We start from the raw sequence: 57,671 nt of genomic DNA, 5'->3' as shown, positions 1-57,671 counted from the left end.
TTGAGCTCGGGCCTTATGGATACCTCCCGACCGATCCGCAAACCTTGGCCAAAGAGCTGAAGGACCGGGACTTGCAGATCAGTGCCGGCACGGTTTTCACGGCGTTCCACCGAGGGGCCGACCAATGGGACGAGGCTTGGGAACCCGCTCGTCGTGTCGCTGAATTGACCGCTGAAATGGGTGGAAAGCACGTCGTCGTCATCCCGGCGCTGTGGCGTGACGATAAGACAGGCAAGGCCCTCGAAGACCGTACCCTCACCGACGAACAGTGGGAGTCTCTCGCGACGGGTCACAACAAGCTGGGTGAGCGTCTCCAGAGCGAATTTGGCCTGTTCCAGCAATTCCACTCGCATGCCGATTCCCACGTCGAAACGATGGAACAGATCGAGAAGTTCTTGGCCCGCACCGACCCCAAGCTCGTGACGCTGTGCCTCGACACGGGACACGCTGAGTACGGCGGTGCGTCGTCGGTTGAACTCATCGAGAAGTATCCCGAACGCATCGGATACCTGCATCTGAAGCAGGTGCATCCGGATATCTTGGCGCGTGTTCGAGCCGAAGACATGACCTTCAAGGACGCCACGGCGAGCGGTGTCATGTGTGAGCCGCCCCAGGGCTTGCCCGACCTTCGAGCGGTCATCGAAGCCGCCGAGGCACTGGGCCGTCCCCTCTTCGGCATCGTGGAACAAGACATGTACCCGCTCCAGGACTTCGATGTTCCGTTGCCGATTGCGACCCGCACCTGCAAATACCTGTTGGGCTGCGGTTCGCGCACCACGGTCGCCTAACCTCCACTTACTGTCACGACTGCAGCGCTGAAAGGAAGCCTGACCATGACACAACCATTGAAAGTTGCCGTCGTCGGAGCCGGCCGCATGGGTTCCGACCACATTATTCGTCTGCGTGACCGCATGAAGAACGTGCGTGTCACGGCGGTGATTGACATCGACCAGCCCAAGGCCGAAGCCGCCCTGGAAGGAATTGAAGGAGCTCGGGTCTACACCGACTTTACGGAGGCTCTCGACTCCGGAAACGTCGATGCCGTGATGGTGGCGACGCCAGGTTTCCTTCATGAACAGGTGCTCTTGCCAGCGCTCAGCCGGGGGTTCAAGGTCTTTTGCGAAAAGCCGCTGACGCCCGATTCCGAGTCGGCGTGGCGCATCGTGGAAGCCGAGGCGGCAATGGGCCGCAAGCTGGTCCAGGTGGGCTTCATGCGCCGGTTCGACGAGGGCTACCGTCGCATCCGGTCGGCCGTCCAGTCGGGTGAACACGGCGAACTATTGGCGCTGGACTGCGAGCACATCAACCCAAACGTCCCGGATTCCTACACGGGTCGCAATTTGATTGATGACACCGTGGTCCACGAGTTCGACGTCGTGCGGTACCTGACCGGGGAAGAAATCACCACGGTTCAGGTCCGCACGGGTAAAAACTCCAGTGCTGCTAAAGAAGGCTTGGTGGATCCGGCGCAGGTTCTCGCGGATACCGAAGGCGGTGTCAGGGTCTCGGTCAACACCCACGTCACTGCCGGATACGGATACGCGGTATCGACGAGAGCCACCTTCGAAAAAAATCATCTCCAAGAGGGCGTCGACCACGTAACCCCTGGGTTCGAGGAACGGTTCGTCGATGCCTACGACACCGAGGTGCAGGAATGGATTGATGACTGCCTGAGTGGCGAATTGAATGGCCCCGATGCATGGGACGGCTACGCGGCAGCTGCGTGTTGCGAGGCCGGATTGCGTGCCATCGAGAACCCCGGAACGTCAGTCGACGTGGTGCTGAACGAGAAGCCCGACTTGTACCGGTAGGCCATTCGCAGAAACGGCAAAAAATTTGAAATCCCTATAGGCAAGACCCATATTTGTGCATATGATAGGACAAATAGGGAAGCGCCCCTGAATCGGGGCCTGTTCGGGAAACCGGCAGGCCCCATTTTCAGACCAACTTTCCATTGCGATGCAAATCACATGACTGGACGTGTGCTCCACCAACTGAGTAGGGAGACTCTGTGAAATACGCTCTAGATCCCACACCTTTCCATTCCACACATTCGCTTCTTGAATTCCCGCGGGTGGTCAAAGATCTGGGGTACGACTATCTCCAGATGACTCCCCATCCGGATTTCATCCCCTTCTTTCGCCACCCCAAGGCCGACGACGAACTGGTCGCGCAGTTGGCGAAGGCCTGCCGCGACGCTGACGTGGAGATCGCGTCGGTCTTGCCGGTTATGCGTTGGTCATCCCCCGATCCGGACGCTCGCGAGGCGGCGGTGCGGCACTGGAAACGCATCATCCAGATCGCCGTGGACCTCGGGGTGCAACAGCTCAATACGGAGTTCTCCGGAAGGCCGGAACTTGCCGAAGAATCCGAACGTGCTTTTTACCGCTCGATGGAGGAACTGCTCCCGATCATCGAGCGAGAGGACCTCCATGTCGCCATCGACCCCCACCCTGACGATTTTGTCGAGCAGGGGCTCGAGGCATGGCGGGTAATCCGCGGGGTGAACTCCAAGAATCTTGGAATGGTTTACGTTGCTTGCCACACCTTTCATATGGAAGATGAACCGCTCGACATCATGCGAGCTGCAGGCGACCGACTCAGAGTCGTCCACGTTGCGGATACCATGGATCACCATCGATCCAATGGCCTCAGGTACATCACCAATCCTCCCGGGAGTCCCGCGCGCGTCCACCAGCACCTAAAGATCGGTGATGGCGACGTCAACTGGGAGGAATTCTTTGGGGGACTGAATGAGATCGGATTCTTGGATTCCGAGGAGACCGTCATGGTTTCGAGCGTTTTCGCAGAGAATGAAGACGCCGCCAAAGTTTCCCGCTATCAACTCGACACGATGAGGAAGAGGGTTGAAGCGGTTCGCCGGGGTTAAAGAAGACCCCACCACCCATCACCTGTAGTTCATTGAGCGTGGGATTGGATGTCCCTCGCCTGTTGATAAAGGAGTCATCATGAGCGCCGTCACACCGGAGAGACCTTCGACGTCTCTCCCTCCCCTGACCGATGGGCCCCACAAGAAGCGATTGGGCGTCGTCGCCTTGGTCGCGACCTTCGGTGGTCTGTTGTTCGGTTACGACACTGGCGTGATCAATGGTGCGCTGGAGCCGATGAGCGAGACTCTCGGCTTGACCGCTGATACCCAGGGTCTCGTTACGAGTACCTTGCTGGTTGGCGCTGCCGTCGGCGCGGTGAGCATTGGAAAGCTCTCCGACGCGTGGGGCCGCCGAAAGACCATTCTTCTGTTGGCCGTACTTTTCTTCTTGGGCACGCTGGTGTGCGTCTTTGCACCTGAGCTGTTCACGTTGCTCGTGGGTCGTTTCTTGCTGGGCCTTGCCGTGGGCGGCGCCTCCGCTGTGGTTCCCGTGTTCCTCGCCGAGCTGGCACCATTCGAAATCCGAGGCTCGCTCTCGGGCCGGAATGAAATGATGATCGTCGTCGGCCAGTTGGCCGCGTTCGTGGTCAACGCTATTCTCGGAAACACTCTGGGTCACCTGGACCACGTCTGGCGCATCATGCTGGCCGTGTGTGCTCTTCCCGCGATCTTCCTGTTCATCGGAATGTTGCGGATGCCTGAATCGCCGCGCTGGTTGATCACCCAAGGTCGTCGCGACGAAGCCCTCACGGTCCTCAAGACGATCCGCTCCGAGGAGCGCGCGATCGCCGAGATCGAGGACGTCGAGCAGGTCAACAAGCTCGAAGAGAAAAAGCATGAGTCCGGTCTGTCGGCCGTTTTCAAGAATAAGTGGCTGTTGCGCATCCTCTTGGTGGGTGTTGCGGTCGCGGTATTCCAGCAGTTCACGGGCATCAACTCGATCATGTACTACGGTTCGATCGTTCTGGAGCAGTCCGGCTTCGCCGCGAACGCCGCGTTGATCGCTAACATCGCGCCGGGTGTGATCGCCGTGATCGGTGCGTTCATCGCATTGTGGATGATGGAAAAGGTCAACCGGCGCACCACGATCATCACCGGCTACTCGCTCGTGACCATCTTCCACGTGTTGATCGGCATTGCGTCCATGACGATTCCCGAGGACAGCGCCATTCGACCCTTCATCATCCTGATCCTGGTGGTCGGGTTCGTGGGATCGATGCAGACCTTCCTCAACGTGGCCACCTGGGTGCTGCTCTCCGAAATCTTCCCGCTTCACATGCGTGCGGTCGGAATGGGCTTCACCGTGTTCTGCCTGTGGATCGCCAACGCCTTCGTGAGCTACATGTTCCCGGTGGTGCTTAACGCGGTTGGCCTGACCGGATCCTTCTTCGGATTCGCCGTCATCAACGCCATCGCCGTCCTGGTTATGTACCGGTTCCTCCCCGAAACTCGAGGCCGCACCCTCGAGTCGGTCGAAGAAGATGTCACCACCGGTGCGATCTTCCAGGTTGGACGCAAGAAGTAACGCAGCGACGCGCAGGATGGTCTCTTCAGCCGGCCATTCTTGGGGGTATCGCTGAGGATATGAACGGGGCCGCTCGCACGTCGCGAGCGGCCCCGTTTGCGTGTGGCTCAGCAACCGGGATTCGCGAAGTCGGGCTAGTCCTCGTCCACGGGATCTGCCATGGCGAATTGCGCCTTATACAGCTCGTAGTAAGCGCCGCGGCGGGACATGAGCTCCGTGTGATGACCTTGTTCCACGATCTGGCCGTCGTTCATCACGAGGATCGTGTCGGCGTCACGAATGGTTGAGAGCCGATGGGCGATCACAAAGGACGTTCGGGAAGCTCGAAGTGCAGACATCGCCTTTTGCACCAACACCTCGGTGCGAGTGTCCACGGAGGACGTGGCCTCGTCCAGAATCAGGACGGAAGGGTTCGCGATGAAGGCCCTAGCAATTGTGATGAGCTGGCGTTCACCCGCAGAAACAGTGCCACCCTCTTGATCGATCACCGTCTCGTAGCCTTCCGGTAAGGCATGGACGAATCGATCCACGTACGTGGCTTTGGCCGCCTCGAGCACTTCGTCATCGGACGCGTCCAAACGCCCATACCGAATATTTTCCCGGATGGTTCCCTCGAAGAGGACCGCGTCCTGAAGCACTATTCCGGTGGCCGAGCGAAGTTGGCGACGGCTCATGTTTCGAACATCCGTCCCGTCAAGGGTGAGCGAACCAGAGTCGATCTCGTAGAACCGCATCATGAGGTTGACCAGCGTGGTTTTGCCTGCGCCCGTGGGTCCGACAATCGCCACCGTTTGCCCTGGCGTGGCGAGAAGACTCAGGTCCTTAATGAGCGGGGTTTCAGGCGTGTAGGAGAAATTCACGCTGGAAAACTCGATGCGCCCAGCGGCTCGCTTTCCGGAGGAAGCCTTTTCATGATCCGAGGGGGAATCCGGCAACTGCTCAGGCTCATCCAACAGTTCGTAGACGCGTTCCGCACTGGCGACGCCGGACTGCAGCATATTGGCCATTCCCGCGATTTCGCCGAGCGGCTGATTGAATTCGCGGGAGTACTGGATGAACGCGGTTGCGCCGCCAAGGCTGAGCTGTCCGCTGGCGACCTTGAGCCCTCCCAAGACGGCAATGCCCACATACCCGAGGTAGGAGACAAACTGCATGATGGGCATGATCGTGCCCGAAAGAAACTGAGCGCGAAAAGACGCCTCAAACACGCGTTCGTTGTGCTCCCGGAAGGTCCGGGTCATGTCGTCTGAGCGTCCGTACACCGATACGAGGTCGTGCCCCGTGAAAGATTCCTCGATATGCCCGTTCAGTTCACCGGTGGACTTCCACTGCGCAGCGAAAAGCTTCTGACTGCGTTGACCGATCGCGCCAACCACCACAGCCGAGATGGGGATAGCCAGGAGCGCGACCAAAGCCAACTGCCACGAGAGCACGAACATCATCACGGCCACGCCCACGACCATGAGGATCGCATGAACCAGGGCCGCCAGCGCTTGTTGTAGCGCCTGCTGAACGTTGTCGACGTCGTTGGTGGTACGGGACAGCATGTCGCCACGTGTGTGAGTGTCGAAGTAGCTGAGCGGCAGAGCGTTGAGTTTATCTTCGACCCGGGAGCGCATGTCGTAGACCACGTGCATCACGAGGTCGTTGAGCATGCGTTCCTGAATCCAGAAGAACAACCCTGAGAGGACGTACATGCTCAGCACGAGTAACAACGATGCCCCAAGCTCACCGAAATCGATGCCGTGACCGGGGACGAAATGCACGCCCGTTAACATGTCTGCCATCTGGTGGTCGCCTTTGGCCCGCATGCCGGCGATCACGGCGTCGGGGCTGGCGTCGGCGGGCATCTGCGCCCCGATGATTCCGGCGAAAATGAGGTCGATACCGTGGCCCAGAACCCGTGGCGCGATAACGTTCAACGCCACCGATGCGACAAGCAACACCGTCATGATGACCACGTGCCCTGGGCGGCGGCCCAATTCCCGGATGATTCTGAGGGTCGTGGGCCAGAAGGCTTTGGCGGGTCCAGGCTGAGCGCCTTCGGGAAACTCACTCATGAGGCTTCCTCCGCCGAGAGCTGGGATTCGACGATTTCTTGATAGGTTTCCGAGCTGGCCAGTAACTCGTCGTGGGTACCCCGTGCGACGATGCGGCCGGCATCGAGAACGAGGATCTGATCGGCCCCAGTCACGGTCGAGACGCGTTGTGCCACGACAATCACGGTCGCGTCTCGTGTGGCGGGTGCTAGAGCGCTCCGCAGGCGAGCATCGGTCGAGACATCCAGGGCGGAGAAGGAATCGTCGAAAAGGTAAATCACCGGCCGTGATGCGACGGCGCGGGCGATACAGAGGCGTTGACGCTGGCCTCCGGAAACGTTCGTGCCTCCTTGCGCGATCTCGGATTCCAACCCCCTCGCGGGATTTTCCTCGCTGCCGGTATTCCGATGCCGAACGAAATCTTCGGCCTGCGAGATGCGAAGGGCGTCCCACAGCTCCTCGTCGGTTGCCTCTGGGTTGCCGAAGCGCAGGTTGGAACCGACGGTGCCCGAGAACAGATACGGCTTTTGAGGCACGATTGCCACACGTTGGGTGATATCGGCCGCGGCCAGGTCTCGAACATTCACACCGTCGAGGAGAACTTCTCCGCGCGTGACGTCGTGTAGGCGCGGGATGAGGTGCACAGCCGTCGTCTTGCCGGAGCCGGTGGACCCGATGATGGCCGTGGTAGTTCCTGGTTCGGCACGGAAACTGATGCCTGAGAGCACGGGGTCGTCCGCACCGGGATAGTGGAACTCGACATCGCGAAACTCGACGACGCCGTGACACCGGTCGGGAATAACGGTCCGATCAGCGGGATGAACGGCGGGTACGGTTTCGAGCACCTGTCCGATGCGACGAGCACAGATCATGGCTCGTGGAAACATCATGGCCGCGAACGAACCCATCATGACGGCCAGCAAGATCTGCATGAGGTACTGGAGGAACGCGGTCAGGGAACCAACCTCCATGTGTCCGGCGTCGACCCGGTGCCCACCAAACCAGAGAACGGCGACTTCGGCTCCGTGAAGCAGGATCGTCAGAATGGGCCCCATGAGAACGAAGATGCGTCCGATCTTCACGGAGATGTCGGTGATCTCGCGGTTGGCTACGTCAAACCGTTGCGTTTCAAAGGGTTCTCGCACGAAGGCTCGGATGACGCGAATGCCCATGATCTGTTCGCGAAGCACGCCGTTGACGGCATCGACCTTGTCTTGCATGACCGTGAACTGAGGGATCAGCTTGCGAACGAGGACCGACATGATGCCGACGACGAGTGGAGCGGCCACCACCACAAGCCAGGACAAGCCGACGTCTTCCTGAAGGGACATGATGATCCCGCCGATCACCATCAACGGCAGCGTGACCATGAAATTCATGACCATGACGACCAACATCTGCACTTGTTGGACGTCGTTGGTTCCACGGGTGATGAGGGTCGGCGCACCGTATTCGGAGATTTCCTGGGTGCCGAATCTGTCCACGGAGGCATACACGGCAGCTCGGAGGTCCCGGCCTATAGCCATTGCGGTTTTTGCCCCGAAGTACACCGCCACGATGGCCGAAATAATCTGGGCGAGCGCTACGAGGAGCATGAGCCCGCCCGTGCGCCAGATGAAGTCGGTATCACCCGTGGCCACGCCGTCGTCAATGATGCGCGCGTTAAGACTTGGTAAGTACAGGATGGCCAACATCGAAATGAGCTGGAGGAGCACGACAATAACGATGTGACGTCGATAAGGTTTTGAAAAATGTCGAAGCACTGTAAAGAGCATGGGCCACCTGGGGTCCTGGGGCTAGATGATCGTGTTCGGGGTCGAAACACAGCGTGGTTCCAGGAGACCAGCATTTCTTGGCCCGGTCAAGAGTTGAAATATCTTCATTTTCTTCTGAGGAATCTCATCAAGGGTGAATTGATGGATGACAGGTTGCATCCATGAGATGAGACATGAAGTATCGAGATATGACTCATGCCACTATTCCCCAGAAAATGCGTGCCGCCGTATGGGGCGGTGAATCATCGCGATTGACCGTCGAGACCATTCCCGTACCGACTCCACAAGCCGACGAGGCACTTGTAAAAATCACCGCCTGCGGTGTCTGCCACACGGATTTGCACGTTCTCAAGGGGGAGGTGGCCTTCCCAGCCCCGGCAGTGGTGGGGCATGAGATCAGTGGTGAGGTCGTCTCCATCGGGGAGGGGACACGTTCGGACGGCTCAATCGAGGTGGGGACGCAGGTCATAGGTGCCTTCATCATGCCGTGTACCCAGTGTGAGCAGTGCCGTGCAGGCCGAGATGACCTGTGTGAAAAATTCTTTGCGGAAAACCGGCTCAAGGGAAATCTTTTCGACGGCACGTCACGACTGACGGGTGCACAGGGCGAGCGGTTGTCCATGTATTCGATGGCGGGAATGGCTGAATACGCCGTCGTGCCGATGTCCGCTCTTGCATCCCGCCCCGAGAACGTTCCGGCCGAAGAAGGCGCGATCCTCGGGTGCGCCGCATTCACCGCGTACGGCGCGGTGCGGAAATCCGGGTTGGCCGAAGGTGAGACGGTCGCTGTGGTCGCGGTGGGTGGCGTCGGCTCGAGCCTGATCCAGGTGGCCAAGTATCAGGGAGCCGAGACCGTGATCGCGATCGACGTCGCCGACGAAAAGCTTGAGGCGGCCCGCGGCCTCGGGGCCGATGCGACGGTCAACTCGACGGACCGGGACGTTCGCGAAGCCGTCCTCGAACTGACAGACGGTAAAGGGGTCCACGTGGCCTTCGAAGCCCTCGGGCGCCCGGAAACCTTCACCCAGGCCGCGTCGCTCTTGCGTGAGGGCGGTCGGATGGTGGCCATCGGAATTGCCCCGGGCGGCGTGACGGGTGAGGTGGAAATTTCGCCGCTCGTGCGCCGAGGTCAGACCATCACGGGATCCTTTGGTGCGGTGACCCGCATCGATCTCCCCGCAGTGGCGCAACTTGCCAGCGACGGCGGTTACCGCGTCAAAGAGGCGGTGACGAGGAAGTACTCTCTGGACGACGTCGATGCCGCCAACCAAGCCCTCAACCGTGGCGAGATTACCGGCCGAGCGATCGTCGTCATGTGATCGCCGCCCGGGTCGCCTCGACCGTGTGGTTGAGTAAAGCGGCGGTCGCGGGACGAAGCCGGGCTCCACGCCTGGTCAGCGCGTAGAGGTCCCGATACAGTTCGGTGGCCATCGCCTCGGGCCAGGTGATGGGGTGAGGGGGTCGGTCTAGCGGATTAACTCCGTTGTCGAAGACCATGTCCGGCAAGAACGCGGCAGCCATTCCCGCCTGCACGAGGTCGTGGTGGAAACGTAAATCCGACGATTCGTAGGAGACCTTCGGTTCAAATCCCGCGCGTCGGCACATTCCTTTGGCCCAGTCGGAAGCTGTGGTGCCGGAGGTCTCGAAGACCCACGGAAGTTCGCGCAGGTCCTCCAGGCTCGCGACGGGCCACGGAGAATATGCCACGATGCGATCGCGAAAGAGGTGCACCGAATTCATCTCGGTGTCGACGGGTTGCGGGCGGCCAGAGAACTCATCCGTGATGGCGACGTCGGTGCGACGGCCCAACAAGCTGGATACCGCGGCCTCGGGCTCGAGGAGGTTGAACTCGACCGTGACGTCCGGGTGGGAGCTCTTCATGCGGTGGAGGATGTCCGCGAAATACGAGACCGCGAAGGAGCCGAACGAGGAGAGGCGCACGGTGCCGTGGATGCGAGTCCGGCCGTCGTCGAGCTCTGCTTCCGCGGCCTCGAGAATTTCCACGATCTGATCCGCCCGGCGAGCCAATTTTTTCCCTGAGGGGGTCAGGAGGATGCGCCGCCCCACCCGTTCCGTGAGGGCGATGCCGACGTCCTTCTCGAGGCCAGAGAGGTGCTGGGAGACGGCGGCCGGGCTGACGTCGTGGTCTCGGGCGACGGCCGAGAGGCTGCCGCGAGAATCGAGTTCCCGCAACAGAATCAGGCGGTGAACGTTGAGCATGGCGACTCCTTATGTCCGATGTTGCCAGCTTTAAGTACAACTTAACCCCTAGAGCAAGTCTTCCCTTCTGTTTCCCCTGGTGGGACACGAATAGCATCGATTCATCAGCGATCGAGACGTGACTCACAGAGCGCGTGAAGGAGGGGAATTGTCTAGGCAAAACATCGACGGTACGAGGGAAGCCCCGTTTTCCGCACAGGAATACGACGCCCGGCTCGAAGCCGTCCGGGCCCTAGCGGCGAAGCGCGGACTCGACGCGCTCATCATCTCGGATCCTGCCAACATGTACTACCTGACCGGCTATGACGCCTGGTCCTTCTACATGCCGCAGATTCTCTTCCTGCCCGTGGACGGGCCGATGTACTTCATCGCCCGCGAGATGGACGCGCACGGGGCACACCGGACCATTGCCGTGATTCCGCAGGACCGAATCCTGGCCTACCCGGAGCGGTATATCGACCAGGACGAGGTGCATCCCGGTGATTGGATGGCACAGGCCATCCGCGATCTCGGTTATGGCACCTCCCGCCGGGTCGGGTACGAAGGCGACACAGCCTTTTTCACGGTCAGGACCTTCCGTTCCCTCGAGGCCGGGTTGCCCGAATGGGAGTTTGAGGACTCCCGGCATCTTGTCGGGTGGGTCAGGCTTGTGAAGTCAGACGTCGAAATCGACTACATGCGCAAGGCAGGCGTCGTCTGCCAGGGTGCCATGGAAGCCGCCTTGGACGGGTTTACCCTGGATCGTCCCCAGAATGACGTGGCCGCCGACGTCATGGCCGCTCAGGCCCGGGGTAGCCACGGGATCGATGGCGACTACACCTCGATCGTCCCGCTCTTCCCCATGGGAGCAGGTGCCGATACTCCCCACCTGACGTGGGCGGATGTTCCGACGCCGAGCGGCGTCCCGATATCCGTGGAACTCGCCGGCGCACATCGCCGATACCACGCTCCCCTGGCTCGGACGGCGATTATCGGCAAGCCCGACCCCGACCTCGACCGCCTCTCGAAGGTTACGGTCGAGGCCCTCGAGGCGGCCTTGGACACTCTTCGCGACGGCGTTCAGACGTCGGAGGTCGCCAAAGCTTTCACGGACGTGCTCGGGCGTCACGGATACCGCAAGAATTCGCGCCTCGGGTATTCGATCGGCGTCGGATACCCGCCGGATTGGGGCGAGCGGACCGTGAGCATTCGAGCCGAAGACCCCACCACCCTGCGAACCAACATGACGTTTCACCTGATTGCTGGCATGTGGCTGCGCGGTATGGGATTTGAGGTCTCCGAATCCATCCGCGTGACCGACCACGGCCACGAAACTTTCAGTTCGGTCCCGCGCGGACTGATCTCCCTCGACTCCAGGAGGTAGGCATGACGACCCCCACGATTTCTCACCGACAGCTCGCTCAGCGCGCCGCGGAGCTCAACGGCTCGGTGATCGATGCCTCGACGGCGTTGCTCGCGAGCCAGACTCACGACATCGTCAAATTTGCGATGGGCGCTCCCAACGACGAGCTGATTCCGACCGAAGAGTTCGGCCGACTCTTGGGCAACTCAGCGGACGGTCGTTTCGGCTATGGGGCGAGTGAGGGCGAGGACGCCCTCATCGAGCAGATTCTCGACATCCAAACCAGCCAGGGCCATCGCTCCAGCGCCGACCGCATCGTCGTCACGACCGGCGGAATGCAAGGGCTCGACATCGCCTTCAAGATGCTCGTCGACCCGGGCGACACCGTCGTCGTCGAATGCCCGACATACACCAACGGAATCGGCACCGCCCTCAGCTACCAAGCGAATATTCTCGAGGCGCCGATGGATGAGAACGGGCTCGTGGTCGAGGCCTTACCTGAGTTGGTGGCAGCCTCCGGGAAACGGCCCAAAGCCATCTACACGATCCCGAATTTCCAGAACCCAAGTGGCACGACCCTTTCCCGCGAACGGCGCGAACAGCTCCTCGAACTGGCCGAAGAATGGGACGCGTACATCGTCGACGACGACCCGTACGGACTCCTGCGTTTTGAGGGTGAACAGGTCCCCGGTTTCCTCGAACTCAGTCCTCACAACCCGAGGGTGATCCAAGTCCGGACCTTCTCCAAGATTCTCGCTCCAGGACTTCGTGTCGGATGGATGGACCTCGACCCGAGCCTGCGCGAGATCGCGGTCAACGCGAAACCTGCGATGGACACCTGCACGAGCGTGCCGATGCAGAAGATGATCGCGGACTACCTGGCAGAAGGTGGACTCGACGCCCACGTGTCCTGGTTGCGCTCGGTATATCAGCAGCGCAAGGACGCCATGATCCGGGCCCTCGACGAGCGGTTCGGCGACGACGTCGTAACCACCAACCCGGACGGGGGATTCTTCCTGTGGGTGGACCTCACCGGGAAATACGCGAGTGTCGACGCCGAGGATCTGTTCCCGCTGGCCTTGCGGCACGGAGTCGCCTATATCCCTGGCCCGGCCTTTACGAATTCGGCCTCGCAGCGTCACGCCCTGCGTTTGTGCTTCGCGACGTCGTCACCGGAACGCATTCGGGAAGGCGTCGAGCGGCTCGGCACAGCACTGGACGAATACGTCGAGAAAAACTCGGGAGCCTAGCCATGACACAGACCTATCCGTCGCCGACCGCGGCCACCACGGAGGACTGGGTCCTCGAACGCATCGACGCAGACTGGATTCTTGCGCTCGCCGACGAGCTGATTCGTGCCCGCGGCGAAAACCCGGGGGAGGCCGAGAGCGCGACCGTGTCCTCCCTAACCGGGGCGCTCACCGCAATCGGCGCCCGCGTGGAGCACGACGAAGTGATGCCTGGACGGGCCAACGTCATCGCTCATCTCGGCGGTGATGGCACAGGAACTGGGGGCATCATGTTTTTGGGCCACAGCGACGTCGTCCCCGCCGGGGCCGGTTGGACCGGGGATCCCTTCGAACCCCGGCACGTGGACGGGCGGCTCATCGGTCGCGGAGCCGTCGATATGAAAGGCGGCCTCGCAGCCGTCATCGTGGCGATGTCCGCGGTGCACCGGGCGTGCCCTGAAGTGCCCATGACCTTGTTGGTGACGGTGGACGAGGAATGCGACGCCGCAGGGGCCCGCCGATACGTGGCCTCGAAGCCCGACGGCGAATACCTCGGGTGCGTCGCCGCGGAACCGACCGGGATGGAGATCATCACGGCCTGCCGCGGAGCCACCAACCTCCGGGTCAACATCTCGGGGGCGAGCGCCCACGCGGGAAACCCGGACGACGGCGCGAGCGCGATCCTGGCCGCTGGCGAGGTTCTCCGGGTGATCGAGACCGACGACCGTGCTCTTCGCGAGACGCCCGATCCACTATTGGGGCGTGCCAGCTGGAATGTGGGCATGATTTCCGGCGGCCATGGAACCTCGATCGTCGCCGATCGGTGCGAACTCGCCATCGACCGCCGCACCCTGCCCGGTGAGGATCCCGAACAGATTCTTTCGTCCCTGCTCGCCTCGGCCACCAAGGCCGTTCACTCCGCGGATCGCGCCCGGTCGGGACGGCTCTCGTTGACGGGCGCCGTCGAGATGGTGATGCCGGGATTCAAGACCGACCCAGCGGATCCGTTCGTCCTGACGTGTCGAGAGGCCGTTCGCAGTGCGGGCGGTTTGGGCCGCACGGGCACCTGGTCGGCCGCCTGTGAGGGCGGATTCATGTCTCAGGTGCACGGCATTCCGACCGTGGTTCTCGGCCCGGGGGACGTGAACAACCAAGCTCATCAACCCGACGAACAGGTCGAGATTTCCGAACTTCTGATGGCTTCCAAGACGTACGCACTACTTGCCCTTCGCTGCACGGACCGTCTGCGCGGCTAAACACCATATCAACGGGCGGAATCACCGCCCCGCACCTCGGGAGGACCCATGTCCCACGCTCCTGTGTATGAACCCCCACCGATCACCTCCGAGATCGACATGAGCATCGACGAGAAGAAGACGGCTCGGAAATCCGTGGCCGGATCTGCCGTCGGCAACGCGATCGAGTGGTTCGATTACGGCATTTACGGCTATCTCCTCGTCTACATCTCCCAGTTGTTCTTTACGTTCGACGCCGGAAACCAAACCCTCGCCCGTGTCCTAGCGTTGGGAACCTTCGCGGTTTCCTTCCTCGTCCGGCCGCTCGGTGGTTTCATCTTTGGTCCGCTCGGGGATCGCTTTGGGCGGCAGCGAGTCTTGGTCATCACGATCGTGCTGATCAGCGGTTCCACGGCGTGCATCGGCCTGTTGCCCACATATGGGACGGCAGGCTTCATCGCCCCCATCTTGTTGATTGTGTTGCGTGCGATTCAGGGTTTCTCGGCGGGTGGCGAATACGCCGGCGCCGCGGTGTTCATGGCGGAACACGCCCCGGATAACCGTCGTGGAATCTACGGATGCTTCCTCGAATTCGGAACACTCGTGGGGTTTAGTGCGGCGGCGATTCTGTGCACCGTGTTGACCATGATCGTGGGTGAAGACGGCATGATGGCCGGTTGGTGGCGGCTCCCGTTCATCCTGACGGCGTTCATGGGCGTCTTGGCGTTGTGGATGCGGCGTCACTTGCACGACCCGGCCGCTTTCACCGAAGACGTCGAAGAGGCCGTCGACCATCCCTCGGCGCTCAAGGCCTTGGGCAACCTGCTGAAGTCTTACCCTTCGCAGATCTTCAAGCTCATCGGGTTCGTGACCCTGCTGAACGTCGCGTTTTATCTGGTGCTGACCTACATGCCCAGCTACCTCTCGGCGACCTTGGGCCACAGCACGGCCGAGGCGAACTTCTCGTTGGTGGTGATTCAGCTCGTCATGATCGCGGTGATCGTTCCGTTCGGCGCGTTGAGTGACAAGATCGGACGCCGCCCCATTCTGATCGCGGCGTCGGTGGGATTCATCCTCCTTTCCGTCCCCGCGATGATGCTGATCCAGCGCGCAACCTTCTGGTCGCAACTGTTGGGCATCGGGATCCTTGGTCTGTTCTTGGTCATGCTGATTTCCACCATTTCGGCGACTCTCCCGGCACTGTTTCCCACCAAAGTGCGGTATTCGGGGTTCGCGGTCGGATACAACATTTCGACCGCGCTCTTCGGTGGAACCGCGGGGATGTTCAACGAGCTGCTCATCGACAAGACCGGCAACGTCCTGATGCCGGGATGGTATCTGGCCGTCGCCGGAGTGATTGGTTTGATCTCGGTGCTGACCTTCCGCGAGACGGCGGGCCGCTCCTTGCGCGGCAACGTGGTCCCGGGCAGCGACGACGATCTGAGGCTGGCACGCGGTGAGGAACTGATTGGAACCAAGACCGGTTCGGTCCCGACCGTCGAGGACGACGGAACGGCACACACCACGACGAAAGGACGGTAAAACATGACGCAGCAACCACAAGTCGCCCTGGTCACCGGGGCGAACTCCGGAATCGGCGTGGAGATTGCGCGACGGCTCGTGGCGGATGGGTTCCGCGTCATCGTGAGCGGCCGTAATTCCTCTCGAGGGGAAGCGGTGGCGGAGGAACTCGGGCCTGAGGCGTTCTGGATCCAGGCGGACCTGTCTGATTCGGCGAGTGTCCAGAACCTCATTGACGAAACGGTGCGTACGGGCGGCCGCTTGGATGTTCTGGTCAATAACGCCGGGGTGGACCTGGTAGGGCCGATCTTGGAAGTCTCCGAAGAGCAGATTCGGGAGAACTACGCGACCAATGTCTTCGGCACGATCTTCGCGCTGCAAGCCGCCGGACGAGTCATGCGCGATCAGGGCGACGGCGGAGCGATCATCAACATCACCTCGAGGCTCGCGATGATCGGGGTCCCCACGATGAGCCTCTACAGCGCTGGTAAAGGCGCGATTCAGTCGCTCACCACCGCGGGTGCCGTCGAACTGGCTCCCCACAATATTCGGGTTAACGCGGTGGCCCCGGGCATGGCTAAGACGCCGTTGTACGACACTTGGGTTTCCGAACAGGAAGATCCCGAAGCCACCGAACGGGAGGTTGCGAGCAAGATCCCTTTGGGCCGCATCGCATTGCCCTCCGACGTCGCCGCCGCGGTCTCGTACCTCGCGAGCCCGGGCGCCGAGTACATCACAGGAACCACCATCCCGGTCGAAGGCGGATATCTCGCTCAGTAATGACCGCGGATGACGAAAGGAGAACATCATGACGACCACCGCAGAGAACACATCGACCGCGAACCCCACCACGAAAATCGCTCAGGGATCGGCGCTGTGGCCGGCCCAAGCGCGCGCGAGCCAGGTGTACGGGCGCCAGCTCGTCATCAGCAAAGCCGAAGGATCGTACATTGAGACCGAGGATGGACGTCGGCTCTTCGACGGGACCGCAGGCCTGTGGCACGCCAATATTGGCCATAGCCGGCCCGAGCTCGCGCAGGCGGCGTACGACCAGATGATGAACCTGGAGACCTACCATACGTTCGCGCGGTTCACGAACGATCAGGCGGCGCAGCTCGCGGAAAAGCTCGCCGAAATCTCTCCGATTCCGGATCCGAAGATCATCCTGAACAGCGGAGGGTCGGACGCGATCGACGTCGCGTGCAAGCTGGCTCGGCGGCATTGGCAGCGCGAGGGACGCCACGAGAAACAGATCATTTTGAGCCGTGAGTTCGCGTATCACGGACTCCACGCGTACGGAACGAGCATCGCGGGCCTTGAGTTTAACCGCGAGGGTTACGGAACCGATTCCTTGGTGCCCGAGACCTCACGGGTGTCCTTCAATGATCCGGAGCAGGTGCGTCGCGCCGTTGCCGAGATCGGTCCGGAGAATATTGCGGCGATCGTGACCGAACCCGTCCAGGGTACCGGCGGGGTGAATCCGCCGAGCGAGGGTTACCTCGAGACCATCCAGGAGCTGTGTCGGGAACACGAGATTCTGTTGATTCTGGACGAGGTCATCACCGGATTCGGCCGTGTGGGCACCATGTTTGCCGCGGAACGCTATGGGTTACAACCGGACCTGGTGACCTTCGCCAAAGGCGTGACCTCGGGTTATGCACCGCTGGGCGGGATCTTTGTGAGCCGTCGTGTCTGGGAGCCGTTCTTCGAAGATTCCGATGACGCCCCGATTTTCCGCCACGGTTCCACGTATGCGGGTCACGCAACGGCGTCGGCGGTTGCCATAAAGCACCTCGACATCCTTCGCGAGGAGCACCTCGTCGACCGCGTGCGCGAGCTCGAGCCTATCTTCGCGGCGGATCTCGAGGAGCTCGCTCAGCAGCACGACGACGTCGCCGAGGTCCGGCATGCGGGGCTCCTGGGTGGCGTGACTCTGCGGGAAGGGGTGGCCGCGGAAAAGGTCTGCGACCGCATGATCGACAAAGGGTTCATTTCCCGCCCGCTGCGGGGCAACACCCTCCAGGTCAGCCCTCCGTTCATCGTCACCGAGCAGGAACTGAAGGACTATTTCGCCGCGATGAGCGAGGCGATCACCGAGGAGGCGACATCGTGAGCAACCGGCAAAAATCGATACTCACCGCAGACGCCGATGCTCTGCGCCGGGCCGACGACGTCGTGGGCCGGCTGGGCTTACCGAACGAAGGCATCGAGGTGACTGACCCAGGCACGGCCGAGGTCATCGCTCACGTCCCAGATGTGGGGCGGGACGGGATCACCTCGATGATGGCCTCGGCCGATCGCGCCGGGGCGTCGTGGGCCCGAACGACTCCTCGCGAACGGTCCAATATTTTGCATCGGTGGTGGGAGCTCCTGGTCGAGCACTCCGAGGACCTCGCCCTGCTCATCACTCGGGAGATGGGCAAGACCCTGGCCGAGGCCAAGGGTGAGGTGAAGTACGGCAGCGATTTTGTGCGGTGGTACGCGGAAGAAGCGGTGCGCGCCGGAGGCAACTTCCAAGAGGCACCCGACGGCGGTTCGCGCATCGTGACTCGGCGTAGCCCAGTGGGACTCGCCGTGCTGATCACGCCGTGGAACTTCCCGTTGGCGATGGCGACCCGAAAAATCGCGCCGGCGCTCGCTGCGGGATGCTCCGTGGTCATCAAGCCTGCCACCGCCACGCCCCTCACCACGTACTTCGCGGTGCAGCTTGCTCGCGAGGCCGGTGTTCCGGCGGACTTGGTTCACGTCATCACGACGTCGAGCTCGCGGACCATGAGCGAAACCGCCCTGCGTGACCCTCACGCCCGGAAGGTCTCCTTTACCGGGTCGACCGAGGTCGGCCGGACTCTTCTGGGCCTGGCCTCGGAACGAGTGCTACGAACCTCGATGGAGCTGGGCGGAAATGCACCGCTTTTGGTGTTCGACGACGCAGACCTGGACCGAGCGGTGGATGGAGTGTTCGCAGCGAAGATGCGCAATGGCGGGCAGTCGTGCATCGCGGCCAACAGGATCTATGTGCAAGACGGCATTGCGGACGACTTCGTGGCGGCCTTCAGGCAGAAGATCGCCTCGGTTCGAATGGGACATGGCCTCTCAGAGGGTGCCCACCTCGGTCCACTGGTCAGCTCTCAGGCCGTGACGGATATGGAAGCGATCGTGGCCGGTGCCATCTCTGAAGGAGCCGAACTCCTTGAAGGCGGGAACGCGCCCGAAGGGGACGGGAGCTTCTTCAGCGCGACCCTGCTGGACCATGTACGTCCGGACTCCGCGATATCTGGTTCAGAGATTTTTGGACCCATTGCCGCGATCCAACGATTCACGACCGAAGAAGAGGCGATCCAGCGAGCCAACGACACCGAGTTTGGTCTCGCCGGTTACGTGTTTACGGAAAGTCTGGATCGTGCCTTCCGGGTATCGGACGCCATCCAATGCGGGCTGGTCGGCATCAACCAGGGCGTGCCGTCGAATGCTGCGGCACCCTTCGGCGGGGTCAAACAATCCGGGTTGGGCCGGGAAGGCGGCTCCGAAGGACTCGAGGAATATCAGAACATTCGTTTTTACAACATTGCGGCCAGGTAGGCCGAACCCTACGGAACGAAGAGGAGGAAACGGGAATGCGCATTTCGGTAGTGCGGGAGATTAAGCCCCAGGAGGAGCGGGTCGGGCTGACCCCGGCGAATGTTGAGGAACTGACGCGGGCGGGCCACACCGTCTACGTCGAGCGCGGTGCTGGTGACGCCTCGGGATTCGAGGACGAAGCCTACGTTCGGGCTGGCGGAGAACTGACCGATCAAGAGCAGGCCTGGGCGCGGACGGAGCTTATGATCAAGGTCAAAGAACCCATCGAGTCGGAGTACCGCTTCCTCCGCAAGGACCTGGTGCTCTTCACGTACCTGCACTTGGCAGCGGACCGACCCTTGACTCAGGCACTTCTCGAGGCGGGAACGATCGGTATCGCTTATGAGACCGTTCAGGACGAGACCGGCCTTCCGCTGCTGACGCCCATGAGCGAAATCGCCGGACGCCTGGCGATTCACGCTGCGGCGCGGCATCTGTCCCGTGCCGGCAACGGACCCGGAAAACTTCTGGGCGGCGCGCCAGGAGTCTCGCCAGGCCGCGTGGTCATTATTGGGGGAGGCGCGGTAGGCCTGAACGCCGCCCTGCTGGCGATTGGCCTTCAGGCGGAGGTCACCGTGCTGGACATGTCACCTCGTCGTATTCGTGAACTCGAGACGCTCTTGGACCGTCGCGCACGGGTCTTGATGTCTAATCCGGCGGTGGTCGAAGAGGAACTCGCCCAAGCCGACGTCGTGATCGGTGCCGTCTTGGTGCCGGGCAGGGCCGCACCCAAGGTCGTTCGACACGAACACCTCGAGTTGCTTCGAAAAGACGCGCTGCTGATCGACGTCGCGATCGATCAAGGCGGGGCCTTCGAGACCTCGCACCCGACGACGTACGAGGATCCGATCTTCGAGGTAGACGGGATTCGACACTACTGCGTGGCGAACATGCCGGGTGCCGTACCGCAGACCGCGACATCGGCGCTGACCAACGCGACGATGCCGTACATCAAGAAGATCGCGGCCCTCGGCGCCGAACACGCGGTTGAGTCCGACCCATCGATCGCCAAGGGCGTCAACACATGGAGCGGCAGGTTGCTTCAACCCGGCGTCGCGGCGGCGTTCCCTGACCTGGGAACGCCGTCGGCCAACGACGCAACGGCCGTGCCGTTGGGTGTCTAACGCGAAACCTCTCGAAGCGGCCGCACCGGTTCCGGGCGGCCGCTTGCGAAGGATCGCTGGGCGGCATCGAGCAGCTCGACGCCGTGCACCCCCGACGCGGGTGTGCTGTGGTTCGGTCCACGCCCCGAAATGAGCGCCACGAAGTCCTGCATTTCGTGGACGAACGCGGTCTCGAAACGGTCCTGATACCCCTCGAAGGCGCGTCCTGGAGAGCTGACCTGTCCGTCGACCTCGATCTGGGTGACGGCACGACCGTCGGCCTCGCCCACGGCAAAGGATCCATCGGTTCCGTGCACGACGGTCCGAACGTCTTGACCCGAAGCATGCCCCCGCATCACCGAGATCGTTGCCGTCAGCCCCGAAGAGAAAGACAGCAGCGCGCACGCGGTGTCCAGCTGGTCGTGACGGCGATACTCCTCATGAGCGACCACCGAACCCACGGCATAGACGCTCTCGGCCTGTTCCTCGACCAACCAAGGGATGAGGTCGAAATCGTGAGCCATCATGTCCGCGAAAATGCCGCCGGACCCAGCAAGGTTCTCAGGATCAGCGGCGTATTTGTCGTGATCGTAAGCGAAGACAGCGCGGAGGGCTCCGGCTCTGCCCGAGTCGAGCACGCCTTTGAGAGCCGTAAATTCCGGACTGTGCCTGCGGTGATACCCCACCATCACCTTTTCGTCGGCTCCGGCCGCCTCGATGTCGTCGAGTAGCCGGGCGTATTCGGAGGCTCCGAGGGTTAGCGGCTTTTCGACGAATACGGGGCTGCCTGTGCGAATCGCGCGTCTCACCAGGTCGGGGTGCGTGGACCCCGGCGTCGTGATGACGACGCCGTCCGCGGCAGCGAGGGCCTCGTCGAAGGTTGTGGACGTGGTTAACCGGACTCCCGCCCCTGCTTGCCCAGCCCGCTCCGTGACCCGGGCCGCGTGCAGCGTCACGCGACCCGGGTCACGGCCGACGAGCTCGACGTGTGTCACGCCGTCGGTAGCCATCAGGTGGGCGGCATGCATCTGTCCGATGGTTCCCGCCCCAACCACAGCGATTCTCATCTCAACCCACCGAGACTTCCCGACCACCCTGATTCGCCGACTCGGCGATCGCCTGAATGATCTCAAGGGTGTGGAGCCCCTCTGCGAACGATCCGCATGGGGCCAGGGAGCTTTCGATACCAGCGACCTGTTCGAGGAACGCACGGGCCTGAATCGCGAAGTTGTCGTTGTAATTCCAACCCACTCCGGGTGCGTCCATGGCGCAAGAGTTCGCGTAGAGAGGGGTTTCGGAATTGATGAGAACTCGGCGCTGGCCTCGGGTTTCGGCAGATGCCTGAGCGTCGTCGTACATGAACTCGGCGGGCTTGGTGATGTCGAAGGAGGCTTGAGCTCGGGGCCCCACCACGTGGTAGGTCTGTGAATTCGGGGTTCCAAAGGCGACGCGAGAGATCGTGTAGGTTCCGACGGCGCCGTTGGCGAAGGTGCAGGTGAAGGTGAGGAAGTCTTCGTTTTCCACCGGCTCGACCTCGTCGGAAACTTCGACGTGACCGTGGCCGACCACGGCGCCCAGCGGAAGGTGACGTTCCTTGTAGATGGTGTCCATGACGGCGCCGCGAACCGCGGTGACGGGACCGTTGAGGTACTCGCCGGTGTCGATGACGTGCGAGCCGAGATCGCCCAGCGCCCCCGAACCGGGCCCGCCCTTGTATCTCCAGGACATGGGAGCATTCTCGTCGCACGAATAGTCGCAGAGGTACGTCGAGAGGAAGTTGGTGACCGGCCCGAACTCGCCGGAGGTGATCTTTTCCTTGATCGCGTTAATCGCCGGCATACGGCGGACGGTGTAGCCCACGGAGGTGATGAGCGGTCGACCGTAGCGGTCGGTCTTCTGCCCGTATTCTTTCTCGAGCTGGACCATCGCCTGGGCATCTTCCAAGGTCCCGGCCAAGGGCTTTTCGCACAGGACGTGCTTGCCGGCCTCTAAAAGGCCTCGGGCGATGGGCAGGTGCAACGCGTTGCCGACGACGATGCTGACCGCATCGATCTCGGGATCTTCAGCGACCTCGGTCCAGTCTCCATAGACCTTCTCGAAGCCGTACCGTCGAGCAGTGTCCCGGCCGAGTTCTTGGTTCATGTCCGCAACGGCCGCGAGGCGTACGGAGGGGAACTCCGAGTCGAAGACGGAACCAGCCTGTCGATATCCATAGGCGTGGGACCGTCCCGCCATGCCTGCACCGATGACCGCAACGGAGAGCGTCTGCTCAGCCATAATTTCTCCTTGGACGTATTGACCGTATGTCAGGACAATTATTCTGAGTTGCAGATCACAAGGTCAAGGCTTTGCGCCCCATAAATTTTGGCTAAATCGGGTGGGCGGTGGTTGCCGCCTCCGACCTAGTCTTCGATGGCGCCGATCGGTTCTCGTTTTTCGGCCTGGAACTTATCCTCGGTGCGGCCGAAGGCCCAATAGCCTGAGATGGAAATATTTTCCTTGGGGATGTTGCGCTCCTTGAGAAGGCGACGCACCTGTTTGATGGCTTCCCGCTCACCGTGGGCAAAGACGCTGATGGTGCCGTCCGGCCAGGCATGGCGTCCAAGGGCCGCCGCTAGGGCGTTGGGGTCTCCGCCAACTCCTGGCTGAATCACCCAATCGATCTCGACGCCGCGCGGCGTGCGGATCTCTTGCTGGTCTTCTTCGTGTTCCAAGGTGATCACGGCCAGGCCGCGTGCATCCTCCGGGAGTGCTTCGATGGAAGCTGAGATGGCGGGTAACGCGGAGGCGTCTCCGGCAAAGAGGTGCCATTCGGCGTCGTCGTTGGGTCGGTATTTGCCGCCGGGCCCCATGAGAAGCAATGTGTCTCCGGGGGAGGCCTGAGCGGCCCAGGGGGCGGCCAGGCCCGAGGTCCCGTGGGTCACGAAGTCGATGGTCAGAGTCTTGGCCTCGCGATCCACCGAGCGCACCGTGTACGTGCGGGTCACGGGGACGTCCTCCGGGGGGAGGGTGCGCTTGAGCTCCCGCATGTCAAAGGGCGCCACGAGATTCAGCTCGGGTTTGGCGAAGACGAGTTTGACGTATTGGTCCGTCATGCCATTGTCCTGGAACGATTCGAAGCCCTTGCCGCCGAGGGTCAAGCGAATCATGTGGGGAGTCAGCTGGCGACGTTCGATCACCTCGAGCAGTGTTTGGGGCTTGGCGGGCTTCCGGGCCGGAGCCACGCGGGGTTCGTTCGTCTGTGCGTCAGTCATGCGGCTCTCCTGGGCGTGGTTTGGTAAGTCTGACCTCACCATAACCCTCCGGCTCGGTGACCTTCCACCGTGAAAAGTCGGCCCGACGTCGTTGTGGCGAGACGCCAGGCTCTGGGCGTGAGACGCGTCGCGTGAGGCCGCGAGGGTTGCCATACGATGGGTAAACCAGGGGACATCGCTCCGCGCGGTTCACGATTCCTGGTGGCTCATTGACGACCTCGGCGGTTCACAGGATATCGCCGGGAAAATATGCCAGGCTTCTGTCAAGACTTGAAATGAACCGCTGGTCTGCGGAAACTGTGGCCTCTGGCGAGAATGACCAAAGATGCCCGCTTCCCGTGGGATGGGGGATGGTCCCCATCGCGACCATAAAATCCCGACAAGCTGAGAGAGGGCCGAAATGACTACCCCAATGGCTGGAGTGCTCCCCGTCGAAGAAGATATCAACCGATACGACGCCCAGGCTCGTCGATGGTTAGCCGATGCGATCAAGGCCGTTAAGGCCGATGCGCAACGTTCGGCCGACACTCACATTGTTCAGGTTCCCCTTCCCAAGGCCTGGGGTGTGGACCTCTACCTCAAGGACGAGTCCAGCCATCCCACGGGGTCGTTGAAGCATCGCCTGGCCCGCTCGCTCTTCCTCCACGCGCTATGCAATGGATGGATTCGCCCGGGAAAGCCCGTGGTTGAGGCTTCCAGCGGTTCCACCGCCGTCTCTGAGGCTTACTTCTCCCGCCTCATTGGCGTCCCGTTTATTGCGGTGATGTCGAAAACCACGAGTGCCCGCAAGGTGGAACTCATCGAGTCCTACGGCGGAAAGTGCCACTTTGTGGACAGCCCCGATCAGGTTTACGCGGTGGCGGCACAGCTCGCGAAGGAGTCGGACGGCCACTACATGGACCAGTTCACATATGCCGAGCGGGCCACCGATTGGCGTGGCAATAACAACATTGCCGAGTCGATCTTCCAGCAACTCGAATTGGAGGAACATCCCGAACCCCGGTGGATCGTCGCGACCGCTGGAACGGGCGGAACGTCGGCCACCCTGGCTCGCTACGTTCGGTACACGGGTCGGGCCACGGGTATCTGTGTCGCGGATCCGGACCATTCGGCGTTCTTCGCCGGTTGGCGAGACGAGAATCCCGAGGCCACCACGGACACCGGTTCGAGGATTGAGGGCATCGGCCGGCAGCGGATGGAGGCCAGCTTCATGCCAGCGAGCATCGATCGGATGATGCATGTTCCCGACGCCGCGAGCATCGCCGCGATTCGTCTGCTCGAACAGCTCACCGGGCGCAAAGCCGGTGGTTCCACGGGAACCGGCCTCTGGGCGGCCCTCAAAATCGTCTCGGAAATGGTGGCGGCAGGTGAGCAAGGCAGCGTTGTCACCCTGATGTGCGATTCCGGCGACCGTTATCTGGACAAGTACTACTGCTCTGAGTGGCTAAGCGAATCGGGTTTCGACGTCGAAGGGTACAGCCAGCGGCTCGAGGAGTTCATGACGACGGGGCGGTTCTAAAGGTTCTCCACACAAGCTCATTTGTCTTGACATTAAAACAAGGCGACTCATAGGGTGATGACGTCTGGACCGCTCCGTGGTGGCGGTCTCATTGTCTCGCAGAGGAGAAAACGTGGCGGATCAGCGAGTTGTCGGAGTCGGTCTCATCAGCGTCGGATGGATGGGCAAGGTCCATTCTCGTGCCTATGCGAATCTCCCGGTGTTTTACCCGGAACTTGGCATCCGCCCTCGCCTCGTGATGGCTGCCGATACGGCGCCTGAACGCGCTCAGTACGCCGTCGACGTCTTGGGATTCGAGCGCGGGACCACGGATTATCACGACGTTCTCGCCGACCCCGAGATCGAGGTCGTCTCCATCTGTGCGCCGAACTTCCTGCACGCCCAGATTGCCCGGGACGTGGCCGAGGCCGGCAAGGCCTTCTGGTTGGAGAAGCCGGCGGGGCGTTCGGCGGATGAAACCCAAACCATTGCCGACGCCGCCGAGAAGGCCGGCGTGGTCAGCGCCGTCGGGTTCAACTACCGGAATACCCCGGCCATCGAATACGCGAGACAGCTCGTCGCAGAGGGCAAGCTCGGGCGAATCACCAACGTGCGTGGCGCCTTCTTTGCCGACTATTCCGCCGATCCGCGCGGAGCGCTCTCGTGGCGCTTCCGCCGCGAATTGGCCGGATCCGGCGTGCTCGGTGACCTCATGGGCCACCTGATTGATCTGACGCACTACGTCGTCGGCCCGATCTCCGAGGTCACGGCGGCGACCTCGACGGTATATACCGAGCGGCCCGAGATGCCGATGGGCAGCGGCACGCATTTTGCCGTGGTCGAGAACGGCGAGATGAAGCCCGTCGAAAACGAGGATTACGCCTCGATGCTGGTCCGCTATCCGTCGAACGACGGCGCGTCCCCGGCCATCGGAACGCTCGAGGCTTCTCGCGTGGCCAACGGGCCGCGTGCCGAATACGGCCTCGAGGTCTACGGAACTCAAGGATCGCTCCGGTGGGACTTCGAGCGCATGAATGAATTGCAGCTGGCCCTGAATTCCGCGCCTCACGTGGGGTATACGACCATCATGGCCGGACCCGATTTTGGTGACTTCTCGGTGTTCCAACCAGGCGCCGGAACGCCCATGGGCTACGACGACCTCAAGACCATCGAGGCCAAAAAATTCCTGCTGGCCTACTTGGGGCAAGACTCTCAACACGCGGACATTAAGGACGGGCTGGCCGCCAACCGTGTGGTCAGCGCCGCGGAAGCCTCCGCCGAGAGTGGCCGTTGGGAGCGGGTGGAGCCGGTCGAAGGCACCAGTGCCCAACAGGCCGTAGGCTCCTAGCCGCCCCTACCTGCCTCAGCACCGGCGCCGAACGTCGCCGTCCAGCACTCGCCAGGCCTCGAGCGCCCAATCTCATCCAAGCTCGAGGGCCTGGGTCAGTGCCGCCGTGACGCTGACCGCGATGACGGCCGGTGATTTTCCCGTAATTTCGGGCATCCCGATCGGGCAGGTGATGCTGTCGACCTCGGCGTCCGCGTGCCCTAATTCCCGTAACTTTTTGCGGAATCGAGCCCACTTGGCCGCGGAACCAATCAGACCGATGCTTCCGAGGTCGCCTCGACGCAAGGCCGCATCGCACAGGATGAGGTCCTCAGAGTGATCGTGGGACATGATGAGCACGCGGCTTCCCGCCGGTAGCTCGTTCAGAGCTGTCTCAGGGGCGGGGGCATGGTGGACCTGGAGAGACGAGACGTCGCTGAGGGAGTCAGCCTCGTCCACGGCGTCTTGCCGGCTGTCCACGAGGTGAAGAGTCAGCGGAAGCCGACCCAGCGCCCGGATGATTTCCCAACCCACGTGCCCAGCTCCAAAGACGGCCACCACCGGTGGAGCGGCCACCGGTTCCAACAACGCCGTCACCCGACCCCCGCAACACTGTTGGCCGTAGCGCGTTACCGCATGTTCGTTGAGGGACATTTCCTCGGTCACGGGGACCACAGAACCTTCCTCGAGCATGCGCCGGGCCAGGTCCGTCAGCGTTGCTTCCAAATTCCCACCGCCGACGGTGTCCCAGGCGCGGTCGCGGGCCACGAGCATCTTGGCGCCCGCCCTCCGTGGGGAATGCCCTCGGGTTTCAATCAGGGTCACGAGAACCCCGGCCGACCCTTCCTCCCGGAGCCGTTGGAGCCCGGTCAACCACTGCATCACACGGACTCGACTTCGCGTTCCTGGGGATCCCCTGATCCGACGGTGTCGGCCCTCGAGGTCTGCGCCGGGGCGGAATCCTTGGCGTCAACCGCGGGTTCGTCCACGATCTCCGACTTCGACGCCTCCTGGATCGCCCAGAACACGGCCTCGGGGGTCGACGGGCAACCGAGGTCCACCTCTGTACCTTCCGGACCAAAGGCCTCGACGGCGGTGCGTAACGCCTCACGAACGCTCATGGCCAGCATCAGCGGCGGTTCGCCCACGGCCTTGGAACCATAGACGACGCCGGTTTCGGTGGCTCGCTCGTAGAGGTGCACGTTGAATTCGGCAGGAAGCTCGGAGAAACTCGGCAGCTTGTAGGTACTGGCCGCTTGGGTCGCGAGCCGGCCGCGTCGTTCGCCGTCTGACGTGTCCCACCGGAGCTCCTCCAAGGTCAACCAACCGGTGCCTTGGACGAATCCACCTTCAATTTGGCCCACGTCCACGAGCGGGGAGAGCGAGTCGCCGACGTCGTGCACGATATCGGTGCGCAGCACGCGGTAGGCACCCGTGTACGCTTCGACCTCGACTTCGGTCGCGGCGGCCCCGTACGCAAAGTATTTGAACGGGGAGCCGTGCATCGACGCGGAGTCCCAATGGATGCCTTCAGTGCGGTAGTAACCTGCGGCAAAGAGCTGCACTCGTTGCATGTACGCGTCGGAAACGACCTGCTCGAAGGGGATCTGTTCGTGGCCCAAGGCGGCGACCCCGTCGTCCTCGAAGCGAATATCGTGCGGATTCGCGCCGAACTTCCCGGCCGCAACTTGAGCCAGACGTTCGCGGATCTGCTCGCAGGCATTCTTGACCGCACCACCATTGAGATCCGCTCCGGAGCTCGCGGCCGTGGCCGAAGTATTCGGAACCTTATCGGTTCTGGTGGGAGCGAGCCTTACGCGGTCGAGCCGCACTCCGAGGGTCGTCGCAGCCACCTGCCGCATTTTGGTGTGCAGGCCCTGGCCCATCTCGGTGCCGCCGTGATTGATGAGGATCGAGCCGTCCTTATAGATGTGCACCAGGGCACCGGCCTGGTTAAAGGCCGCGAAGTTAAAGGAAATGCCGAATTTGACCGGGGTCATCGCCAGGGACCGTTTTACGTCCGTGTGACCGGCGTTGAATTCCGCGATCTCGGCGCGACGACGCACGACCTCCGCACGTTCCATCAGCGTTGACCAGATGTCCGGCATCCGTTCGGCGTGACGCACCGGTTGCCCGTAGGGGGTGGTGTCGCCCGGCTGGTAGAAATTCCGACGCCGCAACTCACCGGCCTCGATGCCGAGCAGGGGAGCGCAGCGTCCCAGGATATTTTCCAGCACCAACATGCCCTGCGGCCCACCGAATCCACGGAATGCGGTTTGCGATGTCTTGTTGGTCTGCGCCATGCGGCCGTGGACCTTGACGTTGGGAATCATGTAGGCGTTGTCGATGTGGCACATGGCTCGCGACAGCACCGGTTCCGAGAGGTCCAAGGACCACCCGGCGTCGGAGGTCAGGGTGGCCTCCAGGGCCGTGAATTTGCCGGATTCATCAAATCCGACCTCCCACTCGGCGTGGAAGGGGTGCCGCTTGCCGGTCATCGTGATGTCTTGCGTTCGGGTCAGACGCAGGCTCACGGGACGCCCGGTGCGCACGGCGGCTAGCGCGGCAACGGCCGCCAAACCGTGCGGCTGCATCTCCTTGCCTCCGAAGGCACCACCCATACGCAAGGATTGGACCGTGACGTCGTGACTGGCGAGGCCCAAGACGTGAGCGACGATCTCCTGCGTTTCGGTGGGGTGCTGGGTCGAGGAATTGACCATGACCTGGCCACCCTCGTCGACTCGGGCGTAAGAGGCGTGGGTTTCCAGGTAGAAATGTTCCTGTCCACCGAATTCGAAGGTGCCCTTGAAACGATGAGCGGAATCCTTCAATCCCGCCGCGGAATCACCACGTTCCATGAGGTGCTGTGGCCCCTGGAAACTCTGGGCTTCGATGGCCTCGGGCACGGTGACGATCGACGGGAGGGGCTCGTAATCCACCTCGACGGCCTCGGCCCCGATCCGGGCGGCCTCGGCGGTCTCGCCGATCACCCAGCACACCGCGTGTCCGAAGTACATGGCTTCGGAAGGAAAGAGCGGCTCATCGTGCTTGACGCCTGCGTCGTTGAGCCCGGGGACGGCCTCGGCAGTCAGGACGTCCACGACTCCGGGCGTGGCCCGAGCCGCGTCGATGCGGAGGTCCGTGATGCGGGCGTGCGCGTGAGGGGACTGTACGGGCCATGCATGTAGGCACGAAGGATCGCGGGTCGCGAGGTCATGCGTGTACAGGGCTTCCCCCGTGACGTGCAGGGCGGCCGACTCGTGGGCAACTCGGGTGCCGACTCCGGCCGGAACGGGATGTGCGGGTTCGTGAACGATGGTCATGAGATCACTCCTGATAATTCGGAGGGACGGTATTGGGCGAAAAAGCGCATCATGGACTGCTCGAGCATCGCCGATCGGTATCGTGAGCTGGCTCGATGATCGTCCATCGGCGTGCTTTCCGCGGTCATGGCGGCCGACGCCGTGCGGGCCGTCTCTTCCGTCCACGGCTGGCCGAGAAGGGCTTCCTCGGCGGCGAGAGCACGAATCGGTGTCGCGGCGACGCCGCCCATGCCGATCCGGATCGAGCTGACCCGACCGTCGTCGAGCTGCAAGGCGAACGCCGTGGACACCGAAGAGATGTCGTCGAAGCGGCGCTTGGCCACTTTGTAGAACGCCGTCGTCTGGGCCAAGGGCAACGGGATGCGGACGGCGCGAATCAATTCCCCCGGTTGCCGAACGGTCTTCCGGTATCCCGTGAAGTATTCGGACAAGGGAACCGTGCGCTCGCCCGCGGTGGAATGAAGGACGAGGGAAGCGTCCAGGGCCAGAAGCACCGGAGCAGAATCTCCGATGGGAGAACCCGTGCCCAAGTTGCCACCCAACGTCGCGCTATTCCGGATCAGTCGCGAGGCGAATTGCGGGAAGAGCTGCGCCAAGAGAGGGATCCGGCCGTCCAAACGGCGCTCCAGTTCGGAGAGGGTGATCGCGGCGCCCAGCTCGGCGTAGTCCTCCTCGAGACGGAAGGTCCGCAACTCTTCCAGGTGATCGATCGCGAAAACGGTCTCGGGGCGCGTGTGTCGAATGTTGGTTTCGACGCCGACGTCGGTTGCGCCGGCGAGGAGGACGGCGTCCGGGTGTGCCTCGAGGCGTTCAGAGAGTTCGGCAAGATCAGCGGGTCGAACGAACGTCGAGGCCTCGGCTGTGACTTCGGTGGGTGCGGGCCGTGGTGCCGACGTGGACTGACGCTGGAAGAGGGGGTCTTCGGTGTCGGGAGCGCCTAACGCATAGGCCGCGTCTTTGATGGGTCGGTACCCGGTGCACCGACAGAGATTTCCACTGAGTGCGTGGAGATCAAAACCGTTGGCACCTTCTTCTTCGGTATCCCGAGCAGAGGGTACGGCCTTGCGCTCGGGCCGGTAGTACTCGGCGGCCATGGAGCAGATGAAGCCTGGAGTGCAAAAGCCGCACTGGGAGCCACCCCTGTACGCCATTTCCTGCTGTACCGGGTGGAGGTCTTCGAAGGATCCCGGACCGGGGCCGGTGCCGAGGCCCTCGGACGTCACGATCTCTTGACCGTTGCAGGCGACGGCGGGAATGAGGCACGCGTTGACCGAGGTCCAGCGCGAGGTGCCGTCGGGATCGGGTCGAGCCACCATGACCGCGCACGCCCCGCACTCGCCTTCGGCGCACCCTTCTTTGGCGCCGGTCAGACCGTTCTCGCGGAGCCAGTCCAAGAGATTGAGTCGAACGGGAGGAGCTGTCTCCTCGCGTGTTTGGCCGTTGACGGTGATGCGAAATGACACCATCACGTCCTCCTTGATTGAGCGTTCGTGAATAACCCGAGGAGGCGATGCCCAGGAAGGACTCGCGAAGACATCGCCTTTTCTCGTCGGAGGTGCTCCATCACACGCTGAGGTGTGCCGAGTAAATCCTTCCAAAATTTATGTGAGATCAGCGTAACACCAATGGTGGAATTAAAACTCCACATCGTGAAAACCCGGTGTATTTTCGGCGTTAATTCACGCCTCTGACCCCTTGACGTGCAGTTTTGCGGCACCTGAAAGGCGGATATGAGCCAGTTCGCATTCGGTGGGAAAGCCAGGTTATTCAGTACTTTAACCCTTGAGGTGTCTGGCGTCACTCGTCGCCAAAACCTGGGCCTCAGGGTGTGTGGGTCACGGATTCAACCTCGAGTGACGGAGGAAATTTCCCGAGCCCCTTGTCAAATTTCAAGTGGACCAGGTTACACTGGGGTCCACGATGCGGATGATAATTACCGCATGGCGAAATAATCTCCCGCATCGGCTACGTACGAGAAGGACGCGAGGAGCGCGTCTCGGATGACTCCGTGAAGACTGCAGCCATCGTGACTCTTTCGTTGTGCAGGAGCGCCCGCGCCGGCCTTAAGGAGACGACGCCCGATGAATGGAGAACCAACGATGTTCACGACTCTGGAAAGACGTCGGCAGAACGTTTCACAGTCCGTCACCACGACGACCAAGATCATCACGGGTCATGTGGTGTCCCCGCTCAGCGGGGCGGACCGGGAAACATTGGACCTCGAACGAGGAGCCGTGGTGGTCTGCGATGGTCGGATCCTCGACGTGGGGGAAGCTCGCACCATGATCGACGACTACCCCGAAGCGTCCGTCGAATCTTACGGCGACCGGCTGATCATTCCCGGGTTCATCGACTGTCACGCGCACTACTCGCAAATGGCCATGATCGCCTCGCCGGGATTGCAATTACTGGAGTGGCTCGACAACTTCACTTTTCCGGCTGAGTCCGAATTCGCCGACGCCGGGCACTGCGCCGAGATGGCCGACTTCTTCACGACGCAGATGATCGCTCACGGGGTGACCTCGGCCTGCGTCTATGCCACGGTGCACCCGGAGTCGGTGCGGGCTCTCTTCCGCTCGGCCAAATCGAAGAACCTGAGGATCATGACCGGCAAGGTGTGCATGGACCGCCACGCCCCGGAGCATCTGCTGGACACGCCCGAGCTGGCCTACGAACAGAGCCGAGAATTGCTCGAGGAGTGGCACGGCGTCGGCCGCCTTGAGTATGCGATCACGCCACGCTTTGCTCCCACGTCCTCCGTGCGCCAGCTCGAACTCTTGGGCCAGCTGGCTCAGGAGCACCCGGAAGCGGTGATTCAGACTCATCTCTCGGAGAATCCCGCCGAGTGCGCGTGGGTTTCGGAGCTCTTCCCAGAGGAGGCCGACTACACGGCCGTGTACGAACGGTTCGGTCTGGTGCGCAAGCGTGCGGTCTTCGGGCACGCGACCCACGTCTCGGACAGCGAGTTGAGCCGGTTGGGGTCCGGCCAAGCCTCTCTGGCCCATTGCCCCACGTCCAATCTTTTCTTGGGGTCGGGACTATTTACTCTCAAGAAGAACGCCCAGATCGCGGGCCTCAAGATCGGGTTGGGGTCCGACGTCGGGGCGGGAACAAGCCTGTCACCGTTGGTATCGCTCAACGAGGCCTACAAAGTCAGCCGGTCCGTGGGAGGTCCGCTGGATTCCTTCGAGGCATTGAGGCTCGCGACGTTGGACAGCGCCGAGGCTCTCGGCATCGAGGATTCCGTCGGAAGTTTGGAAGCCGGAAAGGACGCTGACGTGGTGATCCTCGATCCCGAAACCAACCCCGTCCTGCGGATGCGGGCCTCCCACGCGAAGACCACCGCAGAGCTCCTTTTCGCGACGATGATGCTCGGCGACGACCGCACCATCCACGGCGTCTACGTCGCTGGGTCCAAGACGCGATGACCATCCCCCGACGGGCCCTAGCCCGTTCGTCCATTACTCATCCCGTGTGCCGCAGGGCCTCAGGATGACCCTATTCGCCACTCCCCACAACGATCTCCATTGCATTCCCCGTAATGGCAGGGAAAAGAGGCACATCATGGCTGTCGATCAACACACCGAACAGGAAACGCAGGGTCAACGTCGATCCGCGATTGACCGGTTTTTCGAGATCACCTCCCGAGGCTCGACGATCAAGCAGGAATTGCGAGGTGGGCTGGTGGCGTTCGTGGCCATGGCGTACATCGTGGTCCTGAACCCGCTGATCCTTGGGGCGGCACAAGACGTCGATGGAAACAGTCTCAATTTCGCGCAGCTCACCGCCGTCACGGGGTTGGTGGCCGGCGGAATCACGCTGCTTTTCGGCCTCGTCGCTCGCCTTCCCTTTGCCTTGGCTGCGGGGCTCGGCATGAACAGCTTCCTCGCCGTCTCGGTGGTCCAAGACGTGACTTGGCCTGAGGCAATGGGATTGGTGATGATCAACGGCATCATCATCGTGGTCCTAGGGGCCACCGGAATTCGCACCGCGATCTTCCACGCGGTACCGCCTCAGCTGAAGACGGCAATCACCGTCGGCATCGGCCTCTTCATCGCCTTCATCGGATTCGTGAATTCCGGCTTCGTGACCAGGACGCCGGACGGGCCGCCGGTGCAGCTGGGCCAGGGCGGGTCGATCACCGCATTGCCGACCGTGATCTTCATCTTCGCGTTATTGCTGATTGGTGTGCTGGTGACGCGGCGAGTTCCCGGCGGAATCCTGATCGGCATGATCGTCGCGACCATCCTCTCGATCATTGTTCAGGCCTTCGCGCACCTCGGTACGGTGGGTGACCCGAAAAACCCGGACCCCCAGGGGTGGAATCTCAGCGCCCCTGAATTGCCCAGCCACGTGGTGGCCATGCCTGATTTTAGTTTGGTCGGTGCGTTCGATCTTTTCGGTTCGATCGAGCGGATCGGTGCCTTGTCCGTGGTGATGCTGGTCTTTACCCTGCTCTTCACCAACTTCTTTGACGCGATGGGCACCATGACGGGTCTGGCGGGAAATGCCGGTCTGGCTCGTCCGGACGGAACCTTCCCGCGTATCCGTCAAGCCTTCATCGTCGAAGGACTTGGGGCGGTCGCCGGCGGTGGCGCCTCGGCCTCGTCGAATACCGTGTTCGTCGACTCCGCGGCGGGTGTTGCGGAAGGCGCCCGGACCGGCCTCGCCGCGTGCGTGACCGGGGTGTTGTTCCTGGTCTCGATGTTTTTCACCCCACTGATTGAGGTGATCCCGATGGAAGCAGGCGCCGCCGCCCTCGTCGTCGTGGGTTCCATGATGGTCGTGCAGATTCAGGACATCGAGATGAAAGATTTCCGGGTTTCCCTCCCCGTGTTCCTGACCATCGTCTCGATGCCGCTGACCTATTCCATCGCCAACGGGATCGGCGTCGGATTCATCTCCTGGTCCGTGATTCACGTGCTGACCGGCCGGGCCCGTCAGGTGCACTGGCTCATGTGGGTCGTGTCGGCGGGGTTCCTGCTCTACTTCACTCGAGGCGGCATCACGGCCCTCATCGGTGGGTAGGCAACGGCAGACGGCGGATTCGTCAGATGAGCAAGTAGACGGCACCCAAGATCGTGACCACGATGACGGCCAGATCAAAGATGCTCTGTCGGATCCGCCGGGCCGCCCACCGGCCCACGAGGGCTCCAGCCGCGACGGCCGGGATTAACACGACGTCCAGGAGCAACGTGTGGGTGCTGATCAGTCCCAGACCGATCGAGACCGGCAACTTGAGAAGGTTCATGATGGCGAAAAACCACGCGGCCGTTCCCAGAAAGGCGTGCACCGGAAATCGCGCGGCCAGGAAGTACATCGACATGACCGGGCCTCCGGCGTTGGCCACCATGGTGGTAAAACCTCCCACGGAGCCGTAGCCGACGGTTGCGAGCCACGAGGAGCTTCCGACGGCGTCGCCCGTAGGCCCAGGCGTCGTGGCGGGTCGTGCGCGTTGCCACAGGGTGAGTCCCATCAGGAAGAGCAGCAGGACGCCGATGACGCGACGCACGGTACCGTCGCCCGCCCACGCCAAGAACACACCACCCAGCGCCAGGCCCGCGAGAACCCCAGGGATCATGCGGATGAGTGTAGGCCAGTGCGCACTCCGGCGGTAGGCCCACAGGGCAAAGGCATCACCGATCATCAGGAGCACCAGGAGGGCCCCCGTCGAGGACTTCGCGGGGAGGATCGCGGCGAAGAGCGCCACCGAGAGGGTGTTGATGCCGGGCAGGGCCGTTTTGGAAAACCCCACCAGGAGAGCGGCCAGCGCGAGCCCTGCCCAGGCCAACACGTCCAGATCGGAAAAGGTCACGGTTTAGCGACCGAACGGAAGGCGATCGTCGATCTCTTGGGCGTCCCACTGCTGACGTACCCACCCGTGGTGCGGATCGTCGCTGATGAGCCAACTGCGTACGGGTCCGGGGCCGGCCATGACGTTGAGGTAGTACATGTCGTAGCCGGGAGGGGCCATCGCGGGCCCGTGCCAGCCGTAGGGGACTAGCACGACGTCGCCCGTGCGAACTTCGGCGTTGACATCGATGGGACGCTCATCCGAGGCGTACACGCGCTGGTATCCGATGGGGTCCGTGGCCTCGGCGGGAGCATCGGGGGTCACGCGCGTCTCGAAGTAGTAGATTTCTTCGAGCCGAGTCTCGCGACCTTCCTTTTCCTCGTCGTGCTTGTGCGGTGGGTAGGACGACCAGTTGCCGGCGGGCGTCAGTACCTCGCACACGATGAACCGGTCAGCCTCGAGGGCGGCGGGTGTGCCGAAATTACGGACCTCACGGGAGCAGTTCCCGGCGCCACGCAATTCGAGCGGGGCCTCGTCCTTGGTGATTAAGCGCGTGGGGTACTCGTTGCTCGCGGGCGCGGAGGCGATGGCCACGCGCACGCCCTTCTGGCCCGAAATCTCCACGGCTCGTTGAACGCCGGTGTAGAGGACGTCCGTTGGTCCGGCGAACACGGACTCGCGGCCCGAAAGCTCATACGTCTCGCCGTCGACAACGGCCGTCACGTCTCCGGAAAGCGGGATGATGATGCGCTCTTCGGCCGCGGCATCCAGTGTCACAGGGGATCCGGAGAGGGTCGCGGTTTTAAGGCCGGTATGCTCCCAGCCGTCAACCGTCAGGGATGAGTCGTAAGTTCCGAGGGAGAGATCCCACGGGCCGTCACTTGCGCTTCCGGCAGGGTAAACCCAGTTCGTCATGTTCCGCTGTCCTTTCGTGGTGGTGTTTCCGGACGGGTTCGTCGAGATCCCTCGCTGTGTTTAGGCGGAGAGGGTGACCTCGAAGGAATAGGAGTCGGCGCGGTACATGTGCCGACCGGTTTCCGCGCGCCGCCCGATATCGTCGGTCGCGGTGCGAGACATCGTGACCAGCGCCGACCCGGGGCTTGTGTGGAGCAATTTGGCCTGCTCGTTGGTGGCCACCGCGGCGCCAATCTTCTGCTGCGCGAGGCGGAAGTTGATGCCCTGTTGCCGCAGAATCGTGTAGAGACCGTGCTGTTCCAACGCTTCGCGGCTCAGCTGCGCAATCTCTTGCGGAACCCAGTTCTCCATGATCGCTAGAGGTGCACCATTGCGGCTCCGCACCCTTTTGACGTGATACACCGTGCTGCCCGGCTTGACGGCGAGGCGTTCGGCGACGTCTTCCGGCGCAGGAATCTCTTCGAAATCGAGGACTTCGGTGGTAGGCAGTTCCTTGTCTTGGCTGAGATCTTCAAAGAGCGAGGTGAGGCCAACCGAGCGGCGTACCTCCGACGCGACGACCTGCGTGCCGACGCCGCGTTTGCGAACCAACAGGCCAGAACGGACGAGCTCATCCATCGCCTTGCGAACGGTGGGCCGCGAAAGGTGCAAGTTCTTCGCCAAGGAGAGTTCATTGTCGAGCATGCTTCCCGGAGGCAAATGGCCGTCGGAGATGGCCGTTTCGATTCCGTGGACCAGTTGGTGGTACAGCGGGACGGGAGACGATCGGTCGATCGTGATGTCGAGGTGGGCAGTCATCGTGGCTCCATGGTTGGTTCCGGGAGAATGTCTCTATGTAAAGACAATAGGAGTTAACCGTAGCATGTGTCACCTACCGGCGGTCTACCCGCCAGTCTGTTCCGGGGGAGATTAAAGGGCATGTGCTGAGGCCCTTTGGTTCGGGGTCTGACCTGGATGAACTCCGTGCCGCTTGGGGCTTCGGGCGGGTAAGGTGGGCTCCGCACCTCGGCACGGTCTCTCGCGCCACGTAGCCACATCGGCAGCTTGCGCGACCGACCCGTTTCCTCGAGGCCCCCCATCACACTGGAAGGACGGTCGCATGACCAACACCCCTGGTTCTCCCTCGCCCCAGGGGAACCCTGCGGAAGGCTCTGACTCCACAGAGTCGACGCCCGGGCCCGAGCCCTTGGCAATTACCGGTGCCCTGCCTGAGGTGATCGCCCCCGACGAGCCCTTACCTCGGTCCGCCCCGGGGAAGTCCCTGAAGACGGGATTCATCCTCGCTTTTATCTCCTACGGCCTCTGGGGCTTCCTGCCGCTATATTTCGCGGCCATTACCCCCACCGGAGCCTTCGAGATTTTGGGATGGCGCATCGTCTTCTCCCTGATCTTGTGCCTCATTCTCGTGACCGTCACTCGGACCTGGGGGCGGGTGTCCGCGACGTTGCGGAGCCGTCGGGTCGTCTTGACGCTCGGCCTAGCGGGCGGAATCGTCTCGATCAATTGGTTGGTTTACATCATCGCGACAACCAGCGGGCACGTTCTGGAGGCCTCACTCGGCTACTTCATTAACCCCATCGCAACGATCGTGCTCGGCGTCGTCGTATTCCACGAAAAACTCCGCAAGCTCCAGTGGGCGGCGGTGGGTGTGAGCCTGGTGGCGATCGGGGTCCTGTCGGTCGAGTACGGCTCCGTGCCGTGGATTTCTCTGGCGATCGCGGGGACCTTCGCCTTGTATGGGCTGGTCAAAAAGAATGTAGGTGGGCGTGTTGACTCTCTGACCGGGCTCACCTTTGAAACCGCATGGTTGATCGTCCCGGCGGGTGTGGTGCTCAGCTTGGTGCAGATCTTCGCCGGCGGCCTGGCCTTTGGGCACATCGGAGCGGTCAAAACGGCCCTCTTGGTAGGGACGGGTGTGATCACGCTCGTTCCGTTGCTGACCTTCGCCGGGGCGGCCTCTCGACTGCCGCTCTCGTACGTGGGAATGGTGCAGTACTTCAACCCCATCATGCAGTTTCTCGTGGGGTACCTCTTGCTCGGCGAACACATGTCCCTGGGGCGGTGGATTGGATTCGGCATCGTGTGGATCGCCATCCTGATTCTCGTGATCGATGCGCTCCGAGCCGCTCGCTCCTACCGCATGGCCGTCCGGGCCTCACGAAAATTGACAGGTTAGGGCAAACGCGGGGAGCGCGAGAGGGCCTTGGCGTTGTCCCTTCGGGGGGATGTGCTCTGGGGCACTAACTCTCTGGTACTCTTTCATCCCTGGCGGTCAACCCGCCGTCAGCTTCATCCTGATCACTTCGCGCCCTGAAAGGCTCACATGACACAGCACGGTAATTCCGGGGCGCATCGCACGCCCCCGTGGAGCGACGACGCCGCAACTGGCTCGTCCGAGGCAGCACGTCCCCAGACCGCCATGGGCGACGTCGTCACCAAGCAGAAGCTACCCAAGGTGGAATCGAAACGGTCGATCCTTCTTGGCGCCCTGTTCCTCATGGCCACCTCGGCCATTGGCCCGGGATTTATCACCCAGACCGCGACATTCACGGTTCAGATGGGTGCCGCCTTCGCGTTCGCGATCTTCCTCTCGATCATCGTGGATATCGCCGTGCAGCTGAATGTGTGGCGCGTGATCGGCGTGAGTGGCCTTCGCGCGGGCGAACTGGGCAATAAGATTCTGCCGGGCATCGGCGTCATCTTGGGCATCTTTGTGGTCTTCGGCGGCTTCGTGTTTAACGTCGGCAACGTCGCCGGCGGTGGACTCGGCATCAGCGCCATGACGGGGCTGGACCCGACCTGGGGCGGAATCATCACCTCGGTGTTGGCAATCCTCGTGTTCTTGTCGAAGAAAGCCGGGGTGGCCCTGGACAAGATCGTGGTGGTCTTGGGTGTCCTGATGATCCTGATTACCGGATACGTGGCCGTGATTTCCGGCCCTCCGGTGGGGGATGCTTTCCGGCAAACCGTCTTGCCGGACAACGTCGACATGGTCGTGGTGACCACGCTCATTGGCGGAACCGTGGGTGGGTACATCACCTACGCCGGTGCGCACCGCATGATCGATGCCGGTGTTTCCGGGATCGAGGACGTCAAGGCCATTTCCGGAGCGTCGATCACCTCGATCGTGGTGACCGGCGTGATGCGTTACCTTTTGTTCCTGGCGATCCTCGGCGTCGTCGCTGGTGGCGTGGCGCTGACCAGCTCGAACCTGGCGGCGGAGGCTTTCCAGCACGCGGCGGGTGACATCGGTTTGCGCCTCTTCGGCGTGATTCTGTGGGCCGCCTCGATCTCCTCTGTGATCGGTGCCGCATACACCTCGGTGTCGTTCATGACCACCCGTCACACGAAAACGTGGATCCGCAACTTGCTGACCATCGTCATGATCGTGCTCTCGAGCCTCGTGTTCATGAGCCTCGGCAAGCCCCCGGCCACGCTGCTGGTCATCGCCGGAACCATCAACGGCTTGATCTTGCCGTTGGGCTTCACGGTGATCCTGATCGTCGCGATCTTCCGACGAGACCTCTTGCAGGGCTACAAGTACCCCAAGTGGTTGATCGTGGCCGGTGTGTTCGTGTGGTTGCTGACGCTGTACTTCGGCGTGAACGCCGTGCAGGGGCTCGCCAAGCTCTGGAACGGATAAATTCCGGCTCTCACGTCTAGAGATACACAACGCGCCGGTGTGCCCATCCCGGGTCCACCGGCGCGTTGGCGTTAACGGCCGCGATTAGGCCGTGGTGTCGATGCGCCCTATGACCTGGCCGGCGGTCAATTTCTGGCCCGGTTCAACGTCTCCACGGTGCAGCACGCCCGCGGCCTCGGCTTCAAGAGGCATCTCGGTCTTCATGGCCTCCAGAACGGCCACGACCTCGCCCAGCTCCACGGTGGCGCCGTCGTCCGCGACCCAACGAACCAGGGAACCGTTCAAGGGTGCGGTGAGTTCGAGGTCGTCTCCCTCGCCGGATGCGGAATGGGTCGCGGCATTGTCGCCCGAGAACTGAACGCCGCCCAGGCCCTGAGCCAAGCCGGCACCGATGGCAGCCAGTGCGTCGGACGGGAACCGCACCTTTGTTAGGCGGCCCTCGATCTCGACGCCGGCCGTCACGGACCCCGCGGAGCCGCCGTCGGGCTCACCGAAGAGCGTGCGGTCCCTCAACTCCGGCGCACGGTAACCACCGTCCGCTTCCAAAGAGGGAGTCAGCACGTCCTCGATCCACGTGGTGTACACACGGAACGGATCGTTCGTGAAGTCCTCGTTGTCCACGACGGCGCGGTGGAAGGGGAGCGTTGTTGCGACGCCGGTCAGCACCATCTCATTCAGGGCGCGGCGGGCTCGTCGAAGTGCGGCCTCGCGCGTCGGTCCGGTCACGATCAGTTTCGCGAGCAGAGAGTCGAAGTCGCCGGCGACGGAGGAACCGGCGACCACTCCGGCATCCCAGCGTATCCCGGGGCCGCTCGGCACGGTCAGGGAGGTCACGGACCCTCCCGCCGGAAGGAATCCCCGGCCCGGATCTTCCGCGTTGATGCGGAACTCGATCGAGTGGCCCTTTGGTCGGAGCGGGGACTCGAGGGAGAGCTTCTCGCCCGCGGCGACGTCGAGTTGCAGACCCACGAGATCGACGCCGAAGGTTTCTTCCGTGACCGGGTGCTCGACCTGGATGCGGGTGTTGACCTCCAAGAACGAGATGAGCCCGTCCGATCCCACCAGGAATTCCACGGTGCCGGCGTTGACGTATCCGGCCTCGCGGAAGATGGCACCGGAGGCATCCTCAATGTGGCGCAACTGCTCCTCAGTGAGGAACGGTGCCGGAGACTCCTCGACGAGCTTTTGATTGCGTCGCTGCAGGGAGCAGTCGCGCGTGCCCACCACGACGACGCCACCGTGCGCGTCGGCAATCACCTGCGCCTCCACGTGCCGCGGCTTCTCCAGGAAGCGCTCCACAAAGCATTCGCTCCGTCCGAAGGCGCCCTTGGCCTCGCGGGCCGCGGACTCAAACGCCGATTCGACCTCGTCGAGGTCCCGGACCACGCGCATTCCGCGGCCGCCACCTCCGTGGGCCGCCTTGATGATGATCGGCAGACCGTGCTCCTCGGCGAAGGCCCTGGCCTGAGCCTCGTCTTTGAGGGGACCGTCCGTGCCCGGGGCCAACGGGGCGCCGGCCGCCGTCGCAATCGCGCGGGCCTGAATCTTGTCGCCTAAGGCCTCGATGGTTTCGGGGGACGGGCCGATCCACGTCATGCCGGCATCGCCCACGGCCCGGGCAAACTCCGCGGACTCGGCCAGGAATCCGTACCCCGGGTGGACGTCGGTGGCACCGGCGCGCTGGGCGATGTCGAGGAGTTTCTGGATGTTGAGGTACGTCTCCGCCGGAGAATTGCCTTCCAGGGCGTACGCCTCGTCGGCGAGGTGCACGTGGAGGGATTCGGCGTCGGACTCGGCATAGACGGCGACCGTGCCGATACCCCGTTCGGCGCAGGCATGGATCACGCGGACGGCGATCTCCGAGCGGTTGGCGATCAGAACTTTGCGCATGGGGTGTTCTCCGTGAGGTTGGTGGGTGATACGGGGTATGCGTTGGATGTCTTGTGGTGAAGTCGGACTGCGGTGCCGGGTGGCGCTTGGGCCAGCAGCCGAAGATGTTCGGGCTCCACGACGCCGATCACCGGATATCCGCCGGTCACGGGGTGGTCCGCCATGAAGATCACGGGGTGACCATTCGGGGGAACCTGGATCGAACCGGCGACGACGCCCTCACTCGGCAATTCCTTACCCAGCGCCGCATTCGTGCGGACCAGGGGAGTGGCGCCCTCGGCGCTTTCGGGAGGGGCCAAACGAACCCCCACGCGGTTGCTTTCTTGGGCAACCCGCCACGTGAAGTCATTCAGCCGGTTGAGGGAGTCCTCGGTGAACCAGTCGTCGCGAGGGCCGGGGGTGAAGGGGATGTCGGTGACGTCGTCGGCCGGCGGAAGGTCGACGGCGGGCCATGACGTGAGGACGGCATGTCGCGGTTCCGGGCCGGCCCGAAGGATGGTGCCGCGGGTGATTGGGGGCGGTCCAAGCCGGGCGAGGGTGTCCGTGGCGGAACTGCCGAGCACGGCGTCGATCTGGAATCCGCCCCGGACGGCGACGTAGACCCGCAGGCCGCGCGTCGTCGGCCCGAGGGTGAGACGTTGCCCCTCCAGGAGAGCAAAGGGTCGGTCTTCCGGCCGGCGTGACGGTTGGTCGCCGGACACAGTGACTTCGGTGCGGGCGCCCGTGACCGCCAAAACCGTGTCCCGGAGGGCGGTTAGGCTCAAGCCGCCGGCGGTATTCTCGAGCACGGTCGCCGCGGGAGCGTTGCCCACGAGCCGGTTGGCCGACTCGGCCGCCTCGGCGTCGGCCCACCCTGAGGGGCTCACACCCCAGTCGATGTGTCCGCGACGGCCCGGGTCCTGAGCGATCGTCGAGAGCCCCGGCGCTTCGATGCGTATCGTGCCCTCATCCGGAGAGTCGCTCGGTTCGGCCGACGCGGATTCTTGTAATTCCATGCTTTCCCGGGTCGCGGTAAAGCGAACCCTCGTGCCTGGAGTAATGAGGGCGGGCACCTCGCGGGAAAGATCCCACACCGGAGAGTTCGTGGTGCCGATCAGCTGCCAACCGCCCGGAGAATCGCTGGGGTAAACGGCGGAAAAATCACCAGCCAAGGCGACGGATCCGGCGGGAACTTTGGTTCGAGGGCTGCTGCGTCGGGGCACGGTGAGTGGTGCGGTGTCATCGCCATCGGCGGGGACGAGATAGGCGAATCCGGGGGAGAATCCGGAAAATGCGGCGGTCCAATTGCGGCCCGAATGGCGGTCGATGACGGCGTCGGTCGAAATGCCCAGGTGTTCCGCGACGTCGTCCAGGTCCTCGCCGTGATACTGCACAGCCAGCTCCACGGTGTTCGCCTCGGAGGCTGATCCCGAGACCCCACGCAGAGATCGCAGGTGTGCTGCCGTCCGGTGTGCCGCGTCGGTGGAGAGCCTGGACCGGAATCGAACGAGCACCGTGGTCGCAGCCGGAATGAGTTCGAGCTGGCCCGGTAGTGGCGAATGCGTCAGCGCCTCGTGGAGGGCCAAGACATCCTTGAGGTCGGGGCAGGTCACGAGGAGGGCAGAGCGTCCAACGGTGTGGACAGTCCTCTGATGGGCCGAATCGGCCGAGTCGTGGGTCATGTGTCTCTCCATTAGTCCCATCGTAGTGGGCTGGAGCACCGTGCTTGAGCCAGACGGCACACGAGCCGAGCGTTTCGGCATCCCGAAACGCTCGGCTCGTGAGGCAGACGCGGTGCGGACCGCGGGTTATTTGTAGGTGATTTTCCAGTCCGAGTCGTTGTACGCCGTCTTCACTTGGACCAGAACCGTTTGGTCATCCTTGGACGAATCCGGAAAATCGAGGGTCGCCTTCTTGCCCTGATCCAGATGCTCTTGGAAGACCAGATCGCCCTTGAGATCGTAGGCCGTGATTCTGATGTTCTCCTTGCTGAGGTTGGTCAATTCGCCCGTCTTCTTGGGCCCTTGGTAGGCAAAGGCCACAGAACCGTTGGTCTTCAGATCCCGATCGCCCTTGGACTGGACCGCGTTGGCATCGTAGACCTTGATCTCCCATTGGCCTTCGGTTTCGACGTCGAAGCCCTTCGGATTGCCAAAGAGGCCGTCAAGATCCAGCCAGTTGGACCCTACGGACGAATCGATGTCATTGGCGTAGAGGCCAGCGTGCTCATTCTTGTCATCCAAGCCCCAGATCGAAAAGTTTGAATCGCCCTGGTACCAGTACTCGAGGTAGTAGACCTTGCCGTCTTCGAGTTTGTCGGTCTTGACCGACTGCTCTCCGCTTCCGGAGTACTCCACGATCGGCTTGCTGTCGTTCGCGGGAATGTTCTTCTGCTGGGGTTTGGTGCCGCTGGGACCCGCACCGGTGGCGGAAGCCTGGGCGGAATGGCTCGCGGATCCGTCGCCGGACGATGTCGCCTTCCCGCTGGAGTCGGCGGCCTCGGAATTCGAGGAAACCTGGGAGGTCGCTTCGGAGTCATTCCGGTGTCCGCCGATGACGCCCGTCAGGGCCAAGACCAACAAGACGACGAGCACCACCAGGATGGCGCCGATGATCGACAGAATTCCACCGGGGGATGCGAAGAAATTCTTCTTTTTCGGGGGCTGGTTCCACGTGTTGTCGTGATTCCACGCGGTGTTTTGCCCACCCTGAGCGGCATAAGGGTTCGGAGCTGACGAACCGTTCTGGCTGTTCTGCTGGGAATCCCACGATTGCTGAGGATAGTGTTGCGTCGCCGCAGGTTCCGGCGTCGGTTCCTCCGGGATGGCGGAGGGGTCTTCCGGTCGGGCCGAGGGAACCGGGTTCCCGCGCTCATCGACCCAAAAAGGCCAACCTTGCGGCGCCGGGCCCCATTGCGGATCCGGACGCCAACCGGCATCGGGCTGCCATCCTTCGGGTGGCTTCGGCCAATTCGGTGGTGGGTTAAATCGGAGAGCCATGTGGGTTCCTTGGTCGAGTGATGTGGCTAATAATTGCCATTATGACAGAAAACTCTTCCAAAATTCCCACCTGGCACTAAGAGATGATGAATTCATCGTGGGACTTCGTCGTGTCAGAATCCGGAGGTTCTCCGTGGACTCCACCTGATGAGGTGTCTCCTCCACCGTCCAGAGCCGCTCGTGGAGAGCCTCCTCAGGGGCCGCCTAGACTGATGACCATGGAAAATGACGCCGGCAGACCGAGCACCCCCGATCCGCCTCAAGCCTCTCAAGGCTCCCCGCGCCCTACTTGGGGGATTTCGGAGCCTGCCGATGAAGGCCATCCGCAGGCAGCGGATCGTGCGAGCCTGGAGGCGGCCCGAGCCTATAAAGAGGCCGGAGCACCTCCGCTGAATCCCGTGCCCATCGAGGATATTCCCTACCACCGACTATGGCGTTCGGACCCCACCCATCGGTGGTGGAAGCCTCTCGTCGAATTCTGCATTTCCGGTCCGCTCTACATGGTGCTGGCCGTGCTGATTACGGTTCTCATGTTTGCCGCACCGGCGATCACCGGGGGTCCGAGACTCACCGTGGGTCCCAACGGATACCCCGATTCCATGTTGGATCATCCCTCGATCTTCGGCCTGATGTTCTTGAGTATCGCGATCATGGTGCCGTGCGTGCTCCTGGCCAGGTTCTTCATGGGCCCCCGGCCTCTCGGATTGATCTTTTCGGTCACCGGTCGGATGCGATGGGGATGGCTGATGCGCTGTTTCATCGCCGGACTGGTGATTTTCATCCTCGCCCAGTTGGTGGGGGTCCTCCTGGGCGGCGGCATGCCGTCCCCCACGCTCCACGGCTCCGTGACCGTGTGGCTTCTCATCATCTCGATCATCCTGGTGCCCATCCAGTGCGTGGGTGAGGAGCTGGCTTTTCGCGGATTTCTCTTGCAGTCCATCGGCCGGTGGCTCAAACACCCTGCCTGGGCCGTGCTCTTGCCGGTGCCGCTCTTCGTGCTGAGCCACGGTTACGACCTGTGGGGGCTCATCAGCGTGGGTATCCTAGCGATTATCGCCGGATTCCTGTGCATCGCCACCGGTGGCCTGGAGGCCTCGATAGGACTGCACGTCAGCAACAATCTCACCACCATTCTCTTGGGTGTTTTCGGAATGGCGGACCCCTTTGGCGCCACCGACATCGGCCCCTCGGAAGCCGTGATGACGGTGATCATCGATGGTCTCTACGCCGTCGTCGTGCTGTGGATGGCACGCCGTCAACAAGTCGAAACGCGCCGTCCGGCCGTTGTGGCCGCCCAATCCTGGCCGGGTTGGGCCCTGCATAACGCGGGCCTCGAACCGGTCACCGATCAGCACCACACCATCACTTGGAGGAAGTCATGACCCCGTCCGCGTCGCTCAACGAAGCGCGTCGTTACGCCGAAGACCTCGGAGCGTTTGTCGAAGCGTCCCCGTCGTCTTTTCATGCCGCTCGTGAGGCTGCTCGTCGTCTAGATGGGGCCGGTTTCGTGGAGCAATCCGAGGCGGAGCCTTTCTCCTCGACACCCGGCGGGCGGTATATCCTTCGCGATGGCGCGCTCATCGCGTGGTTCGCCCCGGACGGTGCGAGTGCCGAGGGCGGTTACAAGATCGTGGGCGCACATACCGATTCGCCCTCCTTCAAGCTCAAGCCACGTTCCTCGGTGGACCGCTTCGGGTGGCATCAGGCCGGGGTGGAGGTCTACGGCGGGGCTCTCCTGAACTCATGGCTAGACCGCGAGCTGCGCTTTGCAGGACGGCTGACCGTCCGCGAGGAGGACGGTACCGTGGGGGAGCGGCTGGTGAGTACCGGCCCGGTCGCCCGCATTCCCCAGCTCGCGATCCACCTCGATCGCTCGGTCAACGAGGGTCTCAAGCTGGACCGCCAGCAGCATGTCCAGCCCATTTGGGGTGCCGGTGAAGAGCCTGGGGACGTGCTGGAATTCCTTGCCTCTCAGGCCGATCGGCCTGCCACGGCGGAAGCAATTCTCGGGTACGACGTCGTGCTGGTCGACTCTCAACGTCCCCGGCTCTTTGGTGCCTCCGAAGAGTTCTTGGCCTCGGGCCGTCTGGACAATCTCTCCTCCGTTCACGCGGGCGTCGAGGCGCTGATTCGAGCCGCCCAGGGCGACGTGCACGGCAGCCGGACGCTCGTGCTCGCGGCCTTCGACCACGAGGAGATCGGATCCTCGTCGCGCTCCGGTGCGGCGGGGCCCATCTTGGAAGATGTTTTGACGAGGATCTCCGCGGCCCGTGGCGGCACCTCAGAAGACTACCGACGGGCGCTCGCGGATTCGGTCTGCCTCTCCTCGGACGCCGGTCACCTGGTTCACCCGAACTACCCCTCCCACCACGACCCGGTAAATCAGCCGCGGCCGGGTGCCGGTCCGTTGCTGAAAATCAACGCCAATCAGCGGTATGCCACCGACGCCGTCGGGGCAGCAATCTGGGCGCAGGCTTGCGAAGAGGGCGGTGCGAGCTATCAAGAATTCGTGTCCAATAACGACGTTCCGTGTGGCTCGACGATCGGCCCCATTACCTCCACGCGACTCGGCATCCGGACCATCGACGTCGGCCTCGGTCTGCTCTCGATGCATTCCGCTCGGGAAATGTGCCACGTCGGCGATGCGCTGAACCTGGCGAAGGCGCTGGACGGCTTTTACCGCCTCGACTAAGGCCTCGCCGCCGTGAGGGTATGAAGAGGCCCGGGGCCGGCATCGTCATGGATGCCGGCCCCGGGCCGTTTTGGTGTTTCCGGTGCTCCGGAGAGCCTCGTTTAGGCCTCGCGCGGGAAGCTGGCGGGGTGCACGCCGGCCATTTCCTCGACCACCCGGATCACCTGGCAGGAGTACCCGAATTCGTTGTCGTACCACACGTACACGACGACGGAATGACCGGTGACAATCGTGGCCAGGCCATCGACGATTCCGGCTCGACGGGAGCCCACAAAGTCCGTGGAAACGACCTCGTGAGAATCGGTGTAGTCGATCTGCTTCCGCAGGGTCGAGTTCAGGGACATGTCACGGAGGTAGGCGTTCAGCGTCTCCTTGGACTCCGGAGCTTTCTCGAGTTGGAGGTTCAGAATCGCCATGGAGACGTCCGGGGTAGGAACGCGGATGGCGTTGCCCGTGAGCTTGCCCTCCAGATGGGGGAGGGCCTTGGCTACGGCCTTGGCCGCACCCGTCTCGGTGAGCACCATATTCAGTGCCGCCGAACGTCCACGCCGGTCGCCCTTGTGGAAGTTGTCGATGAGGTTCTGGTCGTTGGTGAACGAGTGAACCGTCTCGACGTGTCCGTGGTTGACGCCGTATTCGTCGTCGAGCACCTTGAGCACCGGGGTGATCGCGTTGGTGGTGCAGGACGCCGCGGAGAGAATTTGGTCGTCGTCGGAGATGATGCCGTCGTTGACACCGCACACGATGTTCTTGAGTTGTCCCTTGCCGGGGGCGGTCAGCAGAACCTTGGACACGCCCTTGGACTTCAGGTGCTGCGAGAGCCCTTCCTCGTCGCGCCAGCGGCCGGTGTTGTCGATGACCAGCGCGTTTTCGATGCCGTATTCGGTGTAGTCGACCGTCGAAGGATCCGAGGAGTAGATGAACTGAATCGGAACGCCGTTGGCGGTGACGATGTTGGTGTCCGGGTCTACCTGGATGGTTCCCTGGAATGCGCCGTGTACCGAGTCGCGACGGAGCAACGAGGCTCGCTTGTAGAGGTCGTTCTCGCCATTTTTGCGGACCACGACGGCGCGCAGATTCAATCCGGAGTCGACGCCGCGTTCGATGAGAATCCTGCTCAGGAGGCGGCCGATGCGGCCGAAGCCGTACAGCACGATGTCCTTGCTGGGATGCTCGGAGGAGCCTTTCTGATCGACCACCTCGGCGAGCTGCTCCCGGAGCCAACCGGTCAGGTCGCCGTCGGCGCCCTGAGCCTTGTGCAACTTATTGAGGCGAGCCAAATCCACGGAGGCCGGGCCGAGGTTCAACGAGCTGAGGGCCTCGACGATCGGGAACGTCTCTTCCAGGCTGAGCTCAACGGTGTCGATCTGCCGGGCCCAACGGTGGGCCTTAATGATGTCGGTCACCGACTGGTTGATCAGGCTGCGGCCGTGGATATTCACGACGACGCGGTTTTCGCGATGCAGACGTCCGATGAGCGGAATCATGGCTTCGGCCAGTTCTTCGCGACGGGACCATTCGGTAGGGGTGACGGGATGGGCCACGGTTCGACCTTCACTTTCTCGCCCGAGGCTTCGCTGACCCGGGCATGTCCGTTGGACGCTTCCTTGCGTACTGAGCACCTCCCAGCGTAAAGGATGTCTCGATGGTCACGTTGCGAATTGTGGGAATCTGACCCGGAAAACAACGTGGCACTGGACACATCACGCCATGTCGGAGTGCTCATAGGGCGGGTTGCGAGGAGCTTCTCGAGCCCGTCTGTTTCCTCCGAACCGAGGATCGATAGACTGAAGTCATGTTGACCGTCATGGGCGAAGCCCTCGTAGACATCGTGAACCGTGAAGGGGCGGCACCTCGGACCCACCCGGGTGGTAGCCCCCTCAACGTCGCCGTGGGCCTCTCCCGCTTGGGGCATGCCACTCGGTTTATTGGCCGTTATGGCAGGGACGAACACGGCGAGGTGATCGACGAGCACCTCCGTGAATCCGGCGTCGAACGGCCGGTCGGCCCGGACGATGCACCCACCTCCGTCGCGGAATCCACGCTCGATGCCGAGGGTGGCGCTTCCTACCGCTTCGATCTGGACTGGAACCTCGAGTCCGCTCGGGACCAATTGCCGGAATTACTGCGGGAAACTGACCTCCTGCACGTTGGTTCGATCGGTGCGATGCTCGAGCCGGGAGCCACGACCGTCGTGGAGGCCACCCGGGACGCCGCCCACCACGCCCTCATTTCTTACGATCCCAATTGCCGCCCGGCGATCATTCCCGACGCGGGTCAGGCCCGCGCGTGGGCAGAGTCCGTGGTGGATCTTGCCGACGTCGTCAAGGCTTCAGACGAGGATCTCCTCTGGCTCTATCCGCATCGCACCGTCGAAGAGTCGGCTCGCGCGTGGCTGGACCGCGGGGTCGGACTCATGGTGATCACCCGCGGACAGCTAGGACCGTGGGCGTTGACCCGCGGCACGGGGCCGCAGGGTGTCCGGGTGTCGCCGCCGAAGGTGACGGTCGCCGATACGGTGGGGGCCGGAGATTCCCTGATGGCGGCCCTGCTCTCGGCGTTGGTGGATCGCGGAATATCTGGCGCGCAGGCCGGCGAGAAGCTCTCCGAGCTGGGCACGGAGCAACTCCGTGAGATTCTGACGCGTGCCGCGGCTGCGGCCGCTATCACGGTTTCCCGGGACGGGGCGGATTCGCCGACCCGGGAGGAATTGGACGCTTTTGAACAACGAGACAAGGAGAACCACCATGCTGAATCGTGAACCTTACGCCGACTTGCCGGATCTGCCGGAATTTACCCTGACCTCCACGGACGTGACCGAAGGTCAGCCGCTCGCCCTCGAGCAGGCATCCGCCGCGATGGGGATTGAGGGCGGCCAAGACCGCGCCCCGCAGCTGGCCTGGTCGGGGGCCCCGGAGGGCACCAAGAGCTACGTGGTGACCTGCTTCGACCCCGACGCGCCGACCCCTTCCGGGTTCTGGCACTTGTGTGTTTCCAATATCCCGGCCTCGGTCACGGAGCTTCCCACGGATTGGGCCTCCCAGGAGGTGGAGGGCGCCATTAAGCACCTCAACGACGGAGGAAACCGCGAGTTCACCGGGGCCGCTCCGCCCCCAGGGCACGGCGCACACCGTTACATCTTCTGCGTCACCGCGGTGGACACCGAAAAGCTCGACCTCGACGAAAGCGCCTCCCCCGCCGTCGTGAACTTCAATCTGTTCTTCCACGGAATTGGTCGGGCGTTCCTGACCGGAACATACGAGGTCGCCGAGTGATCAAACTGATCGCCACGGACCTGGACGGCACCGTTCTCGGTCCCGATTTCAGGTTCCGCGATCGGACGATCCGTGCGCTCCGGGCGGCTCGATCCGCCGGCCTGCAGATCGTGTACGTCACGGGCAGACCGCACCGGTGGATCGAGCCGGTCCGCGAGCAAATGGAGTATGACTCGATAGCTATATGTTCTAACGGCGCGGTGGTTTACGACGTCGCCCGTGAAGAAGTTCTCGAGGCCGAGACGGTCGACGCCGAGGTAATCCTCGCGTTGCGAAACCGTCTCGCGGAGCGCCTTCCTCACGCGTCCTATTCGGTCGAAACCTTGGACGGAATCTTTTCCGAAGAGGGGTGGCCCGAGACCAACCTTCGAGAAGTCGAGCGCCGTACCTTCGGGCCGCTGAATCAGGCGCTGTCCCCGGGCGACCAGGTCATCAAATTCCTGGTCCGGGATGACTCTCTCGAGCCGCGACACCTCTACGAGGAAGTGCGGAGTTTGGGTGAGGATGCGGTTTCCGTGACCCACGCCGTCGCCGATTTGCCCCTAGCTGAAGTGGGGCAGCCCGGACTGTCCAAGGGGAGAACGTTGGCCCGGTGGTGTGATCTCGAGGGGATCGCAGCGGAGGATGTGCTGGCCTTCGGGGACATGCCGAACGACACGTCGATGCTTCAGTGGGCTGGCCATGGGTACGCGATGGCTTCTGGGTGGCCGGGCGTCATCGAAGAGGTGGGCCGCACCTGCCCCGGTTTCGAGGACGACGGCGTCGCCCAAGTGATCGAGGAGATCTTGAGCCATGGCTGATCGATCCGAGTCTCCGAAACATACTCGGGTAGAGCCCGTGCGCATTTTGGCCCATCGCGGGCTGGCGGGCGACGGCGACGAAAACTGCCTCTCGGCGTTTCGAGCCGCCCGGGAGGCTGGGGTGGCATGGATCGAAACCGACGTGAACGCGACCGCGGACGGTGTGGCGCTGACGATTCATGACCCGGACCTTTCGCGCGTCGCGGGCGTGGACGGCGTCGTCGGCGAGATGACCGCGGCGGAGATCTCCGGTGTGCGGTTGGTGCATGGGGAGAGAATCCCCACCGTGGAAGAAGCTCTCGCGGCCGTTCCGGACGCTTACTTCAATATCGACGTCAAGGACGAAGGCTCGGTCGGGGCCCTGCCCCAGGCCATTGAGGCCTCTGGGGCCGCGGGCCGGGTGCTCGTGACCTCGTTCTCGGAATCGCGACGACGCCGAGTGTTGCGTAAGTTGCCGCGCGGCGTCGCGTCGAGCGCCGGATATGGCGGCATCGCGGCCTTCAAACTCGTGAGCGCGTGTATTCCACTGCGGGCATGTTCGGCCGTGTGGACGGTCATCTCCCGGGTCATCCGTCCGTGGGTGGCCGAATTCGGGGCGATGCAGGTGCCCGAAACGCAACGGGTGGGGCCGCTGACGGTGCGCGTGGTGACCCCGCGCTTCCTGGCGGCCGCGCATCGGTGCGGCCTGCGCGTCGATGTGTGGACCATCGACGACCCGCGCGACATGATGAGGCTCGCGCAGCTCGGGGTCGACGGCATCGTCACCAACCGGGCGGACGTAGCGCAGGCGACGCTCGGCCCGGGCGCAGCGGACTAGCCCAGCGGAGAAGGATGCTCGGTGGCGTCCGGTTCCAACGGGTCCGACCCCACGGAGCGACGTCGCCGCGCGATGAAGGCCATGAGGTGGTACACGACCAGCGTGGCCCCCGTGCCCAGGGCAATACCGGCGAACTGCAGGCCGGCGATATCCCAGGTGTAATCCGCGATGCCGACGATCAGGGCCGCGGCCGCCGTCGTGAGATTGACCTGATTCGAGAAGTCCACGCGGTTCTGGACCCAGATACGTACACCCAACATGCCGATCATGCCGTACAGCACGGTCGCGGCGCCTCCGAGCACGCCCGCGGGAACGGTGGCTACCGCGGCGCCGAAGACGGGCAAGACCGAGAGCAACAGCGCGACGATCGCCGCGACCCAATACGCCGCCGTGGAATAAACCTTGGTCGCCGCCATGACGCCGATGTTTTCGGCGTACGTCGTGGTGCCGGACCCACCGCCGCTGCCGGCGATCGTGGTCGCCAGACCGTCCGCCATGATGGCGCGGCCGGCGTAGTGGTCGAGGTTGTCACCGGTCATCAGCGCCACGGACTTCACATGCCCGATGTTTTCGGCGACCAGCACGAGCACCACGGGAACGAAAAGGCCGGCCAGAGCAAGATGAAATTCCGGGGCATGGAACTGTGGCAGGCCGAAAAGCCCCTCGTTTTTCCAGGCCTCATGGATCGCGCTGAAATCAACCTCACCCCGAATCACCGCCGTGACATACCCGATGATGACGCCGAGAAGAATCGACAGTCGGCCAATAATCCCGCGGAAAAGCACGGAAATCAGAACGATCGAGCCCAAGGTCACGAGCGCCGTAATCGGTGCCTTCATGAAATTATCCTTGGCCGACGGCGCCAGGTTGAAACCGATCAGCGCGACGATCGACCCCGTGACCAGAGGCGGCATGAGCTTCTGGAGCCACGCCGTGCCAGCCACCTGGACGATCACACCGATCACGAAGAGGGCCAGCCCAGACATCACGATCCCGCCGAGGGCGCCACCGGGGCCATACTGGTTCATCGCAGCGCCAATGGGGGCGATGAACGCAAAGGAGGAGCCGAGGTAGGAGGGAACCCTCCCAGCCGTCAGCAGCAGGAAGAGAATGGTCCCGATGCCGGAGAAAAACAACGTCGTCGCCGGCGGGAACCCCGTAATGAGCGGCACCAAGAACGTGGCCCCAAACATCGCGACGACGTGCTGCGCACCGATGCTGATGGTGCGGCCCCACGACAACCGTTCGAGCGGGCCGACGACGTTCCCTGGCGCGACCGTCTTGCCGTCACCGTGAAGGGACCAACCGAAGCTTGCCTTCCGGGACTTTTCCGACGACGGGGGCTGAGGTGCAGAGCTCACGCAGACTCCTGAAGGGTGATGACTGACGACGAATCGGCCCGCGGCCGGACGGCTTTCGTCCTCTGGGCCTCAGCCAGTCTACCCTCGGGTCTTGCGCTCGCGGAGTAGTCGTTGGGCGAGGGCATCCAGGACGATGCCCAAGAGGCCGATCACCAGAATCACCGCGAGCATCTCGTCATATGCCAAGCGATCCCGCGCATTGAGAATCTCGTAGCCCAGCCCGGACGTGACGCCGAGCATCTCGGCCGGAACGATGATGACCCAGGCAATTCCCAATGCCGTGCGGATTCCGGTCAGCATGTGCGCCCTCGCGCTGGGGAGGACGACGTGCCGGAGGACCTCGAAGCCGGTGGCTCCCAGGACCCGAGCCACGTCCACGTGATGCTGGTCGACGGCGCGAACCCCGGCGGCGGTGTTGATGACCACGGGCCAGATCGCGGCGATTCCCACCAGGAAAATCACCGGCGCGTGCCCCACGCCAAATAATGCGACGGCGATGGGCGCCCACGAGAGGGGCGAGACCATCCGCAAGAATTGGATGACGGGCGAGGACGCACCGGCGAAGCGCGGCAACGAGCCCACCGCAATACCCAGGGGAACTCCCAAGACGATGCCAAGGCCAAGTCCCAAGACCAAACGGAGGAGGGACACGCCGATGTCCGGGAGGATGACGCCGCGCCCGAAGAGGGAAGCAAACGCACCGGGCATGCGTTCCGGCTCGAGGGCCGCCAACAGCGTGTTGTGTGCGCCCGCGGCGTGCGTGAAGATCCACCACAAGAGGACCGCGATCATCACACCCACGGCCCCGGTGAGCCACGGATTGTTCGCGGAGGCCCGCCGGCGAAGTGCCGTACGGGGAGCGATGGCCTCGCGGGGTGGAGCCGACGTCGTGCGCTCGGGCGCCTGCGGATCACTGGGGTGGGTCACGGCTCGATCTCCTCGGTTCTCTGCGTGGACGACGCGCCGAAGGTGCCCATGCCGCCAACCTTCTCGATGGATCGGGAGACGAGGCGCGTATCGATGAGGTCGCGCTGGGCCTGGGCGGGTTCAAGCCCCGAGAGGAAGTCGCTCGGGGCGTCGACCACCGTTTCGCGCATCGCGGTCAGTAATTCGGCGGTGAAACTCTCGTACGGGTACGGCGCAAAGTCGATGAGCTGCCCGCCCCACCCCGGGTGGTGAACCGCGCCCGGAAAGTCGGCGGCGTGGTCCGTGAGGGCCCGACGAATCGCGGGCAGCGGCTGGGGCAGGTAGGAGTCGCTGAGGATTTTCGCGGCCTCGGCCCGGTTCTCACGGGTCCACGATTGCGCCGCGACGAGGCCGTCCATGAATGATTGAGCCGTGTCGGCGTCGTCGTCCACGAGCGATCCGCGGAGCACCGTGACGCAGCAGGCGTGGTCTTTCCACACATCACCTAGGTAACGGAGGGTTTTGCCGATGTGTTGAACAAAAGCCGCCGCGTTGAACGGGTCGGCGACCACGAACCCTCCGATCACCCCGTTGGCCAGGGCCGGAATCATGTCCGAGGGAGCCATGACCACGAGCTGAACCTCGCCCGCCGACGCCGAAGGAGACGTTCGAATGACCGGGGTGAGTCCTTCACTCCGGAGCAATTTTTGGAGGACGACGTTGTGCACGGACCACCACGCGGGAATCGCGACCGTGGCTCCGGCGAGATCCCCGACGTCGTCGATGGTCGGGGAAACGGTCAGTGCGGAGCCGTTGATGTGGTTCCAGGCGGTGATTCGGGCGTCGGCGCCCAGCCCGTATTTCAGGTGGAGGGCCATGGGCATGAGAAGGTGCATCGCGTCGATCTCACCGCTGATGAAGGCCTCAGAAAGCGAGGACCACGAGCGAAACAGCGTGGGTTTCTGCACGTCGGCACCGTGTTCGGCAAACAGGCCGCGGGCGTGGCCCACAAGCAATGGGGCGGCGTCGGTGATGGGGAGGTAGCCGATGCGAATCTGTGAGGACGTCGCGCTGGTGGATCCCAGCCCGACGCCGGCCGCCCACGTCCCCGAGGCGGCCACCGCCAGGCCTGCGCCGGCTCCCAACACGGTGCGGCGATTCGCGGAGAACCCGGATACCCCGCCCGAAGGTCGACTTGAGGAGGGACGTGTCATATCGAGTAGTCACCGCGGGCTTGGCGGTAGTAACCGCGGATAGACGCCGTCAAGGCTCCGGGGTCAGCCTCCGGTGAAGCCTGGTCCCGGTTCACGGACCACTCCTGGGAGAAGCCTCCGGGACCGTCGAAAAATCCCACGCGGTCGGCCAGGGCGGTGGCTTCGTCGACGTCGTGAGTCACCGTGATGCACGTCAATGACAGACGGCGCATCAGATCCCGCAACCAGCCCTGGAGGTCTTCGCGCGTCGCGGGGTCCAGGGCGGAGAGGGGCTCGTCCAGGAGGAGGACGTCCGGCGTCAGCGCCAAGGCCCGCCCCACGGCGACGCGTTGGGCCTGGCCGCCGGAGAGTTGCTCAGGATACGCGTCCTTGAGGTGTCGCAACCCGAGCGTGCCGAGCAAATCATCGACCGTGGTATCGCTGAGGCGGTCTCGATTCTTGGAGAAGCGCCCAGACAGTGCGATGTTTTGCGAGACGGTCAGCCACGGGTAGAGGGCGGCGTCTTGAAACACCATCGCGAGCCGCTCGGACGACTCGGCTAAGGGGGATCCGTCTAAACGGACCTCGCCGGAATCGAGGTTTTCGAGGCCGGCGATGGAACGTAACAGGGTGGACTTGCCGGAGCCGGATGGGCCCAGGATGACGTAGGACTCGCCGTCTTCAACGGTGAGGTCGACGTCGTCCAGGGCTGCTTCTTGCGCTCCGGGGTAGGTTTTACGCGCCTTGGCGACGCTCAGCTGTGCCACGTCGACCTACCCTCTGCGAATTTCGCTCCGCAGGTGGCCCTCCGTGGGCGACTGCACCGGAAGGAAGCTCGCTTCGCGGAATCGCCGGGCCGTGGCCGAGGTGGCGACGTATCCGCGACCTCCCACGACCGTGAGTTCCAGGTGGGCCGCAGCCTGCGCGAGGTGGGCGGCGTTCAGCCGAGCCTTTAGGACCTCGAGCCGACCCGCGGCCGCAGGATCCTCGGCGAGGCGTATGACCTCCTCCGACAACTCGCGGAATTCTTGTTCGCGGCGGTCGAAGTCCTCGCGGAAGACGCCGTTGCTGGAGTCCCGGTATTCCTGGGCGCTGGTGAGGGCGGCCGCGCTCAAGCCGAGGCAAAACGACGCCTGCATCAGCAAGAATGGCGCACTGACCGAGGCGAGGAAGCCGGGAACGTCGTCGGAGAGCACGTCCTCGGAAGGAACGTGAACATCGGTGACCTTGGTGAATCCCGAGGCGGTGGCGTCCAAGGCCAAGAGATTTTTCATGGGTTTGACGTCGAAACCCGCGGCCTCCGTCCGAACGGTCACGATCAGCTTGTGGCCTTCGGCGGTGACCACGGGCAATACCGCGACGCCGTGCGGGTACAGATTCGATGCCCAGGGGATCACGCCGTTGAGAACGTAGCCGTCCTCCGTAGGTTCGGCCGTGACCGCGATGTTCCCGACGCCGGCCGCGTCCTTGAACGCCGCAGCCATCGCCGTGCTTCCGCTCACCGATCC

At 62.9% G+C, this 57,671-nt stretch carries 46 protein-coding genes (2 of these 46 running past the window's edge); 25 read left to right on the top strand and 21 right to left on the bottom strand.

Translation table 11 applies throughout. The features are described from left to right. The 4 genes from D8M21_RS09040 to D8M21_RS09025 form a co-directional block, all read left to right on the top strand. Positions 1–788, top strand: the 3' portion of a protein-coding gene (locus tag D8M21_RS09040; RefSeq protein WP_048681598.1) for a sugar phosphate isomerase/epimerase family protein. It extends 139 nt beyond the left edge of the window; 788 of the gene's 927 nt are visible here — the last part of the coding sequence; its start codon lies beyond the left edge, outside the window; its stop codon occupies positions 786–788. A 45-nt stretch (positions 789–833) separates the two neighbouring features. Further along, the gene (locus tag D8M21_RS09035) at positions 834–1,811 is read left to right on the top strand and encodes a Gfo/Idh/MocA family protein (protein WP_048681595.1); all 978 of its coding nucleotides are present in this window, start codon (positions 834–836) and stop codon (positions 1,809–1,811) included. Between the two features lie 200 nt (positions 1,812–2,011). Beyond that, positions 2,012–2,890: a sugar phosphate isomerase/epimerase family protein gene (locus tag D8M21_RS09030; RefSeq protein WP_048681592.1), complete on the top strand. Its 879-nt coding sequence runs from the start codon at positions 2,012–2,014 to the stop codon at positions 2,888–2,890. Between the two features lie 79 nt (positions 2,891–2,969). After that, entirely contained in the window at positions 2,970–4,415 is a 1,446-nt protein-coding gene (locus D8M21_RS09025; protein ID WP_048681589.1) for a sugar porter family MFS transporter, read from the top strand. A 134-nt stretch (positions 4,416–4,549) separates the two neighbouring features. Here the strand turns inward: D8M21_RS09025 and D8M21_RS09020 are convergent, their stop codons facing one another. Together D8M21_RS09020 and D8M21_RS09015 are read right to left on the bottom strand one after the other, a co-directional pair. Then, complete coding sequence (locus tag D8M21_RS09020; RefSeq protein WP_048681586.1) at positions 4,550–6,475, bottom strand: ABC transporter ATP-binding protein; 1,926 nt, start codon at positions 6,473–6,475, stop codon at positions 4,550–4,552. After that, on the bottom strand, positions 6,472–8,229 hold the full coding sequence (locus D8M21_RS09015) for an ABC transporter ATP-binding protein (protein WP_048681583.1): 1,758 nt from the start codon (positions 8,227–8,229) through the stop codon (positions 6,472–6,474). Before D8M21_RS09015 ends, D8M21_RS09020 begins: the two co-directional genes overlap by 4 nt. Positions 8,230–8,417: 188 nt before the next feature. On the opposite strand from D8M21_RS09015, the gene D8M21_RS09010 reads away from it, so the two are divergent. Next, positions 8,418–9,548 (top strand): zinc-binding dehydrogenase, encoded by a 1,131-nt coding sequence (locus tag D8M21_RS09010; RefSeq protein WP_048681691.1) that lies wholly within the window; start codon positions 8,418–8,420, stop codon positions 9,546–9,548. Here D8M21_RS09010 and D8M21_RS09005 read toward each other — a convergent pair. Beyond that, complete coding sequence (locus tag D8M21_RS09005; RefSeq protein ID WP_048681581.1) at positions 9,541–10,449, bottom strand: LysR family transcriptional regulator; 909 nt, start codon at positions 10,447–10,449, stop codon at positions 9,541–9,543. The genes D8M21_RS09010 and D8M21_RS09005 overlap by 8 nt on opposite strands. Positions 10,450–10,597: 148 nt before the next feature. On the opposite strand from D8M21_RS09005, the gene D8M21_RS09000 reads away from it, so the two are divergent. From D8M21_RS09000 to ald, 8 genes are read left to right on the top strand one after another with little or no spacing between them, the layout of a single operon-like run. Beyond that, positions 10,598–11,812, top strand: coding sequence for a M24 family metallopeptidase (locus tag D8M21_RS09000; protein ID WP_082156798.1), 1,215 nt, complete (start codon positions 10,598–10,600; stop codon positions 11,810–11,812). A 2-nt stretch (positions 11,813–11,814) separates the two neighbouring features. Then, positions 11,815–13,041: an aminotransferase-like domain-containing protein gene (locus D8M21_RS08995; RefSeq protein ID WP_126855818.1), complete on the top strand. Its 1,227-nt coding sequence runs from the start codon at positions 11,815–11,817 to the stop codon at positions 13,039–13,041. Between the two features lie 2 nt (positions 13,042–13,043). Beyond that, positions 13,044–14,276, top strand: coding sequence for a M20 family metallopeptidase (locus D8M21_RS08990; RefSeq protein ID WP_048681575.1), 1,233 nt, complete (start codon positions 13,044–13,046; stop codon positions 14,274–14,276). Positions 14,277–14,324: 48 nt separating this feature from the next. Further along, positions 14,325–15,797 carry an MFS transporter gene (locus tag D8M21_RS08985; protein ID WP_065424288.1) on the top strand — a complete coding sequence of 491 codons (1,473 nt, stop codon included), beginning with the start codon at positions 14,325–14,327 and terminating at the stop codon, positions 15,795–15,797. A 3-nt stretch (positions 15,798–15,800) separates the two neighbouring features. Continuing rightward, complete coding sequence (locus D8M21_RS08980) at positions 15,801–16,556, top strand: SDR family NAD(P)-dependent oxidoreductase (protein ID WP_048681573.1); 756 nt, start codon at positions 15,801–15,803, stop codon at positions 16,554–16,556. 28 nt (positions 16,557–16,584) lie between these two features. Beyond that, positions 16,585–17,889 carry an aminotransferase family protein gene (locus D8M21_RS08975; protein ID WP_082156797.1) on the top strand — a complete coding sequence of 435 codons (1,305 nt, stop codon included), beginning with the start codon at positions 16,585–16,587 and terminating at the stop codon, positions 17,887–17,889. Beyond that, positions 17,886–19,355 (top strand): NAD-dependent succinate-semialdehyde dehydrogenase, encoded by a 1,470-nt coding sequence (locus tag D8M21_RS08970; RefSeq protein WP_238651241.1) that lies wholly within the window; start codon positions 17,886–17,888, stop codon positions 19,353–19,355. Before D8M21_RS08975 ends, D8M21_RS08970 begins: the two co-directional genes overlap by 4 nt. Positions 19,356–19,390: 35 nt before the next feature. After that, positions 19,391–20,518 carry an alanine dehydrogenase gene (gene ald, locus D8M21_RS08965; protein ID WP_048681567.1) on the top strand — a complete coding sequence of 376 codons (1,128 nt, stop codon included), beginning with the start codon at positions 19,391–19,393 and terminating at the stop codon, positions 20,516–20,518. On the opposite strand, the gene D8M21_RS08960 is transcribed toward ald, so the two are convergent. The 3 genes from D8M21_RS08960 to D8M21_RS08950 form a co-directional block, all read right to left on the bottom strand. Further along, complete coding sequence (locus D8M21_RS08960; RefSeq protein ID WP_082156796.1) at positions 20,515–21,564, bottom strand: Gfo/Idh/MocA family protein; 1,050 nt, start codon at positions 21,562–21,564, stop codon at positions 20,515–20,517. The genes ald and D8M21_RS08960 overlap by 4 nt on opposite strands. Position 21,565: 1 nt before the next feature. Beyond that, positions 21,566–22,774 (bottom strand): Gfo/Idh/MocA family protein, encoded by a 1,209-nt coding sequence (locus D8M21_RS08955; protein ID WP_048681563.1) that lies wholly within the window; start codon positions 22,772–22,774, stop codon positions 21,566–21,568. A gap of 125 nt (positions 22,775–22,899) precedes the next feature. Further along, positions 22,900–23,751 carry a siderophore-interacting protein gene (locus D8M21_RS08950; RefSeq protein ID WP_048681558.1) on the bottom strand — a complete coding sequence of 284 codons (852 nt, stop codon included), beginning with the start codon at positions 23,749–23,751 and terminating at the stop codon, positions 22,900–22,902. Between the two features lie 400 nt (positions 23,752–24,151). Here D8M21_RS08950 and D8M21_RS08945 point away from each other — a divergent pair, with 400 nt between their 5' ends. Both D8M21_RS08945 and D8M21_RS08940 read left to right on the top strand, forming a co-directional pair. Then, positions 24,152–25,270: a PLP-dependent cysteine synthase family protein gene (locus D8M21_RS08945; protein WP_048681555.1), complete on the top strand. Its 1,119-nt coding sequence runs from the start codon at positions 24,152–24,154 to the stop codon at positions 25,268–25,270. A 112-nt stretch (positions 25,271–25,382) separates the two neighbouring features. After that, the gene (locus tag D8M21_RS08940) at positions 25,383–26,597 is read left to right on the top strand and encodes a Gfo/Idh/MocA family protein (protein ID WP_082156795.1); all 1,215 of its coding nucleotides are present in this window, start codon (positions 25,383–25,385) and stop codon (positions 26,595–26,597) included. A 72-nt stretch (positions 26,598–26,669) separates the two neighbouring features. On the opposite strand, the gene xdhC is transcribed toward D8M21_RS08940, so the two are convergent. The 3 genes from xdhC to D8M21_RS08925 are packed head-to-tail and all read right to left on the bottom strand — an operon-like array spanning position 26,670 to position 31,365. Beyond that, a complete protein-coding gene (xdhC, locus tag D8M21_RS08935; RefSeq protein WP_048681552.1) occupies positions 26,670–27,458 on the bottom strand; it encodes a xanthine dehydrogenase accessory protein XdhC in 789 nt (262 codons plus the stop codon). Continuing rightward, positions 27,458–29,899, bottom strand: a complete 2,442-nt coding sequence (gene xdhB / locus D8M21_RS08930; RefSeq protein WP_082156794.1) for a xanthine dehydrogenase molybdopterin binding subunit — start codon at positions 29,897–29,899, stop codon at positions 27,458–27,460. Before xdhB ends, xdhC begins: the two co-directional genes overlap by 1 nt. Further along, a complete protein-coding gene (locus D8M21_RS08925) occupies positions 29,896–31,365 on the bottom strand; it encodes a xanthine dehydrogenase small subunit (RefSeq protein ID WP_048681547.1) in 1,470 nt (489 codons plus the stop codon). Before D8M21_RS08925 ends, xdhB begins: the two co-directional genes overlap by 4 nt. 615 nt (positions 31,366–31,980) lie before the next feature. Between D8M21_RS08925 and guaD the strand changes: the two genes are divergently transcribed. Next, the gene (guaD, locus tag D8M21_RS08920) at positions 31,981–33,327 is read left to right on the top strand and encodes a guanine deaminase (RefSeq protein ID WP_202975615.1); all 1,347 of its coding nucleotides are present in this window, start codon (positions 31,981–31,983) and stop codon (positions 33,325–33,327) included. A gap of 136 nt (positions 33,328–33,463) precedes the next feature. Continuing rightward, complete coding sequence (locus tag D8M21_RS08915) at positions 33,464–34,927, top strand: NCS2 family permease (RefSeq protein WP_048681544.1); 1,464 nt, start codon at positions 33,464–33,466, stop codon at positions 34,925–34,927. A 22-nt stretch (positions 34,928–34,949) separates the two neighbouring features. Here D8M21_RS08915 and D8M21_RS08910 read toward each other — a convergent pair whose 3' ends face one another. From D8M21_RS08910 to D8M21_RS08900, 3 genes are read right to left on the bottom strand one after another with little or no spacing between them, the layout of a single operon-like run. After that, positions 34,950–35,714 (bottom strand): sulfite exporter TauE/SafE family protein, encoded by a 765-nt coding sequence (locus D8M21_RS08910; protein WP_048681541.1) that lies wholly within the window; start codon positions 35,712–35,714, stop codon positions 34,950–34,952. A 3-nt stretch (positions 35,715–35,717) separates the two neighbouring features. Beyond that, the gene (iolB, locus tag D8M21_RS08905) at positions 35,718–36,608 is read right to left on the bottom strand and encodes a 5-deoxy-glucuronate isomerase (RefSeq protein WP_048681538.1); all 891 of its coding nucleotides are present in this window, start codon (positions 36,606–36,608) and stop codon (positions 35,718–35,720) included. A 60-nt stretch (positions 36,609–36,668) separates the two neighbouring features. Beyond that, a complete protein-coding gene (locus D8M21_RS08900) occupies positions 36,669–37,406 on the bottom strand; it encodes a GntR family transcriptional regulator (RefSeq protein ID WP_048681537.1) in 738 nt (245 codons plus the stop codon). 301 nt (positions 37,407–37,707) lie between these two features. Between D8M21_RS08900 and rarD the strand changes: the two genes are divergently transcribed. Further along, a complete protein-coding gene (gene rarD, locus D8M21_RS08895; RefSeq protein WP_126855817.1) occupies positions 37,708–38,784 on the top strand; it encodes an EamA family transporter RarD in 1,077 nt (358 codons plus the stop codon). Between the two features lie 243 nt (positions 38,785–39,027). Further along, entirely contained in the window at positions 39,028–40,251 is a 1,224-nt protein-coding gene (locus D8M21_RS08890) for an NRAMP family divalent metal transporter (RefSeq protein WP_048681662.1), read from the top strand. 84 nt (positions 40,252–40,335) lie between these two features. Here the strand turns inward: D8M21_RS08890 and D8M21_RS08885 are convergent, their stop codons facing one another. From D8M21_RS08885 to D8M21_RS11375, 3 genes are all read right to left on the bottom strand, one after another. Continuing rightward, positions 40,336–42,141 (bottom strand): acetyl/propionyl/methylcrotonyl-CoA carboxylase subunit alpha, encoded by a 1,806-nt coding sequence (locus D8M21_RS08885; protein ID WP_048681536.1) that lies wholly within the window; start codon positions 42,139–42,141, stop codon positions 40,336–40,338. Beyond that, positions 42,126–43,802, bottom strand: coding sequence for a 5-oxoprolinase subunit B/C family protein (locus tag D8M21_RS08880; RefSeq protein WP_053089989.1), 1,677 nt, complete (start codon positions 43,800–43,802; stop codon positions 42,126–42,128). Before D8M21_RS08880 ends, D8M21_RS08885 begins: the two co-directional genes overlap by 16 nt. A gap of 126 nt (positions 43,803–43,928) precedes the next feature. Next, positions 43,929–45,119, bottom strand: coding sequence for a hypothetical protein (locus D8M21_RS11375; protein ID WP_048681533.1), 1,191 nt, complete (start codon positions 45,117–45,119; stop codon positions 43,929–43,931). 218 nt (positions 45,120–45,337) lie between these two features. On the opposite strand from D8M21_RS11375, the gene D8M21_RS08870 reads away from it, so the two are divergent. Both D8M21_RS08870 and D8M21_RS08865 read left to right on the top strand, forming a co-directional pair. Beyond that, complete coding sequence (locus D8M21_RS08870; RefSeq protein WP_161800283.1) at positions 45,338–46,501, top strand: CPBP family intramembrane glutamic endopeptidase; 1,164 nt, start codon at positions 45,338–45,340, stop codon at positions 46,499–46,501. Next, positions 46,498–47,811: a M18 family aminopeptidase gene (locus D8M21_RS08865; RefSeq protein WP_048681529.1), complete on the top strand. Its 1,314-nt coding sequence runs from the start codon at positions 46,498–46,500 to the stop codon at positions 47,809–47,811. Before D8M21_RS08870 ends, D8M21_RS08865 begins: the two co-directional genes overlap by 4 nt. A 101-nt stretch (positions 47,812–47,912) precedes the next feature. Here the strand turns inward: D8M21_RS08865 and D8M21_RS08860 are convergent, their stop codons facing one another. Next, complete coding sequence (locus D8M21_RS08860; RefSeq protein WP_274542925.1) at positions 47,913–49,355, bottom strand: glyceraldehyde-3-phosphate dehydrogenase; 1,443 nt, start codon at positions 49,353–49,355, stop codon at positions 47,913–47,915. 251 nt (positions 49,356–49,606) lie between these two features. On the opposite strand from D8M21_RS08860, the gene D8M21_RS08855 reads away from it, so the two are divergent. From D8M21_RS08855 to D8M21_RS08840, 4 genes are read left to right on the top strand one after another with little or no spacing between them, the layout of a single operon-like run. Continuing rightward, complete coding sequence (locus D8M21_RS08855; RefSeq protein ID WP_048681523.1) at positions 49,607–50,572, top strand: carbohydrate kinase family protein; 966 nt, start codon at positions 49,607–49,609, stop codon at positions 50,570–50,572. Then, positions 50,559–51,086, top strand: a complete 528-nt coding sequence (locus tag D8M21_RS08850; protein WP_048681521.1) for a YbhB/YbcL family Raf kinase inhibitor-like protein — start codon at positions 50,559–50,561, stop codon at positions 51,084–51,086. Before D8M21_RS08855 ends, D8M21_RS08850 begins: the two co-directional genes overlap by 14 nt. Continuing rightward, entirely contained in the window at positions 51,083–51,886 is an 804-nt protein-coding gene (locus D8M21_RS08845) for an HAD family hydrolase (RefSeq protein WP_048681519.1), read from the top strand. Before D8M21_RS08850 ends, D8M21_RS08845 begins: the two co-directional genes overlap by 4 nt. After that, a complete protein-coding gene (locus D8M21_RS08840) occupies positions 51,879–52,703 on the top strand; it encodes a glycerophosphodiester phosphodiesterase family protein (RefSeq protein WP_048681516.1) in 825 nt (274 codons plus the stop codon). The genes D8M21_RS08845 and D8M21_RS08840 overlap by 8 nt, the downstream gene beginning before the upstream one ends. Here D8M21_RS08840 and D8M21_RS08835 read toward each other — a convergent pair. The 5 genes from D8M21_RS08835 to D8M21_RS08815 form a co-directional block, all read right to left on the bottom strand. Further along, on the bottom strand, positions 52,700–54,064 hold the full coding sequence (locus tag D8M21_RS08835; protein ID WP_048681513.1) for a uracil-xanthine permease family protein: 1,365 nt from the start codon (positions 54,062–54,064) through the stop codon (positions 52,700–52,702). The genes D8M21_RS08840 and D8M21_RS08835 overlap by 4 nt on opposite strands. Before the next feature lie 78 nt (positions 54,065–54,142). Further along, positions 54,143–54,991 carry an ABC transporter permease gene (locus D8M21_RS08830; RefSeq protein WP_238651238.1) on the bottom strand — a complete coding sequence of 283 codons (849 nt, stop codon included), beginning with the start codon at positions 54,989–54,991 and terminating at the stop codon, positions 54,143–54,145. Next, entirely contained in the window at positions 54,988–56,184 is a 1,197-nt protein-coding gene (locus D8M21_RS08825) for an ABC transporter substrate-binding protein (RefSeq protein ID WP_048681511.1), read from the bottom strand. Before D8M21_RS08825 ends, D8M21_RS08830 begins: the two co-directional genes overlap by 4 nt. Continuing rightward, complete coding sequence (locus D8M21_RS08820; protein ID WP_126855816.1) at positions 56,181–56,930, bottom strand: ABC transporter ATP-binding protein; 750 nt, start codon at positions 56,928–56,930, stop codon at positions 56,181–56,183. The genes D8M21_RS08825 and D8M21_RS08820 overlap by 4 nt, the downstream gene beginning before the upstream one ends. Before the next feature lie 6 nt (positions 56,931–56,936). Next, positions 56,937–57,671 carry the 3' portion of an acyl-CoA dehydrogenase family protein gene (locus D8M21_RS08815; protein ID WP_238651236.1) on the bottom strand. 351 nt of this gene lie beyond the right edge of the window, so only the last 735 of its 1,086 coding nucleotides appear in the window; its start codon lies off the right edge, out of view; its stop codon occupies positions 56,937–56,939.

Origin of the sequence: Kocuria sp. HSID16901, from assembly GCF_003989425.1 — a bacterium.
Classification (GTDB): Bacteria; Actinomycetota; Actinomycetes; order Actinomycetales; family Micrococcaceae; genus Rothia; species Rothia massiliensis.
This window is presented reverse-complemented; position numbering and strand designations above follow the sequence as displayed.

Coding starts and splice junctions, on each gene's coding strand:
- D8M21_RS09035 (WP_048681595.1), top strand. CDS start 834: ATGACACAACCATTGAAAGTTGCCGTCGTCGGAGCCGGCCGCATGGGT.
- D8M21_RS09025 (WP_048681589.1), top strand. CDS start 2,970: ATGAGCGCCGTCACACCGGAGAGACCTTCGACGTCTCTCCCTCCCCTG.
- D8M21_RS09020 (WP_048681586.1), bottom strand. CDS start 6,475: ATGAGTGAGTTTCCCGAAGGCGCTCAGCCTGGACCCGCCAAAGCCTTC.
- D8M21_RS09015 (WP_048681583.1), bottom strand. CDS start 8,229: ATGCTCTTTACAGTGCTTCGACATTTTTCAAAACCTTATCGACGTCAC.
- D8M21_RS09010 (WP_048681691.1), top strand. CDS start 8,418: ATGACTCATGCCACTATTCCCCAGAAAATGCGTGCCGCCGTATGGGGC.
- D8M21_RS09005 (WP_048681581.1), bottom strand. CDS start 10,449: ATGCTCAACGTTCACCGCCTGATTCTGTTGCGGGAACTCGATTCTCGC.
- D8M21_RS08995 (WP_126855818.1), top strand. CDS start 11,815: ATGACGACCCCCACGATTTCTCACCGACAGCTCGCTCAGCGCGCCGCG.
- D8M21_RS08990 (WP_048681575.1), top strand. CDS start 13,044: ATGACACAGACCTATCCGTCGCCGACCGCGGCCACCACGGAGGACTGG.
- D8M21_RS08985 (WP_065424288.1), top strand. CDS start 14,325: ATGTCCCACGCTCCTGTGTATGAACCCCCACCGATCACCTCCGAGATC.
- D8M21_RS08980 (WP_048681573.1), top strand. CDS start 15,801: ATGACGCAGCAACCACAAGTCGCCCTGGTCACCGGGGCGAACTCCGGA.
- D8M21_RS08975 (WP_082156797.1), top strand. CDS start 16,585: ATGACGACCACCGCAGAGAACACATCGACCGCGAACCCCACCACGAAA.
- ald (WP_048681567.1), top strand. CDS start 19,391: ATGCGCATTTCGGTAGTGCGGGAGATTAAGCCCCAGGAGGAGCGGGTC.
- D8M21_RS08960 (WP_082156796.1), bottom strand. CDS start 21,564: ATGAGAATCGCTGTGGTTGGGGCGGGAACCATCGGACAGATGCATGCC.
- D8M21_RS08955 (WP_048681563.1), bottom strand. CDS start 22,774: ATGGCTGAGCAGACGCTCTCCGTTGCGGTCATCGGTGCAGGCATGGCG.
- D8M21_RS08950 (WP_048681558.1), bottom strand. CDS start 23,751: ATGACTGACGCACAGACGAACGAACCCCGCGTGGCTCCGGCCCGGAAG.
- D8M21_RS08945 (WP_048681555.1), top strand. CDS start 24,152: ATGACTACCCCAATGGCTGGAGTGCTCCCCGTCGAAGAAGATATCAAC.
- xdhC (WP_048681552.1), bottom strand. CDS start 27,458: ATGCAGTGGTTGACCGGGCTCCAACGGCTCCGGGAGGAAGGGTCGGCC.
- xdhB (WP_082156794.1), bottom strand. CDS start 29,899: ATGACCATCGTTCACGAACCCGCACATCCCGTTCCGGCCGGAGTCGGC.
- D8M21_RS08925 (WP_048681547.1), bottom strand. CDS start 31,365: ATGGTGTCATTTCGCATCACCGTCAACGGCCAAACACGCGAGGAGACA.
- guaD (WP_202975615.1), top strand. CDS start 31,981: ATGAATGGAGAACCAACGATGTTCACGACTCTGGAAAGACGTCGGCAG.
- D8M21_RS08915 (WP_048681544.1), top strand. CDS start 33,464: ATGGCTGTCGATCAACACACCGAACAGGAAACGCAGGGTCAACGTCGA.
- iolB (WP_048681538.1), bottom strand. CDS start 36,608: ATGACGAACTGGGTTTACCCTGCCGGAAGCGCAAGTGACGGCCCGTGG.
- D8M21_RS08900 (WP_048681537.1), bottom strand. CDS start 37,406: ATGACTGCCCACCTCGACATCACGATCGACCGATCGTCTCCCGTCCCG.
- rarD (WP_126855817.1), top strand. CDS start 37,708: ATGACCAACACCCCTGGTTCTCCCTCGCCCCAGGGGAACCCTGCGGAA.
- D8M21_RS08890 (WP_048681662.1), top strand. CDS start 39,028: ATGGGCGACGTCGTCACCAAGCAGAAGCTACCCAAGGTGGAATCGAAA.
- D8M21_RS08885 (WP_048681536.1), bottom strand. CDS start 42,141: ATGCGCAAAGTTCTGATCGCCAACCGCTCGGAGATCGCCGTCCGCGTG.
- D8M21_RS08880 (WP_053089989.1), bottom strand. CDS start 43,802: ATGACCCACGACTCGGCCGATTCGGCCCATCAGAGGACTGTCCACACC.
- D8M21_RS11375 (WP_048681533.1), bottom strand. CDS start 45,119: ATGGCTCTCCGATTTAACCCACCACCGAATTGGCCGAAGCCACCCGAA.
- D8M21_RS08870 (WP_161800283.1), top strand. CDS start 45,338: ATGGAAAATGACGCCGGCAGACCGAGCACCCCCGATCCGCCTCAAGCC.
- D8M21_RS08865 (WP_048681529.1), top strand. CDS start 46,498: ATGACCCCGTCCGCGTCGCTCAACGAAGCGCGTCGTTACGCCGAAGAC.
- D8M21_RS08855 (WP_048681523.1), top strand. CDS start 49,607: ATGTTGACCGTCATGGGCGAAGCCCTCGTAGACATCGTGAACCGTGAA.
- D8M21_RS08850 (WP_048681521.1), top strand. CDS start 50,559: ATGCTGAATCGTGAACCTTACGCCGACTTGCCGGATCTGCCGGAATTT.
- D8M21_RS08840 (WP_048681516.1), top strand. CDS start 51,879: ATGGCTGATCGATCCGAGTCTCCGAAACATACTCGGGTAGAGCCCGTG.
- D8M21_RS08825 (WP_048681511.1), bottom strand. CDS start 56,184: ATGACACGTCCCTCCTCAAGTCGACCTTCGGGCGGGGTATCCGGGTTC.